The sequence below is a fragment of the Novosphingobium sp. BAM6 genome (genome assembly GCF_057784955.1).
Map to the genome: position 1 here is coordinate 277,517 of NZ_JBYNTR010000001.1, position 55,080 is coordinate 332,596.

Sequence of the window (55,080 nt, forward strand, 5' to 3'; positions counted from 1 at the left end):
GATCCTGTTTCTCGAAGGGCTGGGCGGCTTCGACTGGCACCTTGCCGCCGCTCTGGTGTTCCTGGGGGCGGTTGTGCTGCTTCTCTATGCGCTTGTGCTGTTTCTGAAAGAAACGCAGATCGCCGCCGAAGCACTGCGGATCCCACGCGATATGCTGGAACTCGATCGCGAGTTGTGAGCGCTCCGTCTCATTGGCGAATAACAAAAAGGCCGGGCGATGACCCGGCCTTTTTGTATTTGATCAGCAGATGTCTCAGGCCGCGAGCGCGAAAGGCTCGATCTCGCCCGAAAGGTACAGCTTCTTCGCCTTGGCGCGGCTGAGCTTGCCCGAACTTGTGCGGGGCAGGCTCTTGGGCGGAACCAGTTCGATGACGCAGTTCATGCCCGTGATCGAGCGCACCTTGTCGCGGATCAGGTCGCGCAGTTCCACGCGCTTGACCGGATCAGAGACGCGGCAATGCACCAGAACCGCAGGGGTTTCCTCGCCGTTCTCCATTTCGATGGAGAACGCGGCGATGTCGCCGTGGTTGAAGCCCGGCAGCTGCTCCACGGCCCACTCGATGTCTTGGGGCCAGTGGTTCTTGCCGTTGATGATGATCATGTCCTTGGCGCGACCGACGATGAACAGATAGCCATCGGTCATGTAGCCCATGTCGCCGGTATCGAGCCAGCCATCGACCATGCAGGCCGCTGTCGCTTCCGGATCGCGGAAGTAGGAATGCATGACGCTGGTGCCACGGCACCAGACCTTGCCGATCTTGTGATCGCCCAGAATGTCGCCATTCTCGCCGCGGATTTCGACGGTCATGTCGAGCACCGGCTTGCCGCAGTTGACGATCGCGCGGTAACGGGCCGGGCGCGAGAGGTCGCGCGGGGCGCCGGAAAGGCGCTCTTCCTCGACCAGTTCGACGCGAATGCCTTCGCCCGGCGGCATGATGGTGACGGCAAGCGTCGCTTCGGCCAGGCCATAGCTGGGCAGGAAGGCGGTTGCCTTGAAGCCTGCATCAGAGAAGGCATTGACGAAGCTCTGCATCACGTCAGGGCGGATCATGTCGGCGCCATTGCCGGCAAGGCGCCAGCGCGAGAGGTCGAAGCGGTCCGAAACGGCGGTCTGAGTCGAGATACGGCGGGCGCAGATATCGTAGCCGAAGGTCGGCGAATACGAGATCGAGGTGCCCTTGTTACGCGTGATCATGTCCAGCCAGGCTAGCGGACGGCGGGCGAAATCCTCGGTCTTGAGGTAGTCACCGGAAACCTGGTTGGCGATCAGCGACAGGAAGCAGCCGACAAGGCCCATGTCGTGATACCACGGCAACCACGAAACGCAGCGATCGCTCTCGACCAGTTCCATGCCATGGCTGTGCGCAGCAAGGTTCGACATCAGCGAACGGTGGGTAACAGCCACGCCGTGCGGGAATCGCGTCGAGCCCGAGGAATACTGCAGATAGCAGATGTCGTCGCCCGACAGCGCAGGCAGGTTGCACGGCGTAGCGTCGTATGCCGCGAAATCAGCCCATGTCGCGTGGCCGCAGCCCTGCCGCTCGGCGGCGAGGCTGGTCATTGCGGCGATCTCGTCAGGGCCGACGAGCAGCATCGGGTCGGAGCTGGCAAGCTGGACGGCCAACTGTTCGATATAGTTGTCCTTGCCGCCAAAGCTGGTGGGCAGTGGCAGCGGCACCGGCCATGCACCGGCATAGACTGCGCCGCAGAACAGGGCGGCAAAGTCGGAGCCGGTCTCGGCGATCAGCGCGATGCGATCGCCCGGCTTCACGCCGCGCGCGACCAGCGCATAGGCCACGGCACGGGCATCCTCGCGCAACTGTGCGAACGTGTAGACCTTTGCCAGCGTGCCGCGCGGATCATGAAAATTGAACCCGCGAGTGCCTTGCGCGGCATAGTCCAGCGCATCGGCAAAGGTGTCGAAATCGGCAAAACGGCGCGTCAGTGCGTCTTCGTTCGGGGTCGCCGCCAAAGCGGGGCTCTGTTCTGCGACCAGGTTTACGGTGTCGCCCATGCGTTCATATCCGTTATCTGTTGGACCGGTTTTCCGCCAAAAATCAGGCGGACCTAGCGGTTTTTACCTGAACCGGAGATAGCTTTTCAGTCATCATCCGGTCCTCTGGAGCCTCCCCAATCGGAGGCGAGTGTGGCACGATTAGGGCAAGATGTCCGAACAGCGTCACAAATCAGCTCCGCTCACACCCGCCCGCCTCGAGGAATTGGCGCTCGCCTATGTCGCGCGTTTCGCCACGACGCAAGGCAAGCTGCGGGCTTATCTTCAGCGCAAGGTGCAGGAGCGGGGGTGGTCGGGAGATGGGGATTCCGCCGTATTGCCGGCTGCCCTTGTGATCGAGGCGCTGGTCGAGAAATTTCGGAAGGCCGGGTATGTCGATGATGTCGCCTGGGCGCGAATGAAGTCGGGCAGTCTTTCGCGGCGCGGATATGGTGCGCGCCGGGTGGCACAGGCGCTGCGTCATGCAGGCGTGGATGCGCAAGGATGTGAGGAAGCCGCGCCGGGACGTTCGGTGCAGGCCGAAGCGGCCGTTGCTTTGGCTCGTCGGCGACGCTTTGGCCCGTTTTCGCGCGAGGTTCCGGATCGACCGCTTCTGGAAAAGCAATTGGCGGCCATGCTGCGCGCGGGGCACAACCAGACGATGGCGCGCCATGTGCTGGAGGCGCAGGACGAGGCGGTGCTGGAGGAGTGGATGGAGGTGCTGCGCGAGGAAGATCGCGAGGGAATATGACCGGCGATTGCGCGGTGTAGCGTCGGGGATGCACGATCCGCGTGCTGCGGGATGTGTAAGACCTTGGCATGGGCATCGAACGGCGCTAACGCGTGGGTCTATGGGTATCCTCTCGAAGATGTTCACCTGGTGGGACGGCGCCACCATCGGCACCTCGCTCTGGAGTTCGCGTAACGGCGAACACGTCGGCACCGACGCGCAGGGCAACAAGTACTATCGCTCGAAGAGCGCCAAGGTGCGCACGACGGAAGGATACGAGCGCCGCTGGGTGATCTATTCAGGCGCGAATGATGCAAGCCGCGTTCCGGCCGAATGGCATGGTTGGTTGCATCATTCCTATGACGGCGTTCCTGAAAGCCATCTGCCGCCGCCGCGCATCTGGGAAGTCGATTATACGCCCAACGCCACCGGCACGGCTGCTGCCTATCGTCCGCAGGGCGCGCTGGAGCGGGGCGGGCATCGCGCCGCCGCGACCGGCGACTACGAAGCCTGGTCTCCGGACGCCTGAGGTTCGGTCCGGTGAAGCGGGCCGCTTCCTTCCCGATCCGTCGCGCCGCCGTGATGGCGGTTTCGCTGCTGGCATTGTCTGCGTGCAGCAAGGGGCGTGCGCCTGATGTTGATGCACACGCGACCGACGTGCCGGATGCGATCGCGGGCATGCAGGCCAGCCCCGCTCAGGCAGAGCAGGGGCAGCGCATCGGCACACCCAACAAGGATCGCGTGGTTACGCTTGGCGTTCTGAACAAGCGGAACAACCTTTCGCAGGATCTGGTCATGAAGCCTGGCGAATCGCGTCGCATGGGCAATCTGGTCGTGAAGGTCGCGACTTGTGACAAGACCCTGCCGTGGGAGCGCCCCGAAGAGGAGGGCGCTTTCGTGCAGGTCTTCGTCGAGGAGCGTGCGAGTACCCAGGAAAAGCTGGCCTGGCACAAGGTGTTCTCGGGCTGGCTGTTCAAGAATTCACCTGCGTTGAACGTGGTGCAGCACTCGGTCTATGACGTCTGGGTCAAGAAGTGCGATATGCACTTCCCCGGAGAGGAGGCAGGGTCTCCCGCTCCCGCCAGCGCAAGCAATGCGCCGAAGCCTTCGGGCAGCGAGAGTGCGCCTGCTCCGGCAAAAGTGCCTGCTGCAGCGGCTTCTCCGGTCGCAGTGCCTTCGGTTGCCCCTGTCGAGACATCGGCGGCCCCTGCGGGCGACTGAGCCTCGTTCAAGAGCGCAAGATAGCGCTTCTGCGGGATTTCAACCGCGCCCAGCGAGGCGAGGTGACTGGTCATGAACTGGCAGTCCAGCAGCTGCGCGTTTGCCTTGCGCAGGGCCGCGACAAGGCAGGCCAGCGCCACTTTTGAAGCATCGGGTACGCGTGAGAACATACTCTCGCCGCAGAACGCACGGTCAAAGCCCACGCCATAGAGTCCACCGACAAGTGCACGCGTCCCATCGGCTCCCGATTGCCAACATTCGATGGAGTGAGCAAAGCCCATCTCATGTAGCTTCTGGTAGCTTGCCTGAATGCGGTGGCTTATCCAGCTTCCCGATTCTCCATCCACCGCTTCGGAGTCGGGGCGCGGGGCTGCACAAGCGGTGATGACCTGGTCGAATGCGGCATTGCAGGTCACCGTGAACCGTTCGCGCCGTAAAGTACGTGCCAGCGAGCGTGAAAGCCGGAAGCGATCCAACGGAATGATAGCGCGAAGGCGTGGCTCAACCCAGAAGATTTCTGGGTCGTCGCGGGCATCTGCCATCGGGAATATCCCGGTACGATAGGCCAGCATGAGCAGGCCGGGGTCAATGATCGGAGGGGTTTCGGCGGCTTCCACGCCTCAGCGCATAACAGAGAGCGGAGGCTGCTGAAAATGCCCAGTCAAACCTGCTGCCGAAAATCTTGAGAGAGGCGCTTGTAATCCTCTGAAAGTGCCTCTAGAGGCAGCGCTCCCGCAGGAGTGTAGCTCAGTTGGTAGAGCATCGGTCTCCAAAACCGAGGGCCCACGGTTCGAGTCCGTGCACTCCTGCCACTTTCCCAAATCGTCGAATTCTCCTTATCGAGATTGCGTTTCGCTGTGAGCGCAGCGGGCTTTCTAAGCCTTTGTAAACGATTCGTCGCTATTTCAGGGCGTGCTGGCGCTGGCCAGGGTTTGGGTTGCACACCATGATGACGAGTGTCACTTGGCCGGAAGTCTCGGCTTCAGCCGAATCTGCGCCTGCTTTTCCTATTGCATCGACGTCCGTAAAGCGCCTTGATTTGCGCGTGATTCTGCTTGTAGATATGCTGCTCTGGACCCTTATTGCCCTGATCATCCAATTCTTCGTCTGACGGGAACGGATTGGGGAGGGATGTGCTCCCGGCATGGCGCGGACCTTGCCAATTGTGCCATGACGATTAGGAGAGCCCGTCGATTCACCGAATCGCGGGATGCGTGCGGCATGACGTCGTCGCGCGCCTGATGGGGTATCGGGAAAGCTGTACTCGGCAATGCACGGAACCGCGCGTCCGGAAACGGACGACATCGCTGAAAATCCACGGCGTCCGCATGACGCGACTGGCTCGCGCCTGCCGGCACTGTGGATCGGTCTCGCCCTCTCGCTGATCGCCTGCCTGCCGGCACTGGTCGCGTGGGCGCCGGAGATGACCGACTATCCCTCGCATCTCGCGGGCTTCAAGGTCATGCTCGATCATGGGCAGGATCCTTTCCTGACCGACTATTTCACGTTCCACTGGGAATGGACGGGCAATCTGGGGGCCGAGTTGCTGATGGTGCCGTTGGCGCCGCTGTTCGGTCTGGAGCTGGCGGGGCGGATCATTGTCGGCTTGATCCCGGTGTTGACCGGCGTTGCGATCATGGCTGTCAGCTGGACGCTCTATCGTCGCATATCTGTGGGCGCGATGCTGGCGCTGGCGCTGATCTGGTCCCCGGCGCTGTTGATGGGTTTCCTCAACTGGTCGCTGTCGCTCGCCTTTGCGCTGCTTGTCTTTGCCCTATGGGTAAAGCTGGATGGTAAGCGCTGGCGCGTGCTGCCGTTCATTCCCGCCTCGTTTGTGGTGTGGCTCTGCCACGTCTCAGGCTGGGGCGTGCTCGGCGTGATGGTGTTTGGCTACGAATGGAGCAAGCGCAGCAGCTGGCTGGACTGGCGGCCGTTTCTCAAGCCCTGGCCGCTGATCTTTCCGATCCTCCCGATGCTGCTCGGTATGGGGGCCAATACCAAGGTTTCCTACGGCTGGCAGGTATTCGAGTACAAGTGGGCCATCCTCTACAAGGCGATGCGCAGCTACGATTACACGCTCGACATCACCAGTATCTGGGTCATCCTGCTGGTGCTGGTCGCGGCTTTCGCGCTTCGCAAGATCGACGGTCGTATGGGGTGGGGGGCACTGCTGCTTTTCGTGCTGACGCTGATTGTGCCACGCCAGATCTTCGGCGGCGACTATGCCGATTACCGCCTCAGCACCACCGCTCTGTTGACAGCTTGCCTCGCGATCGACTGGGCGCTCCCGTTGTGGCTGGTCGTTGCTGCTGCTTCGGTTTTCTGTGCAAGACTGGGTGTGACGTCCTATGTCTGGCACCGTGATGCACAAACGGCGAAGCAGCTGATTGCTGCGTTGGATTATGTGCCTGAGGGCGCGCGCGTGGCTACAGCGGTTGCCATTCCCTTCCATCAATGGAAATTCGGCCCGTTCGAACACTTTGGCAGCTATGCGGTCGTTCGTCGCAGCGCGATGGAGAACTCAAACTTCGCGCTGCCGGATGTGCATATGCTTTCGATGCGCGACCAGACCTATCGCTTCGCCGATCCATCGCATCGGATTCTGTATGGTCCGGATCAGGATATTGACCTGCGCAAGTTCCGGCCTGCACGCCATGCGGACTATCTGTGGTATATCGGCACCCGCAAGCCGGTGGCACTGCCGGACGGGGCACGGATCATCTTCAGCACGCCCAATTCGTTCCTTGCGCGTCTGGCGAGTCCGGCAGACCTTGCAATTCCGCCCGACGAAGGTTAAGTCCGCCACTCTCTTCCGACATGCGGATCCTTCAGCTCCTCCCGGCCTCGGCCGGGGCGGCGATGGCCCCTAGGCGGAAGACTCGAACAATTCACGCCACCGGTCGCAGGTTCGCGGTCCGCGCTGGCAAGAGACACACGAGAGCGAACGACATGGCAAAGACCTCGCCCGGCCAGTTTGTGCAGCAGGTGCGCGCGGAAGCCTCCAAGATCCACTGGCCTTCGCGTCAGGAGACGGTGACGACGGCGATCTTCGTAGGCATCATGACTGTGATTCTCGCGGTCTTCTTCCTCGGCATCGATGCGCTGTTTGGCTGGGTCGTCAGCTCTCTGCTGTCGCTCATCTGATCGCCTGAACACCGGACTAAAGAGAGACTTCATGGCCCGCTGGTACATCATCCACGCCTACTCCGGCTTCGAGAGCAAGGTGAAGGAATCCATCATCGCCGAAGCCGAGCGCATCGGTCTGTCGCAGCTCGTCGAGGACGTGCAGGTTCCTTCGGAAACCGTCACCGAAGTGAAGCGCGGCAAGAAGGTGCAGACCGAGCGCAAGACGATGCCCGGTTACGTGCTCGCCAAGCTGACGCTGAACGACGACGTCTATCACCTTGTTAAGAACACCGCGAAGGTCACTGGCTTCCTTGGCGCCAACGGCAAGCCGCAGGCGATCAGCGAGAGCGAGGCCGCGCGTTACTTCGGTGCCGCTGAGGCTGCCGCAGCCGAGCCGCGCAAGCAGGTGAACATCGATTACGAGATCGGCGATTCGGTCAAGGTTCTCGACGGTCCCTTCGCCAGCTTCAACGGCGTGGTCGAGGAGCTCGATTTCGATAAGAACAAGGTCAAGGTCTCGGTCTCGATCTTCGGTCGTGCGACGCCGGTCGAACTCGACTTCGAGCACGTCGAACTCAGCAAGTAATATCGAGGGCGGGCGAGGCGGATCGCGCCTCGCTGCTTTCCCGGCCGTCCTTGACTGGACGAGCCGTGTCCGCGTGCTTATGGCACCGGGGCGTAGATCGTTAGGGTGACGTGCTCCTGTAGCGCGAATCCGAGATCGCGATAGATCGCCAGCGCGCGCTCGTTGTCGCTATAGGCGTGCAGGATCGGAAGGCGATCTTCTGCCAGGATCGAATTGGCAACATGGCGTGAGAGCAGGGCGGCAAGGCCGCGCCCTCGCGCATCGGGGTGCGTGCACACGCCGCTGACTTCGACGACATTCGCCGTTGTGATCCGGCGCCCGGCCATCGCCAGCAGGCGGCCGTTCTCGCGGATGCCCCAGAACTGCCCGAGATCGCCGGTGCGCGTGCCGAACGGGCCGGGTGCTGTCAGGGTCGCGAGGTCCAGCATTTCGGGGAAATCGCGCTGGCCCAATCGAACCGGCACCGCTTCGCTGGCATGTTTGAGTGGAGGTGTATTATTCAGCACCATGCGCACACCTGCGCCGATTTTGACCGTCTCCGTACCCGGCACCTTCAGGACCGCTCCGGGTTGCATGAGCGCAAGCGGCCCGGTCTCCTGCGCCAGTTTGCCCAGAGCCGCCAGGCACTCCGGGCTGTCGTCCCGGATCGCCGCGAGAGGCCCGATGTCGGGGTGAAAGCGCCGGGCGAGATCGTCGCCAAGCGAATGATGGCACTGCTCGCCGGTCAGTGCGGTCCACAGTAACCGGCCATGGAGTTCGGGCGGCAGGGCATTCAAGGTTGCAGGAGCGAGGGTCATCGCGCGGTCCTTTTGGCACGTTCGGTACGGATGCGACTCTCGAGCGGAACCTCGCCGAGCGCAGCGTCCAGTCGGTCGAGGTAGGCGAGCAGATTCTCGGCGGGCGCTTCGCACATTGCGGCTACCGCGGCTTCGACATCGGCATAGAATTCGGCGTTCAGTCGCGTGAGCAGGGCGCGTCCCTTGTCTGTCAGGCAGGCTTCGCGCTGGCGTTGATCGTCCCGTCCGGGCACGACTTCAACGAACCCGTCGGCTGACAGCTTGCCGAGGCTTCGGGTGATGCCTGGCTGACTGAGGTCGAGGCGCTGGCCCAAGGCACCGACTGTCAGAGGGGCTTCGCCAAGCGCGTGGATGACCGGTATCTGCGCAGGCTGTACGCCGATTCCACCCTCGCGAAAGGTCTCTGCAACCCCTGCTTGCAGGCGCTCCCCAAGGCGGCGAAATCGGCTGCCGAGCGTCATATAGCCCAGCTCGGAAATCAGATCGTGCGGTGAGGTTGCGCTATTCATAACGAGATATATAGCATGCAATGTTAAATCCGTAAGGGCTGGTTTTCGTTGGTTCGCTGCGCCGCGGATTAAGGTGGCCGCTCTCGCGTCAATGCGGCGTGAAAGGAGGGCCCATGGCCTCTTTCCTTTTGCTCGCCTTTGCCGTATGGGGCCGCCTTCGGTCCGGCGTGCCGGGTCCGATTCTGTGCGGAAGGGCGCTTGTCGCCCGCATCACCGCTCAACATGAGTGTCGGTTCGGGACTCTCCTGGATCGACGCGACAGTGTGAAAGGAAAGGCCTCATGGCCAAGAAAATTACTGGTTACATCAAGCTGCAGGTTCCGGCCGGCAAGGCTAACCCGTCGCCGCCGATCGGTCCGGCTCTGGGTCAGCGCGGCGTGAACATCATGGAGTTCTGCAAGGCGTTCAACGCGTCGACGCAGGAACTCGAGAACGGCATGCCGATCCCGACGATCATCACCGTCTACGCGGATCGCAGCTTCACGTTCGTCACTAAGACCCCGCCCGCCAGCTTCCTGATCAAGAAGGCTGCCGGTCTCAAGTCCGGCTCGAAGGAGCCCGGCAAGATTTCGGCCGGCAAGATCGCCCGTTCGAAGCTGTCTGAGATCGCTCAGGTCAAGATGGCCGACCTCAATGCCAACGACATCGAGGCCGCAACGAAGATCATCGAAGGTTCCGCTCGCGCGATGGGCCTCGAAGTGGTGGAGGGCTGATCCCATGAAGCAGACCAAGAACCAGAAGGCTCTCGCAGCCAAGCTCGGCGACAACATGAAGCTCTACGCCGTTGGCGAAGCGCTCCAGACCCTGCGTGACCTCAAGGCCACCAAGTTCGACGAGACCGTCGAAATCGCGATGAACCTGGGCGTTGACCCGCGTCACGCCGACCAGATGGTCCGTGGCATGGTGTCGCTCCCGGCCGGCACCGGCAAGACCGTCAAGGTCGCCGTGTTCGCCAAGGGTGACAAGGCTGCCGAGGCTCTGGCCGCTGGTGCCGACAAGGTTGGTGCCGAAGACCTCATGGAAGACATGCAGGCCGGCAACCTCGACTACGATCGCGTCATCGCCACCCCGGACATGATGGGCGTCGTCGGCCGTCTCGGTAAGCTGCTGGGCCCCAAGGGCCTGATGCCGAACCCGAAGCTGGGCACCGTCACCCCGAACGTGACGCAGGCCGTGAAGGACGCCAAGGGCGGCCAGATCGAGTTCCGCGTCGAGAAGCAGGGCATCATCCACGCCGGTATCGGCAAGATGTCGTTCTCGGACGCCGACCTGCTGACCAACTTCAGCGCGTTCGTCGATGCGATCGTCAAGGCGAAGCCCTCGGGCGCCAAGGGCAAGTATGTCCGCAAGGTCACGCTGTCCTCGTCGATGGGCCCGGGCCTGAAGATCGACACGACCGAAGTCGCTGGCGTCTGATCTCAGACATCACCGGAAACGGACAGAAAAGGCCGGGAGGGAAACCTCCCGGCCTTTTTGTGTTTGAGGTGTTTGTAATTTGAAGCCCGGTCGGCCTTCAACATGCCTCGATCAGAAGCGTATCGAGGGTAAACGACCCGTCATCCTCGATCTCGAAATGAGCCGCGGTGGCGGGGGCGGCTGCACGCTGGAGCGTGCGGATTGCCTCGCAGCGATCAGGAAGCGTCTGCATGCGTGATGTCCAGTCGGCGAAGTCCATTCGCAGGCGGGCTGTTGTGACGGAGCGAATTGCGAAGCCTGCCTGGGTCAGCATCGAGGTCCATTCAGCCGTCGAGTAGTCGCGCACATGGGAGAGGTCGCGGAGTAGTTCGATGGCCTGCAAATGGGTGTCGGCAATCGCCAGGCCGGGGGCCATCACATCTGCGAAAATGGCTGACGCTCCCGGCTTGAGGACGCGGCGCGCTTCGCACAATCCAGCCATCGCGTCATGCCAGTGATGCGTCGAAAAGCGGCAGGCAAGGAAATCGAAAGTGCCATTGGCGAAGGGCAGTGCCTCGGCAGGCGCGGTCATAACGTCGACATTGTCGAAGCCGCGCCGGGCGGCTTCGATGCTGACCTGATCCAGCATTTGCGGAGACAGGTCGCAAGCGGTGACGGTGCCAGCGAACGGTGCCACCGCGTAGCTGACGTGGCCACCGCCTGCCCCCAGATCAAGTGCATGGGTCGGACGATGTGCTTCGGCCAAGGCGGCAATATGCTGCAAGTCCGCGCCGCTGGCATGGACGGTGCTTCCCACATACGCTGCGGCGACAGTGCCGAACTGGCTGTGGATCAGGGCGTCGTTACGGTCAGTCATGGATAGTTCTCCTTGAGCCGCCTTCTTGTGTACGAATTAACCTGTTACAAGATGTCCATTTATCCTGTTATAAATGGCACCATGACAACTGATGAACAGCGCTACCTGCTCGGTGCTTTTGTAAGAGCGCGGCGGGAGAAGCTGGTGGCGCCCTCCGGCACGCGCCGCCGGCGAACCCCCGGGTTACGACGGGAGGAACTGGCGGAGCGTGCCGGCATCGGCACGACCTGGCTGGCATGGATAGAACAGGGGCGTGAAGTTCGGCCTTCTGCCGAAGCGCTCGCAAGGCTTGCAGAGGGGCTGAATCTGGCTCCTGCGGAGCGCCGCTATCTGTTCTCGCTGGCAGAGCGGCATGATCCCGCCCACTCACCAAGCCTTGGCTCCGACGCGCCGCCGGCGCTCGAGGCACTCGCGCTTGCCTTGCCATGGCCTGCCTATGCGCTTGATCCCGCATGGACGGTTTGTTGTGCGAATGCAGCTGCGAGACGGCTGTTCGCTGGATTGTTCGACGAAACGGAGACGCCGAACCTCCTAGTCTATGTGTTTACGCATCCGGCTGCGCGCGATCTGCTGCCAGGTTGGCGTCAACGGGCCATTCGCGTTCTGGGTGAATTCCGGCGCGACTTCGGGCTTGCGATCGCTGACCCGAGAGTGCGGTCTGTGGTCGAAAAGCTTCGGGAGAGCAGCTCATTGTTTTGCGATGCCTGGGGCGATCAGGCCGTGCGTGAGCGGGCAGGGGGCGCGCGGACATTCAATCATCCCGAGGACGGTGAACTGCGCTTTCTCCAACATACTGTAGCAGATATCGAACGTGGCGATTTCCGCCTCGTCTATCTGGAGCCGGAGCTGGAGGCAGGGATGGGGAGGGATCAGCCCGGCGAAAGAACGCCGGGCTGATAACACTCGACTACAAGTGCGATCGGCAGTCCATCCGGACGGCGCAGGAGCGCGCGATGGGTCAGTATCGTTTCCGGTGGCGAATCGTGGAAACCCGGTCCCTTGATCGATTCGAGGCGATCTCGGCGAAAGGCGAGCGCGGCGATGGCCTTGCCGAACGGAATGTCCGTTTCCGTCAGGGTATGGTTCATATCCACCGTCAAGCGGTCGGGGACGAACCAGTTGCGGGCTTCGGACAGTACGCGGGGGCCGCAGGTAAGCCTGACATGCCGGAAGCCGAAGAGTTGCCCAGACTTGAGGTTCAAAAGCGCACAGGTTTCTGCCGGGGGTGACGGAACGGCGCTTCGCTGAGTGTGCAGGCGTTCAACCCGTATCACCGGTGCTTGTGAAAAGCCGCGCTGCAGGCACCAGAGCGCAAGGGCACCTGTGGCATCATCTTGCGCGGCGAGGGCTGTTTCCAGATCGCTTACGGCGGCGGACATCATGCGTCGTTCAAATGCCGCCGGATACCGGATCCTTACCGAGCGCAGTCAGGCCTTCGCTTACCATCGCTGCGCAGGCGGTGAGGTCAGCGGGATCGACCGAACGGATGACGAAGTTGGCACCGGTCCTGCCCTCTGCCCAGAAAGGGTAGGAGCCAATCTGGCAACTCTCGAAAGCCTTTTCCGCGTCGCGCAGCAAATCGGCGACTTCGCTTTCACCGACCCAGCAACCGATGGTTGTCGAGAGGACGGGATCTCCACCTTCGAGAGTACCGGTCAGGGCATCGAGCATGCCAGCAGTGATGCTGGGAACGCCGGCCATGATGAAGACATTGTCGATTCGAATGCCGGGAGCACCGGTATAGCGATTTGGGATCAGGCTGGCGCCTTCGGGCGTGCGAGCCATCCGCAGGCGCGCTTCAGTCAATTCGCTGTCGCGCGAGGTGTAGTACTCTTCCAGAATAGCCCGCGCTTCCGGATGGACGATGGCAGGCACGCCAAAGGCTTCCGAAATTGCATCGACCGTGATGTCATCATGCGTTGGGCCGATGCCGCCGGTAGTGAAAAGGTAATCGTTGCGCGCACGCAGCGTATTCACGGCTTCGACGATGGCGGGTGTATCGTCGGCTACCACGCGTACTTCGCGCAAGCGTATACCCTGAACCTGAAGCCAAGCGGCGACCTGGGCGATGTTCTTGTCATGTGTGCGCCCGGACAGGATTTCATCGCCGATGACGACGAGAGCGGCGGTGAAGATTCGCGAGTGTGGGGCCATGCCGTATGGCTAAGCCATGTGGCCGCGATCTTCTACCGCCTTTATGTGCTGCAATCGCTTGATTCTTGTCAGTCGGCAGGCATCACGATGAACTGCTCCCACCGACCGGCGTCGCCGGGCTCGGCATAAGTCACAAGATGAAGCTTCTTCGCGCCAAAGCTGATCTCGAAGTTGCGATTGACGAAGCCTCCGCGCAGGCGCGGCTTGCCGACCGGATCGAAGCCTGTGATGGGGCCGAGCGGTGCAAGGCTGCTCTTGTAATCGCGCCGCACGGTTGGGGTGAAATAGAAGCGGGCGTGTTCGGTAAACTTGGCCGGATCGAAAGTGCCCGCGACCAGCGCCTGCAGTTGCGCTTTGGCGTCATCGGCGCGTTGCGTCTGGCCGCTATCTGCCGGAAGGTCTCGCGGCATCACGATATCGGCGATAGCCTGGGTTATCGAGCCGGTGACCGAGCCGAAATCGGCGTTGGTCAGCACTACAATGGCGACATCGCTGTCGGGATAGACGGTGTTCTGCGAAAGGAACCCTACCGATTCACCGCCATGGTTGATGAAGCGGCGGCCATTGGCCACGCCGCTCGACACACCAAGGCCATACGCAGGATCGGTGCCGTCTGCCAGGATGACCGGGCTTTCCTGCTCTTCCCAGTCCTTCGCCGTCAGGATCTGGCGATTAAGCCGGGCCATATCCCAGCGGGCGAGATCGGAGGCCGTCATCGACAGTTCGCCAGCGGCCCAGAGCCATCCGGCGGCAGGTGGCGTCGCGGGCTCTACCGGCCCCAGAGCGTAGCGGTGATAGCCTTGGGGGAACCCTGGTTTGTTGGTGTCGTCGATATTGAGCGGATGCATACCGAGCGGTTTGAAGAAGGTCGTCTCAAGTTGCTGCCAAAGCGGTGCGCCGCCTACCTTCTCGGCGATCAGACCCGCCACGACATAGCCGGTATTGGAATATTGCCAGCGGGTGCCTGGGGTATAGTCGAGTGGTGCGCTGGCCCAGCGATGCAGGATTTCCTGCGGGCTGATGGGCTTGGTCATGTCACTGAACATGTAGTCTTGCGGCCAGAAATCGCGCAGGCCGGACGTGTGCGAGAGCAATTGACGAATGGTGATCGTATCGCCACCGCTGATGCCATCGAGATATTTCGAGACATGATCGTCCAGCGAGAGCTTGCCTTCATCTTGCAGCTTGAGAATTAGTGCAGCAAGGAACTGCTTGGAGTTGGATGCGATCTGATAAGGCTGATCGGGCCGGGCGGGCATGGTTTCCCCGGCTTTGCCCCACGCGCGGGCCAGGACAATTCGGCCACCCTGTGTCACCGCGATCTGCGCGGAGGGTACGCCGCTGTCTGCCAGAATCTTGCTGACCGTCTGATCAATGGCAGAAAGCTGTGTGGCACTGAGGCTGGGCGCAGTCGTGCCAGCCAGCGCGGCGGCCTGGGCTGCGGCAGGCGTGATGTTCAGGGGGGAGCCGACAAGCAGCCCGGCGAGGGCAAGGGAGAAGGATTTGCGCATGAGCGAAGGTCTAAGCTCTCGCAACCGGCGCGGCAATCGCGTTTCCCGATAAGCTTGCGCGACTGTTTTTACTTCGCCGAAAAACAAAAGGGCCGGCCCAAAGGCCAGCCCGAAGTTTTGGGAGAGGATGCCTGAAAGGCACTGTCTGTATCGCCCGAATCGCCCCATGCTGCAAGTGCGAAATGGCATTGTGCAGATGCGAGCAATGGCGATCTGTCCCGATCGTGGGACAGGCTTAAATATTCGGGAGAGTTTTCAAGGGGGAGGCTGCAGGCAACGGGACATCTGGCGCAGGCGAAAAAAAAGGCTAGCGCAAGCCAGCCTTTATGGAAGTTTTTGGGAGAGGATGCCTGAAAGGCGCTTCCTATATGCCTGCAAGCTCGATTTCGGACAAATGCGAAAAAGATGGATTTGATTGCAAGATATGCACCTAAAGGGTGATTTTGCTGCAATCACTACGCTTTTCAGCGTTGCTGTGGCTGCGAACAAAGGAAGCGCATCGATGCTTCTGCCCACCTCTCCAGTGAGACAAAGCAAAAAAAAGGCCGGTCCGAAGACCAGCCTGTTTGAAAGTTTTTGGGAGAGGATGCCTGAAAGGCACAAGCTTTATGCTTGAGGCACGCCTCTGCCGCAAATGCGAAAACTTTTACATTATTGCAGAATTTGCATTTGCATTGGGATGCAAATTGATTCGCTTTAGCTGGACGTTATAACTCCGAACAGATCATGTTCATCCGCATCTTCGATGATAACTTCTACGATATCACCGGCTTGCAGGTCATTTCCAACATCGCGCAGGTAGACGTTTCCATCGATTTCGGGTGCGTCGGACTGAGAGCGACCAGTTGCGCCGATCTCGCCATCCTCATCCGGTTCGCCGATATCATCGATAATAACCGGAAGTACGCGCCCGATTTTTGCCTGCAGCTTAGCGGCGCTGATCGCCGCCGTCTTTTCCATGATTCGCTCGTAGCGTTCCTGCTTGACGGTTTCCGGGACAGCGTTGGGCAGGTCATTGGCAGAAGCGCCCTCGACGGGTTCGAACTTGAACGCGCCAACCCGGTCGAGTTGTGCTTCGTCCAGCCAGTCCAGCAGGTACTGGAAGTCCGCTTCGGTCTCGCCGGGGAAACCTACCACGAAGCTGGAACGAATAGTGAGATCGGGGCAGATTTCGCGCCACGACCGCAGACGTTCGAGCACCTTCGCCTCGTTCGCGGGCCGCTTCATCGACTTCAGAACCGAAGGCGCTGCGTGCTGGAACGGGATGTCGAGGTAGGGGGTGACGAGCCCCTCGGCCATCAGCGGGATGACCTGATCGACATGAGGGTAGGGGTAGACGTAGTGCAGGCGCACCCAAGGGCGGTTGCCCTGCGTGTCCGTCAGTTGACCAAGCTCGCGGGCAAGGTCGGTCATGTGGGTACGGACTTCGCGGCCTTTCCAGGTGCGGGTCTCATGACGCACATCGACGCCGTAGGCCGAGGTATCCTGGCTGATGACGAGCAGTTCGCGGGTGCCGGCTTGAACCAGCTTTTCGGCTTCGCGCAGCACGGCGTCGATGCGGCGGCTCACCAGCTTGCCGCGCAGCGAGGGGATGATGCAGAACGAGCAGGCGTGGTTGCAACCCTCGGAAATCTTCAGGTAGCCGTAGTGGCGCGGGGTCAGCTTGACGCCAGCCTCGTCGTAGATCTGCGGGATCAGATCGACATACGGCGAGAGTTCGGGCGGAGCAGCATCGTGTACCGCTTCGACCACGGCCTCGTACTGATGGGCGCCGGTGACGGCGAGAACATCGGGAAACTTCGCACGGATCGCTTCTGCTTCGTTGCCCATACAGCCGGTCACGATCACGCGACCGTTCTCTGCCATCGCCTCGCCGATCGCGGCCAGGCTCTCTTCCTTGGCGGAATCGAGGAACCCGCAGGTGTTGACGAGCACGACGTCGGCACCGGCATAGTCGGCGCTCATCGTATAGCCATCGGCGCGCAGGCGCGTGAGGATGCGTTCGGAATCGACCAGAGCCTTCGGACAGCCGAGGCTCACCATGCCGACTTTGGGCGGGGAGGGGATTTCAATAGCCATGGGATTGGCGCGCCCGATACGCGTTTTGCCCCGGAAAGTCATCAGGGAAAGGCGTGCATGTGATTCGCAACAGGCTATCCTTTGAATGTCGTTCGCGCTAGGTCCTGCGCAGGGGTTTCCAAAGTCTGGGGAATTTGCAGATGGGTCCGGTGAACTGGTTGGGTGTCGTGCTGGCTGCTGCGGTGGCATGGCTGGTCAATCTGCTGTGGCACCGGGTTCTTTTTCGCCCCCGGCGCATGCTGATCGCCTCCAACGAGCGCCAGCCGGACAGCGCGCTTTCGGTTGCAGTGATCGTGGTGATCGCCGCCATCATGCTGGGCCATTTCTATGCCCGCATCGGCGTGGACATGATGAAGGCCAAGCCCTGGCTCTACTTCATGCAGTCGGGAGGCCTCGCCATTGCCTTTGTGATTCCCGCCGTCTGGCTGACGCAGCGTCGCAGCGCGCTGGAGCCGATGCGACGCTTGCTTGACTGTCTGGGCTGGTTGGTAGTCTACCTTGCCATGGGCACGGTGTTCTGGATGCTGGGGTAACGACTTATCGTGGCGCGGTGACGGCGATTTCCATGATGACGTCGCCGGGTTCGAGAACGTGCGCTTCGGGTTCCCAGAAGCCGATCATCCGGTTGCCTCGATAGACGCGCAGGCCCTTGCCGGTGCCGATGCTCTCAAGCGGGCGTCCAACTTCCTCCGGGCGGATCGGGCGTTCGACCAGTTGCACGCGGCCTTCGGCTGAGGCGAGGTCGGACATGTAGTCCGCCGTGTGCTGCCCTTCCGCCGAGCCTGCCAGTAGAAGCCCGGTAAAACGCACCGGGTTGATGACGTTGTTTGCACCGGCCTGCCGGGCGAGTTGCTCGTTATCGTCTGCTCGAACGACAACAGTGATTGGCACGCTGGGGGCCAGGTGGCGCGCCGTCAGCACGATCAGCACTGAGGTATCGTCGCGCCCGGCGGAAACCAGCACGGTACGGGCCGTGGAAATGCGCACGGCGGTGAGAGTTTCGTCGCGGGTAGCATCGCCTTCCATGACGTTGCAGCCCATCGATTCGGCATGGACAAGTCGCGCGGGCGAGGGATCGACGACCACGATCTGCCCCGGTTCGGTGCCGCGTGCGATCAGTTCGTGTACGGCTTCCGAACCGCTCACGCCAAAGCCGAGCACGACGATATGGTCCTTCAGGCGTTCCTGGATGTGCCGCATACGCCAGGTCTCCCAACTGCGCTTGATGATGAAGTTGTAGGCCGTGCCCACGAAGATGGTGATGACGGCAAGGCGGATCGGTGTCACCAGAACCGCCTCGATCAGCCTTGCGCGATCGCTGACCGGGGCGATGTCGCCAAAGCCGGTGGTGGTGATCGAGATCATCGTGAAATAGACGACATCGAGGAAGCTGACGGTGTTGTCGTGCGTATCCTTGAGGCCGCCACGGTCCATCCAGTGGACAAGAACGACCAGCCCGATCAACGCAAAAGCGGCGCCGAGGCGCAGGCCCACGTCCGCCCAGACCGGCACGCGCAAGGCCCTGCGCAAGGGGCGGAAGCCGAGGGGATTGACGCGATGTCTGGCCATCGCGGCTGACGTTAGGGTGCGGGAGGCAGCGCGTCCAGCGGATCGACCGGCTTGCCGTTCCGGCGAACCTCGAAATGCAGTTCGGTGCCCTTGGCGAGCCCGGTATCGCCCACGATGCCCACGCGTTCCCCGGATCGCACGGTTTCGCCCTGCTTCACGGTCACGCGCTGGAGGAAGCCGTAGGCGGTGGCCCAGCCATTGCCATGATCGACGACCACCAGATTGCCGAACTGGTGGTACTTGTCCTCGGCACCGGCGAATATGACTGTTCCTGCGGCGGCGGCCCGTACCGGAGCGCCTTCGGCACCTGCGATATCGAGGCCGTCATGTGTGGAACCGCTAGGGCTGTACCCGCGACGAATCGCGCCCTTGAGCGGCCAGGCAAAGTGCGCTGCCGAGGGCTTGGCGGGGGAGGGTGCCGAGATCGGAGCAGCTGCGACGGCGGGGAGGGCAGAGGCTCCCGGTTGTACCGGCTTGCCCATCACGGTGGGGATGATCAGTCGTTGACCGACGCGGGGCGGGGCTTTGGGGTCGAGATTGTTGGCGGTTGCGATCTGTTCCCATGGCATGGCCAGATCGTAGGCGATGCTGAACGTGGTTTCGCCCGCCGCCACAACGTGGGTGCGGTTTCGCGGCAGGATCAGGCGCTGGCCGACGCGCACGCTGTAGGGCGCCGCAATACTGTTGGCCTCGGCAATCAGGCTTTGCGGCAGACCGGCCTTGCGGGCGATGCCGCTCAGGGTCTCCCCGGCGGTGACGATATGGCTGTCTGCCAATGGCGCTTGTGGGGCAGGGGAGGGTGATGCGCCTGCGTCCTGTGGCCCGCGTGCGGCGATTACGCGGCGTGCGGTGCGCTCGGCATCGACCGAGGCATCGCCACGTGGAATATCGAGCTTCTGGCCGACATGGACCACGAACGGGGCCTCGAGGCCGTTTTCCTCGGCGATTTCGCGCGGCTCAACACCGGCGCGGTTGGCGATGCCGTTCAGTGTTTCGCCGGGGGCAACGACATGCACGCTCTCCTGCCTGAGGTTGGCCGGTTTCGCATCCGGCGCGGCAAGCCCCGGCGTTGCGAGAAGCGCGGCGGCGCCCGAGAGAAGGAGAGCGGCGGACTTCACCGGGCGTACCGTGCCGAGAGGGCGGCTATCGAGGCGGTGTGCGTGAGATCGACGTGCAGCGGCGTCACCGAGATGCAGTTCTGCGCTATGGCCTCAAGATCGGTATCTCGGCCCGGCGTGTGCTCGATGCCATGGAGGCCGAACCAGAAGTAGGGGAAGCCGCGCGGGTCCATGCCCTCGACAACCGAGCCGCGCGCATAATCGTGGAAGCCCTGACGGACCACGCGCACGCCCTGAACGTCGCTGCCCAGCACGGGCGGGAAGTTCACGTTGATGAGCGTGCGGGGCGCGAACTCCATATCGAGCAGCGGATGCAGGACCTTGGCACCCCATTCCTCTGCAGCGGAGAAATCGACATTCCTGCCAGCGTCTTCCCGGGTCGGAACCTGGCTCAGCGCGATCGAGGGAATGCCCGCCAGCGCGCCTTCCATGGCGGCGGAAACCGTGCCCGAATAGGTCACGTCGTCGCCAAGGTTCGCGCCGCGATTGACCCCCGAGAGGATCAGGTCGGGTAGGCCGGGCATGGCCTTCTTGATGCCCAGCGTCACCGAATCGGTTGGCGTCCCGCTCACCGAGAAGCGGCGCTCGGCGTGCTGGTGCAGCCGCACCGGACGGTTCAGCGTCAGCGAGTGTCCGGCGCCGGACTGTTCCTCGCTCGGCGCGCAGATCCAGATATCGTCCGAAAGCTGCGCGGCGATCTTTTCCAGCACATAGAGGCCGGGCGCGTTGATGCCGTCGTCGTTGGTGAGCAGGATGCGCATCAGAACGCGGGCTCCAGCTTTTCGATGCTGCCCATCCACGGCTTGAGCACTTCCGGCACCAGCACCGAACTGTCCGCCTGCTGGTAGTTTTCCAGCACGGCAACAAGCGTACGGCCGACCGCCAGCCCCGAGCCGTTCAGCGTGTGCAGGAACTCGGTCTTCTTCGAACCTTCCGGCTTGTAGCGCGCATTCATGCGGCGCGCCTGAAAGTCACCGCAGTTCGAGATCGAGCTGATCTCGCGATAGGCGCTCTGGCCCGGCAACCAGACTTCGAGATCGAAGGTCTTCTTCGCCGTCGCGCCCATGTCACCGGCGCAGAGCAGTACCTTGCGATAGGGCAGTTCGAGCGCCTGCAGGATGCCCTCGGCTGCCGCGACCATGCGCTCGTGCTCGGCCTCGCTCTCTTCGGGGCGGGCGATGGTGACGAGTTCCACCTTCTCGAACTGGTGCTGGCGGATGAAACCGCGCGTGTCGCGTCCCGCCGCCCCTGCTTCCGAGCGGAAGCAGGGGGTGAGGGCGGTCATGCGCAGCGGCAGCGTGCTCTCATCGACGATCTGTTCGCGCACCGCATTGGTCAGCGAGACTTCGGCGGTGGGGATCATCCAGCGCCCGTCGGTGGTCTGGAACAAGTCTTCCGCAAACTTCGGCAGCTGGCCGGTGCCGAATACGGCATCGTCCTTGACCAGCAGCGGGACGTTGCATTCCATGTAGCCGTTGGTGTCGCTCTGCGTGGTCAGCATGAACTGCGCGAGCGCGCGGTGCAGGCGTGCCATCTGGCCTTTGAGGAACGTGAAGCGCGCGCCCGAGAGCTTGGCGCCGGTCTCGAAGTCGAGCCCCAGCACCGGGCCGAGATCGGCGTGTTCCTTGGGTTCGAAGTCGAAGCTGCGCGGGGTGCCCCAGCGCGAGACTTCGACGTTCTGGCTTTCGTCCTCACCTTCGGGGACTTCGGTGACCGGAATGTTGGGCAGTACCGCCAGCGCATTCTGGAGCTGTGCCGAGATGTCCTTTTCCTCGGCTTCGAGCGCGGGGAGGCTGTCCTTCAGTTCGGCGACTTCGGCCTTGAGGGCGTCGGCAGTGGCCGTGTCGCCCTGGCCCATGGCCTTGCCGATCGCCTTGGAGGCTTCGTTGCGGCGGTTCTGCCCCTCCTGCATGCGCGTGGCGAGCGCGCGGCGCTGTTCGTCCAGCTTCAGGATTTCGGCGGCAACGGGGGCTACCCCACGACGGGCGAGGCCGGCGTCGAACGCTTCAGGATTCTCGCGGATCAGACGAATGTCATGCATGGCCGCGCTATGCCGTTTCATGCGCATTGGCGCAAGGCTGTGCGGCGGCCGTGCGCATGTCGTCCGCGTGGTTTTGAACGGTTGCGATGTCAGGGTAAGTTGCCGGAAACAAAGGCCATCCCGAAGGATGGTGGGCGCGACAGGGATTGAACCTGTGACCCCACCCGTGTGAAGGGTGTGCTCTACCGCTGAGCTACGCGCCCGCTGTTCCGTAGCGGAAGCGCGCCTCTAGATGAGTCGGATCGAATTGACAAGCCGGGATCGGGAATTAAATCGCCCTGCCATGACCGAAGAGACCAACTCGCCCGAACCGACCGCAAACGCGGGTCCGGATGTGCCCCCCGATCGCATCGCGATCAACCCGCGCAGCCCCCATTTCGATGAAGCCAAGCTGATGCGCGGCATCGGCATCCGCTTCAAGGGCACTGTGCGCACCAATGTCGAGGAATACTGCATTTCCGAAGGTTGGGTGCGTGTTCAGGCCGGCAAGGCTGTCGACCGCCGTGGGCAGCCGCTGACGCTCAAGCTCGTTGGCCCGGTCGAGGCGTGGTACGAGGATCTGGGCGAGGACGCGCCGGTCGCGAAGTAAGTCTTTCGGTTCTGCTCCGGCGGCTGACGATCAATAGTCGCCGGAGAGAATCTCACCGATGGCATCGCCATTACGGCTCTTTGCAGGAGCGGCGTCGGCCATTGCCAGGCGCGTTTTCGCCTGCATTACATGCTTGCCCGGTTTGCCCGGGTAGATGAAACCTTCGACCGGCCAGTGCGCAGCGCCGAGGTTCTGTATCGGCGCATACCATACGCGTACTTCGCTCCAGTCGTTTGCTGGCGATACGTCCAGCACCGTCACATTGCGTTCGATCTGCCCGCGCTCGCCATCAATCGGCGACCAGTTCGCGTGGCTCACCAGAATTGTGCGCGAATCGACGATTTTCGTTACCGCTGCAACGTGGCCCAGCACCGAATTGCGATAGGGCTGAAAGGCCATGACTGCGCCTACCTGCGGCGTGCTGCCGGTGGCATAGTGGCCCTGCGCCTGTCCCCACCAGGTCCTGGCATCGCCGTAGAGCTTGATGCCGGTAGCCTCGCGCGCGAATGGCACGCATTCCAGATAGCCGGGGCTCTTTGCATCGCTGCCGCCATCGGCGTCCGAAGGCGCGACGACCGTATCGATCCGTCCGCTGGCGTGGGCGGGAGCGATCATGGTCAGGGCGGAAAGGGCGAGAGTGGCGGTCGCGAAAAGGGCTTTCATGCCTGTATTCCTGCCTGCGGCGAGTTGCCGCAGGCCTGCAAAGTGTGGTTAATGACGCAGCAAGAATTGGCGAGTTCGCCTTAGGTTGCGTGCCCCCCGTTCCCAAACGCGCAGTTTTCGCCTAACGGACTTCGCGAAATGCTTCCTCAGGTCATCATCATCGGTCGCCCCAATGTGGGCAAGTCAACCCTGTTCAACCGGCTCGTCGGCAAGAAGCTGGCGCTTGTCGACGATCAGCCCGGCGTTACGCGCGATCGCCGTTTCGGCGATGCCGAGCTGCTCGGCCTCAAGTTCCAGATCGTCGATACAGCGGGCTGGGAGGACGAGGACGACGAGACGCTCCCCGGTCGTATGCGCAAGCAGACCGAAGCTGCGCTAGCCACGGCAGACGTTGCCGTCTTCGTGATCGATGCGCGAGCGGGGCTGACCCCGCTCGACGAGGAAATCGCCAACTGGCTACGCGCCTCGCCGGTGCCGGTGATCCTGCTCGGCAACAAGGCGGAAGGTCGCGCGGCCGAAGGTGGCCTGCTGGAGTCGTACTCGCTCGGCCTTGGCGACCCGGTTGCGATCTCTGCAGAGCATGGCGAGGGCATGGGAGATCTTTTCGAGGCGCTTCTACCCCATCTCGAACCGCTTCAGCCCGAAGAGGTGGAAGAAGAGGAACTGGATGAGGAGGCGTTGCTGCGCGCCCCGCTCAAGCTCGCCATCGTCGGTCGACCGAATGCCGGTAAATCGACGCTTATCAACCGTTTCCTTGGCGAAGATCGCCTGCTGACTGGCCCCGAGGCGGGCATCACCCGCGATTCGATCGCGATCGACTGGCTCTGGAAAGACCCAGCCTCGGGTGAGGATCGCGAGGTTCGCCTGATCGACACCGCAGGCATGCGCAAGCGCGCCAACGTGGTCGAGAAGCTGGAGCGCATGGCTGTAGCCGACGCGCGCCATGCCATCGATTTCGCCGAAGTCGTGGTGCTGCTGCTCGATGCCACGCGCGGGCTGGAGCATCAGGATCTCAAGATCGCCTCGAAGGTGCTTGAGGAAGGTCGCGCGCTGATGATCGCGATCAACAAGTGGGACGTGGCGGAAGACGCCAGTGCCCTGTTCCAGGGCATCCGCAAGGCGCTCGACGAAGGTCTGGCGCAGGTGCGGGGTGTGCCTTTGCTCGCGGTCTCGGCGCGTACTGCCAAGGGGCTGGACGAGATGATGGCCGCAGCCTTCTCGTTGCGCGAGGCATGGAGTCGCCGTGTGCCGACGGCTGCGCTAAACCGCTGGTTCGACGACGCATTGGCAGCCAATCCGCCGCCAGCGCCGGGCGGTCGGCGAATCAAGCTGCGCTTCATCACGCAGGCCAAGACCCGCCCGCCGGGCTTCGTGCTGTTCGGCACGCGTCTCGATATGCTGCCCGAAAGCTACAAGCGCTATCTCATCAATGGGATACGCCGCGAACTGGGCTTCGATGCGGTGCCGATCCGTCTGCACCTGCGCAGCCCGAAGAACCCGTTCGCGGGTAAGTGATCTGATTTCAGGAAGGGTGGGCGGCGGCTTCGGTCGTCGCTTCCTCGCTGGTTCCCTGCACGATGGCGTCAGGGCCGCCCGGTTCGACCATGCCGTCCTCGTCCTTGCTTTCCGAGACCAGATTCCAGGTCGCCATGAACAGCGCGGCGATCACTGGGCCGACGATCAGGCCATTCAATCCAAACAGTTCTAGCCCCGATAGCGTGGCAATCAGCACCACGAAGTCAGGCATGCGGGTATCCCTGCCGACCAGCACGGGGCGCAGCACGTTATCGACCACGCCGATGACGAAGAAACCTGCCACCAGCACGATCACCGCATGCAGGGTTTGCCCGGTAACGAACAGGTAGCCCGCCATCGGCACCCATACCAGACCGGAGCCTACGGCGGGCAGAAGCGAGCAGAACCCCATCAGAACGCCCCACAGCATCGCGCCTTCGATGCCGAGCACGCTGAACAGGATGCCGCCCAGAACGCCTTGCGCAATGCCGACGACGACCGTGCCCTTCATGGTGGCGCGCACCACGACCACGAAGTGCTCGATAAGCTTGTCGCGCAGGGCCGGACGCAGGGGGGCTGACCGGCGCACGATGTCGGCATAGCGATCGCCGTTCCGCAGCAGGAAGTAGGTGAGGTAGAGCATCACGCCGAGAGCCGCGATGAAGTTGAACGCGCCCTGGCCGACGATCAGCAGGCGACCGGCGACATTCTGGAGCGCACCGGAAATGTTCGATCCGAACATCTGGCGGATATTGTTGATGTCGAGCAGGTTATGCTCGTTGATGTAGCGATTGACGCTGCGGGGCAGTTCCGCGCGGAAGGAATTGATGATCTTCACCGGGTCGATCTGGCCGCCCTGTATCTTCTGATAGATCGTCGTCGCCTCGTTCACGAGGCCGATGCCCAGAAGGATCGCAGGCACGATCACCACGGCGATCAGGCCGAACAGCACGATCAGCGCCGCCGCCGTGCGCCGATCGCCCATCGCCTTGGCAAGGCGCAAGGTGAGCGGCTCGAACAGGATCGCGGCGACAAGGCCCCAGAGTACTGCGCCGAAGTACGGCACCAGCAAGTAGAGGAAGCCCAGCGTCACCAGAATGACGAGGGCAATGAAGCCTCCATCTTCAAGGCGAAATCCGCTGTCCGACTTTTTGATCATCAGGCCCCCGTGTCCTTTGTAAATGCACAGGCGCAATGATTTAGTGGGCGCACTGTTCCGTAGGCACGTTGGATTTTTTCCAATGCCGGAGCAAGCGCGGCGCGTTGGCTGTCCCCGTCAGGGGCGCGAACCTGCAGCAAGTTCCCGTGCCAGCAGGGCCACGAGATCGGCCGCTGGAAGGGCGCGGGCGAGCGGTGCGGCCTGTCCGGCCCACTGGGCATCGAACCCGTATTCGCCCTTGGCGCGGGCGGCGTCGGCAAGCGCCTTGCCGACGCCATAAGCGCGCGGATAGGCCGGGGCTGTCAATTCGGGGTGCGTTGCATCCCACGCGGTGAAGGCATTGCCGAGGCAGCGTGCCGGTCGCCCTGAAATGACGCGGGTCATTCGTGTGGCGTGGCCGCCGGGGCCGGTAAGTGCGGTGCGATAGGCGTCGGAAGCTGCCGATTCGGGGCAGGCAACGAACGCCGTGCCAAGCTGTGCGGCTACGGCGCCAAGATCCAGCGCGGCGCGAATACCTGCGCCATCCATGATCCCGCCCGCCGCAATGACCGGGAGGGGCTGTGACTGCACCAGTAGCCGTGTGAGCGCAAAAGTGCCGAGTTGTGCATCGGGAGCTTCGGGATCGAACAGGCCGCGATGGCCGCCAGCCTCCCAGCCTTGCGCGACGAGCACATCAACTCCCGCTTTTGCCGCAGCGTCGGCTTCGGCGAGGCTGGTGACGCTGGCGACGAGCAGGCATCCTACTTCACGCAGCGCTGCCAAACGCGGTCCGTCCGGCAGTCCGAAATGGAAACTGACGACAGCAGGGGCGGCATCGACGAGCACGCGCAGCATCGCCTCATCCCGGGCAAACGAGGCGTAGATCGTCTCCAATGCCTTGGGTGGTTTGGCGTCGAAATCCGCGAACAGGGGAGCAAGTGTATCCAGCCATGCGGCCTCTCCCGAAGGATCAGGCACTGGCGTCGCATGCACGAAGAGGTTGAGGTTGAACGGGCGTGTGGTCCGCGCCTTCAGGTCGGCGATGGTCGCAGCGGCCTGATCCGCAGTCATGGCGCCGAGGCCAAGCGAGCCGAGCGCGCCGGCCTCGCATACGGCGGCAGCCATGGCGGGTGTCGACACCCCCGCCATGGGGGCCTGAACGAGCGGGACGGAAAGGCCGAGATGTTCGACGAAATTCACGGACCGCTCGCTTGTCATCATCGTCAGTCTTCGCCCGCTGCCTTGCTCTGGAGCTGGCAGTAGTTGGCGATCCCCATGCGCTCGATCATGTCGAACTGCTTCTCGATCCAGTCGACATGCTCTTCCTCGTTTTCGAGGATACGCTCGAAGACCTCGCGGCTGACGTAGTCGCGAACGGTTTCGCAGTAGGCGATGGCTTCGCGCAGCAGCGGGATGGCCTCGTGCTCCAGCGCGAGGTCGCACTTGAGAATTTCCTCGACCGTCTCGCCGACCTTGAGCTTGCCCAGGTGCTGGAAGTTAGGGAGGCCATCAAGGAAGAAGATACGGTCCGCCAGTGTATCGGCGTGCTTCATCTCGTCGATGGATTCATGGCGCTCGTACTCGGCGAGCTTCTTGATGCCCCAGTTGTCGAGCATGCGGTAGTGCAGCCAGTACTGGTTGATCGCGGTCAGCTCGTTGTAGAGCGCCTTGTTGAGAAATTCGATGACCTTCTGATCGCCCTTCATGACGAGCCGCCTCCTTGAAATGTTGGCGACCCGAATATGCCCGGGTAGAAGGCTTGGCAAGGCAGGGGGCGTATCAAAACGTCTTTGCGAATCGGCCTAAAACTGCGAAAAAGTTGCAGTTGGGTCCGTTGTTTCTGCAAGACATTTGCGGGATGCTTCGTTCGCGCTGCTGCGTGACAATCGCAGCGACACTGCGAATACGTATCAGGCTGCCTGTGCGATCGACTGAAACTCTTCCGCGATGATGTCCTCGGCCTCGTCCAGGCACTGGCAGCACTGCGGGGTCCGGCCAAGCGAGGCATATACGGCGTGCGCGTTCTGTTTGCCGCATTGGCGGGCGGCGCAGCGCAGATCGTTGTCGCGGATGGCATTACAGATGCACACGTACATGCTTCGAGTCCCTTGGCTGTCCTCGGAATATACGCAGGTGATAATCAATCGCAAGTGGTGTTGCGATGGATTTGCATTAACAGGGCTCGGTTCGTCGCATCAAGGATCGTCATTTCAGACGGTTGGAGAGAAATTTTTTCTCCGTGAGCGATCGCCATGCCCATTCGAAGGGGCCTCGGCGCCAGCGAATCAGCCATAGCGGGCTCCAGATCAGCATTATGGCCCAGGCCGCCAACACGAAAAGCCATTGTCGGGCGGCATCGATTCGTCCGAACAGATCGCCGCCCCAGCCCTGGAAAAGCACCGTCATGATGATGCTGGTGCCGAGGTAATTGCTGAATGCAGTCCGTCCGGCAGCAATCATGCGCTGGCCGATGCGTGTTTTAGCCAAGGCCGGGGACGCGAAGATCAGCAGCAGGCCATAGCCGATGGCCGCCAGAAGATTGGGCAGGGCAAGGCCCGCATCCAGCGCCGCGCGCATCGCTAGCGGCGGGAAGCCGTGCTGCCATGCCCAGATTGCGAAGCTGAGCGTTGGGGCAAGGCCCGCAAGGGTCAGGGCAAGACCGCTCCAGAGCAGCGCGCGGCGGCGGACCGATTGCAGAATGCCGCTGCGATAGGCTGCCATGCCGATCAGCATCAGCGGAATAGTCTCCCCGGCGATGCTGCTCAGCATGTCGATCTGCCACAGGGGGCGCTCCGACAGCTTGATGCCGATTTGCGTGAGCCACGGCAGATGGGCCTCGGCATTCTCCTGCGCCATCCACGTCAGCGCGCGTGCCTGCCAGCCTTCGACAAGGGTGATTTGGGAGGCCGAGGCACTTCCGCTCGCGATTGCATGTTCGGCCAAGGCGTCTGGCAGTTCGGCAGCGAGCCCCCACAGGTGCCACAAAATGAAGATCGTCAGGGCTATGGGCAGAAGCCGTCGGTCCGGCTGCTGCGAAATGACCAGCACGCAGAGGCCGCAGACTCCGTAGACGAACAGGATGTCGCCCCACCACAACAGGACATAGTGCGCAAAGCCGAAGCCGATCAGCCAGAACAGGCGACGGATCTGCAACTGCTCGGCATCGCGTCCCGCAGCGGCCATGCGTTCGGCGAACAGCGCGAGGCCTGCACCGAACAGCATCGAGAACAGCGCGCGCATTTTGCCTTCAAAGAAGATGAGGCCAAGCGCGAATGCGGCCTCGTTCAACGTTCCGGCAGGATGCGGCCAGTCAGGTGTGGTCGTACCGACGGTGGGCCCGGCAAAACCGGCAATGTTGATCGCCAGAATGCCGAGCACAGCAACGCCGCGAATCAGGTCGAGTGTGACCAGCCGCTCTCCCGACCGTGAATGACTCGTGACGACGGTATTCAATCGCGGGTCGGCACGCAGGTGGAGAACCCTGCCGATTTCAGGTGTGAGCAGGCCGTGCTGGCGTCCGCTTCGCTGGCAAAGCCGCCGGCCTGTAGCTTTGTCAGGCGCCCCGCAGAACTGACGATCTTGGGGTGACCTGCGAGTTCCGGGCGCTGGGCAAGCTTGTTCCACAGCGCATCCACGTTGGAGGCGACGCCGAACGCGCCGAACTGGATGCGCCAGGGGCCGGATGCAGGCCGTACAGGCTTTTGACTGGGTTTGGGTTCTGGCTTGGCTTCCGGTTTGGTGACGGGTTTCGTCTCCGGCTTAGCGGCCTGGTTTACGACAGGGCGCGGCGTTGGCTGCAGCTTTGCCTGATTCGTCGCGACGCGAGGGCGGGCGTAGTCTGCACCGGCTGTGGCAGGGCTGTCCATTTCGCCGGGATCGGCAGCAGCAATCTGCGGGCTGGTCTGCATTGCCGGAACCGGGTGCGGCTTGGTTGCCGGTGCGCGCGGCGAATCGGTGCCGAGCGAAGCAGAGGTCAGTTGCTGGGCGCGGGTCGATTCGGTAGCGGATGCGATCTGGCTGGCGACAGGCACGCTTTGCTGGCGCTGGGCCAGCGGGATGTAGCTGTCCATCTGCGTCAGCGCGCGACCGGCCTGCGGCAGGCCGGCCTGCTGCGCCAGGCTGATGTAGGCATAGGCGCGGACCCAGTCCTTGGGCAGCAGGTCGCCGTTGAAGTGGGCGATGCCCATAATATACCATGCGCGTGGATCGCCTCGCTTGGCAGAGGCTTCCACATAAGGCAGCGCCTTCTGGCGATCCCCGCGCTGGAACAGCAGCAGGCCATAGGTGTCGGCGGCCTGCACATGACCTTGCGCGGCGGCCTTGCCATAGAGTTCCTCCGCCTTGTCGAGGTCCAGCGGCACGCCGCGCCCCATCTTGTAGGCCTGGGCAAGATTGAACTCGGCGTCGGGGTCGCCGGCATCGGCCAGCGGTTTCCAGTCGCGAATCGCAGCGTCGTAGTTGCCGGCGGACCAGGCATCGACGCCCGCTTTCACATCGGCGAGGGCGGGGGCGGTCGCTGCGAAGACACCGATGCTCAACGTTGCGAGCAGGGGCCGGGTGGGAAAGTGTCGCACGTCGTTAAGTCCTGCCTGTCGCCTGCCCGCCATCGGGCGCCGTTAACTACCACGCGGGAATGGCATCGCCCAGTCGTTGCCTGACCTGAAAGGTCGGCGAAAGGGCACGTTTACCGCGCTTGCGTGGCTCTTACATGCCGTGTGGGGGTTAAGAAGTGGTGGTTATGCATCAGGTTCCGGTGCGGAAGCGATATTCCCGAGGATTAACCGGAAATTAGGAACGATCTGCGATTTCCCGAAGCAGGGCACAGGCTCTTCGTCCATTTTCGCGGACGCATTCGGGGGTTCAGGCATTGCGCGTATTGGCATTGGCATCGCAGAAAGGCGGATCGGGCAAGACCACCCTGTCCGGCCATCTCGCCGTGCAGGCCGAGCGCGCAGGAGCAGGGCCGGTGGTGCTGATCGACATCGATCCGCAAGGTTCGCTGGCCGACTGGTGGAACGAGCGCGAAGAGGAAATGCCCGCTTTCGCGCAGACTACGGTGAACCGCCTGGCGGCAGACCTTCAGGCCTTGCGCCAGCAGGGGTTCAAGCTGGCGGTGATCGATACGCCGCCTGCGATTACCATGGCTATTCAGAGTGTCATCTCTGTTTCCGAGCTTGTCGTCGTACCGACGCGACCCAGCCCGCACGATCTGCGCGCCGTTGGTGCCACGGTCGATCTCTGCGAGCGTTCGGGCAAGCCTTTGATTTTCGTAGTGAATGGTGCGACGCCCAAGGCGCGGATTACCGCTGAGGCCGCTGTCGCGCTGTCGCAGCATGGCACTGTGGCGCCAATCACGTTGCACCAACGTACCGATTTTGCGGCCTCCATGATTGACGGGCGCACCGTGATGGAAGTCGACCCGCAAGGGCGTTCCTCGCAGGAAATCGTAGCGCTCTGGAGCTACGTTGCGGACCGGCTGGAGAAGAATTTTCGCCGCACGATCTTTGCAGCGCCCAGCATTCAGCCTGCGCCGGTTGCCGTTGCACGGGCGGCTGGCGGCTTCGGTCGACGGATTGCAGGTAACTGACATGGTTGAATTTTACTCCTTCCAACGGCTGAACGAGGCAGGTGCCTGATGGACCGTTCTGATCTTCACGCCCGTCGTGGCGGTTTCGCGTTGGCCAGTGCGATGGCTGCCGTTCTGGTGGCAGGCTGCACCGGCCAGACCCACGTCGCCAGTGCTGGTGCGCCGGTTGGACAGAGCGCGACAGAGAAGGGCTCTAAGGGCCTTGAGACCGCCGAGAGCCGTGTCGCCAAGACGCCGCGCGATGCCGGTGCCCGCGCCGCGCTGGCGCAGGCCTATCTCGATGCCGGTCGTTTCGAATCAGCGGCCCAGACTTTCGACGACGCCCGCTCGCTGGGTGACAAGGGCGCTTCGATCGCCCTGGGTTCCGTGCTCGCCTACATCGGGGCCGGGCGTCAGAGCGATGCGCTGCGGGTCTTGTCCGAATCCTCGCAAGTCATCCCTGTCAGCGACTACGGCCTTGCGCTTGCGCTGGCCGGACGCCCTGATCAGGCGGTCGACATCCTGACCGATGCCGTGCGCGGTGGTCAGGCAAGCGCGCGGATGCGCCAGAACCTTGCTTATGCCTATGCATTGTCCGGCAACTGGGGCGCAGCGCATGTCATCGCTTCGCAGGATCTGACGCAGGATCAGGTCGATGCGCGCCTTGGCGAATGGTCGCGCGAGAGCGCGCCCGAGAACTATCGTCTGCGCGTGGCGGGGCTTCTGGGCGCACCGATGGTGAGCGATCCCGGTCAGCCCGAGGCACTGGCGCTCAACGGCCCGAAAGCGGATGCGCCGCGCATGGCTAAGGCCGATCAGGCCCCGGCCCCGACACCAGCGGGTGAATTGCCCGCCGTGGGCGATGCTGCGATGCCTCTCGCCGAGGCCGATCCCGTTCCGCCCGCACCTGTCGAAGCAAGGCCGATGCAGGCAGCGGTTACACCAATGCCCGCACCGCAGGCTGCCCAGGCACCGATGCGCATGGCTGCCTATGTCGCGCCGGTGCCCGAAACCGTTCGCCGTGCGCCTGTCCGTCCAGCTACGCGACCGGTTGCCGTCGAATCCTTCCGTACCGCTTTCGCTGAACAGGCGACGACTGCGCCGCGCGGCAATCACCTGATCCAGCTTGGTTCGTTCCGCACCCTTGATGCGGCCAAGCGTTCGTGGGCGACCTTCGTGGCGCGCAATCCGCGCCTCAAGGGCCACCAGATGCGCATCACGCAGGCCGATGTGAATGGCCAGCGTTTCTACCGCGTCTCGGCCGAGGGCTTCGATGCCGGATCGGCGCGCACGATGTGTTCCGTCGTCAAAGGCCGGGGCGCGGGCTGCTTCGCCTATGCCGAGAGCAAGCCACTGCCCGGCGCCGTCCGCCGTTCCGCCGCGGCGCCCAAGTCAGGCGCGGAAACCCGTTTCGCCGTCAATGATCCTCATTCGGATCGCTGACGGCAACCACTGATCCTTCGGGACCAGTTCCATGTGAACCTCCACGGGCCTTCGTCTTCGGACGAAGGCCCTTTTTTTGGCTCAGCTTCCCGATTTCTTGATGCGGAGGACCGCGCCGCCCTTGAACAGCGCGAGCACGCGGCCCTGCACGGGCTGGCGGTCGAACGGGGTGTTGCCCGCTGCCGCTGCCATCTTGTCCGAATCGACGATCCATGGGCGGTCGATGTCGATCACGGCGAGATCTGCCTCGGCGCCCACTTCGATCCGCCCGGCGGGAACGCCGAGCAGCCTGGCCGGATTCGCCGCGAGCAGCTCGAACGCACGGGCGAGCGAGATGGTGCCTTCGCGCACGAGGTTGAGCGTCAGCGGCAGCAGCGTTTCCGCGCCTGCCATGCCCGGCGCCGAATCGGCGAAGGGCAGGCGCTTGTCTTCCGGCCCGCGCGGATCGTGGCCTGATCCGATGGTGTCGATGGTTCCGTCCGCCACCGCCTCGATCACCGCGCGGCGATCGTCTTCAGAGCGCAGGGCCGGGGAGAGGTGAGCGAAAGTGCGGAAGTTTGCCAGCGCGAGGTCGGACAGCATGAAGTAGGCGGGCGTCGTGCCTGCCGTGACTTTCAGCCCACGTGACTTGGCGCGGCGCACCAGATTGAGGCCCGCCGCTGTCGTTACGGTGCGGAAGTGGATTGCCGCGTCTGCCAGTTCGGCAAGGGCAATGTCACGCGCGATGGCCAGTGCTTCGGCTTCAGCGGGCGCCGAGGGCAGACCGAGGCGCGTCGCCATCTCCCCCGATGTCGCCACCGCCTTGCCGACGATCCCGGCATCCTCGGCATGGGCGATCACCGTCATGTCCAGCATCGCGCAGTAGCGCAGCAGCCGTAGCATCGTGCCCGAATCGCCGATCCAGTGGCGGCCCGTAGCGACGGCGCGGGCGCCAGCCTCGCGCATCAGCGCGATCTCGGCGAGCGACTCGCCCTTTAGCTCGCGCGTGGCAGCGGCCAGCGGATGGACCCACAGGTCCGGCTTGCCCGACAGCGCCGAGTAGCGCACCCGGCTCGGCAGATCTAGGATGGTCGACTGGTCGGGCATCAGCGCGGCGCGAGTGATGCCGCCGAAGTGGAAGGCGGGCTTGTCGATCGCGAAGACGCCGATGTCGACGAGCCCCGGTGCCACCAGGCGCCCGCGCGCATCGTGGACGGTGTCGCCGTCCTGCGGCGTCACGTCGGGACCGATGGCGGTGATGAAGCCGTTCTCGCAGCGCACGGCGCCCTGAACGGTGGAGCCGTCCGCTAGCAGCACTTCGCCGCCGGTCACGGTGAGGGGGGGATGCATGCTCATCAGGCCCAGCCCTCCACGCCGCGTGCTTTTCGGGTCAGGACTTCCAGACAGGCCATGCGCATGGCGACGCCCATCTCGACCTGGGTGGTGATCAGCGAGCGCTCGACATGGTCGGCGACATTGCTGTCGATCTCGATGCCGCGGTTCATCGGCCCCGGATGCATGACCAGCGCGCTTTTCTCGGCCAGCGCCAAGCGGTCGAGCGAGAGGCCGTACAGGTGGCGATATTCGCGCGGTGAGGGGATGAACTCGCCCGACATGCGCTCCAGCTGAAGGCGCAGCATCATCACCACGTCGGCGCCTTTCAGCGCGGCGTCGAAATTGTGGAAGACCTTGACGTTCATCTGCTCGATCGCCTCGGGCAGCAGCGCAGGGGGCGCGCAGACGCGCACTTCCGCGCCCAGCGAGGCGAGCGAGAGGATATTCGAGCGGGCAACGCGGCTGTGCAGGATGTCGCCGCAAATCACCACGCGCAGCCCGTTGAAGGCGCGCTTGGCGTGGCGGATGGTCAGCGCATCGAGCAGCGCTTGCGTGGGGTGTTCGTGCTGGCCGTCTCCGGCGTTGAGCACCGGGCAGTCCACCTTGTCGGCGATCAGGCCGACCGCGCCCGAACTGGCGTGGCGAATCACGATGGCATCGGCGCGCATCGCGTTCAGCGTCATCGCGGTGTCGATCAGCGTCTCGCCCTTCTTCACGCTGGAATTGGCGACCGCCATGTTGACGACGTCGGCGCCAAGACGCTTGCCCGCGATCTCGAAGCTCAAGAGCGTGCGCGTGGAGTTCTCGAAGAAGGCATTGATGATGGTCAGGCCCGACAGGAGATCGCGCCGCTTCTGAGTCCCCCGGTTCAGCTCGACCCACTGCTCGGCTTCGTCGAGCAGGAACCAGATTTCATGGGGGGCAAGCGCCCCGATGCCTACGAGGCTGCGATGCGGAAACGCCAGGCGGCCTTCCGGATAAGTGTATTCTGGGGCTGTCATCAAAGTCGAGGCTCTAGGAGCCTTGGGGGGTGTGCTCAAGCCGAAAAGGGGTGAGAAAGCGCAGGAGCTGTTTGCAGATGTGGAAACTGGTTGCGCCTCCATGCTTTTTACGGCCTGCTGGGCTATTGACCGGGCAGGCTCCGGTTTGTGTGAAGTAGTTGGCGGATAGGGCGGCGATGGTATTTGCAAAGAAGGTCTGGAAGCTGCTGGTGGCGATCAAGGACGCGCTGGCGCTGCTGTTCCTGCTGCTGTTCCTGCTGTTGTTCTTCGGCGCGCTCTATGCGGTGCTGGCGATGCGTCCGGCAGGCGGCAAGGTGGTCGACGGGGCGTTGCTGCTCGATCTCGATGGCCGCGTGGTCGAGGAAAAGAGCCAGATCGACCCGGTGAACCTGCTGCTCTCGCGTAGTGCTCCCACCGGCGAGTTCCAGGCCCGCGATGTCGAGCGCGCGCTGCGCCTCGCCGCGAAGGACCAGCGCATCAAGGTCGTGGTGCTCGACCTGTCGGGCTTCCTGGGTGGCGGTTTCGTTCACATGCACGATATCGGTCAGGCGATCGATGCCGTGCGCAAGGCGGGCAAGCCGGTGCTGACCTATGCCAACATCTATTCCGACGATTCGATGCTTCTGGCGGCCCACGCGAGCGAGGTCTGGGTGAACGGCATGGGCGGCGCCTTCGTGGCCGGGCCCGGCGGCACCCAGATGTACTACAAGGGGCTGATGGACCGCTTCAAGGTGAAAGCGCACATCTACCGCGCGGGCACCTACAAGAGCTATGTTGAGCCTTACTTCCGCGCTGACATGTCGGCCCCTGCGCGTGAGGCGAACAACGAGCTGTACGGTGCGCTGTGGCAGGCCTGGCTGGCTGACGTGCGCACCGCGCGTCCGAAGGCGAAGATCGACCAGATGGTCTCCGATCCCATCGCTTGGGCGAAGGCTTCGGGCGGGGATTTCGCCAAGGGCGCGCAGATGGTCGGCCTAGTCGACCGGATCGGCGACGAAGGCGACTTCAACGCGCGTGTCGCTCAGCTGGCAGGCGCGGTCGATCGCAAGAACGATGAAGACAATCTGCCCTATGCGCATACCGATCTGGACGACTGGCTGCGCGCCAATCCCGTCAAGACCGATGGCGCAACCATTGGCGTTATCACCGTCGCGGGCGATATCGTCGATGGTGATGCCGGGCCGGGCAATGCCGGGGGCGACCGCCTGGCCGATCTGCTCGACGATCATATCGACGATGGCATGAAGGCGCTGGTGGTGCGGGTCGATTCGCCTGGCGGCTCGGCGATGGCCGCCGAGCACATCCGGCAGGCTTTGCTGCGCTACAAGGCGAAGAAGATCCCGATCGTCGTTTCGATGGGCAATATGGCGGCGAGCGGCGGCTACTGGGTCTCGACCGCAGGCCAGCGCGTGTTCGCGGAGCCGGGCACTGTCACCGGTTCGATCGGCGTCTTCGCGGTGATCCCCAGCTTTGAGGATACGCTCAAGGACTTCGGCGTGACCACCGACGGCGTGCGCACCACCCCGCTTTCGGGGCAGCCCGATGTGGTGGGCGGTTTCTCGCCCGCCGTGGACGCGCTGCTGCAGGGCTCGATCGAGAGCACCTACGGCAAGTTCGTGGGCATCGTCGCCAAGGCGCGAGGCAAGACGCCGCAACAGATCGATGCGATTGCGCAAGGCCGCGTGTGGCCGGGCAATGACGCGCTGAGGATCGGCCTTGTCGACCAGATGGGCGACCTCGACGATGCGCTGGCCTATGCAGCGAAAGTGGCGGGCCTCGGCAACCAGCCCTGGCACGCGCAGTACCTCGCCTCGAAGGCGACCGGCTGGAGCGCGCTGCTGGGCGGGGTGGAGAGCCGGGCGCAGGTGCGCTCGGGCGCGCCCTCGGTGGCGCTGGACTATCCGGGCTTCGTTGCTGCGCGCCAGCAGGCGCAGATCACCCATGCTCTGGCGGATCTTGGCGGGATGATGCAGGCCCGCGATGCACAGGTCTACTGCATGGAATGCGCCGCGCTTCCGCAAGGCGCGGCGGTCCGGCAGGCGGATGGCGACTGGTTCAGGGCCTTGGCGCGCCACCTGCTGGATTGAGCCGGGAAAGGCCTCGTCAGATTTCCGAAGGAAGTTCGGCGGGGCCTTCGTCGGGTACATCAGTATCCGGCCCCAGCGGCGGCAGTTCGCCGGGGGCTGAGGGCGCCGCGGGATCGTTTGGAAGCGGCGGCATTTCGGGCGGAATGTCACCGGGATTGTCTGCCGGGGCGGGGCCGGGATTCGGGGCAGGTTGGGTTGCCATGATCGCGTTCCTCTCGTGTTTTCGTGTGTGCTCCGCGATTTGGGGCGCACATTCACTCCAGCAAGGCTCCAAAAGCGCGGATGTTCCCGCCTTGCGACGAGTCGCGGCGCTTGCCCTTTTGCGCGCATCCTTATAAGGGCACGTCCCTTGAAGTTTCAGTCTTCATCCATGCGGGCGTGGCGGAACTGGTAGACGCAGCAGGTTTAGGTCCTGCCATCGCAAGATGTGGGGGTTCGAGTCCCTTCGCCCGCACCAGTGCTTCGCCCCGACCGGGATGAGTCAAGAAAATCGGCCGCAAGGCCTGCTTGAATTGCACAGGAAGGCAGCGAAATGCAGATCGTCGAAACCACCAACGAGGGGCTGAAGCGCGCCTATACGGTGACCATCCCCGCTACCACGATTTCCGAGCGCGTCGAAGGTGAGATCAAGAAGATCGCCCCGCAGGTGCGTATGCCCGGCTTCCGCGCCGGCAAGGTTCCCGCCAATCTCGTGCGCAAGATGCACGGCGAGGCGATCCACCGCGACGCGCTGAGCACCGCGATCCGTGAAGCCATGGACAAGCTGGTTGCCGACAAGGCGCTGCGCCCTGCCATGAACCCCGATGTTGCGTTGGGCGAAGGCTACGAAGAAGGCAAGGATGCCGAGCTGACCGTCAGCCTCGAAATCCTGCCCGAGATCGCCGCGCCCTCGATCGACGGTTTCAAGCTCGAGAAGCTGACCGTGCCCGTCTCGGACGAGGCCGTGACCGAATCGCTGGAGCGTATCGCCAGCCAGCAGCAGCGTTTCGAAGCCAAGGACGGCGCCGCCGCTGACGGCGACCAGCTGATCATCGACTTCACCGGTAAGCTCGACGGCGTCGAGTTCGACGGTGGCAAGGCTGAGAAGGCCCCGCTGGTGATCGGCGCAGGCCGCTTCATCCCCGGCTTCGAAGAGCAGCTGACCGGCGCCAAGGCCGGTGACGAGCGCACCATCACCGTAACCTTCCCCGAGGACTATCCGGCAGAGAACCTGTCGGGCAAGGAAACCACCTTCGACATCGTCGTGCACGAAGTGAAGGCGCCTTCCGAATCGAAGATCGACGACGACTTCGCCAAGGAACTGGGCCTTGAGAGCCTTGAGCAGCTCACCGGTCTTCTGAAGGGCCAGCTGGAGCAGGAGACCGCCGGTCTTACCCGCACCGCCATGAAGCGCTCGCTGCTCGATCAGCTGGCCGCAGGTCATGACTTCGCGGTTCCGCCGACCATGGTCGAGGCCGAGTTCCAGCAGATCTGGCAGCAGCTGACCCAGGAAGCGCAGAACGAGGAAGACGCGGAAGCCGCGCTCGCCGAGATCGAGGCCGAGAAGGACGACTACCGCAAGATCGCCGAGCGCCGCGTGCGTCTGGGCCTGCTCCTGTCGGAAATCGGCCAGGCCAACGGCGTGGAAGTGAGCCAGCAGGAAATGTCGATGCTGATGAGCCAGGCCGCTCAGCAGTACCGTCCGGAAGACCGCCAGCGCTTCATGGAATACGTCGCCAACGATCCGATGGCCGCTGCCCAGCTGCGCGCACCGCTCTATGAGGACAAGGTCGTCGACTTCCTCATCGAGAAGTCGGAAGTGACCGAGCGCGAAGTGACCCGCGAAGAGCTGCAGGCCGCCATCGAGGCCGATGCCGACGCGGACGCCACCGAAGAGAAGAAGCCCGCCAAGAAGGCTCCGGCCAAGAAGGCCGCTGCCAAGAAGGACGAGGCTTCGGCTGACGAGGCTGGCGAAGAGAAGCCCAAGAAGGCTCCGGCCAAGAAGGCCGCTGCCAAGAAGGCTGATGACGCCGAAGCCGGTGAAGAGGCGCCTGCCAAGAAGCCGGCTGCCAAGAAGGCCCCGGCCAAGAAGGCTGCCAAGGAAGACTGATTTCGGCCTGGAGCCTTGCTGGCTCCCGCCGTTACCGGTTCCTGAAAAAGGCCCGCTGCGAGAGGATCGCGGCGGGTCTTTTCTTTTGGGGTGAACGGCGTGTCAGTTTGCGGTGACGGGATCGGCGACCGCGTACCAGCCGGAGCCGACGCGGTGGATCACGATGTGCCTGAACGGGAAGCCCATATCCCGGATATGGCGCAGGATATCGGGGGCGCTCACCGGCTTCTTGGTCTGGTGCTCGGTCCAGAACACGGTGGGGCAGGTCTGGCTGATCGCGGCCGACCCGACGGGCTCCACCGTGAAGTGCAGGCGGTCTGCCACATAGTGATAGGCGAAAGGGTAGACCTGCGCATTGTCGGCAGGCTTCATGTTCATGACGTCCCGGTTCCAGCGATAGCCGGGGTGAACGACAGTGGTTGGGCAAGCCTCGACGATTGCGGCGATGGGCTCGCCGGTCATCATCCAGCTCGGAATATGCGCGGCGGTGCGGACGTTGTGAACCATCGTGTAGCAGCTGTAGGCGAGGACCAGAGCGAGCCCGATGGCCGCCTGACGCGGCGATGCGATCCGCAGCAGACGTCCCGCCGCAAGTCCGGCGCCGAACAGGATCGCGCCGAACATCGCGGTCAGGTACTTCTCGACCAGCATCGGGTGGAGAAGGTGGAGTGCGGTGAGGCCGACCGCCGACAGGGTCAGGCCAGCCGCAAGCAGGGCAAGGGCGCCCAGCTCTCCCGAAGGGCGACGGCGCAGGGCCACATCGATCAGCAGCAGCACCGATCCTGCCAGCGTGGCCAGTAGCAGTAGAGGATTGGCCTCGATCGTGCGCAGGATGCCCAGTTCGATCGACCAGCGCGCGGTCGAGAAGCCCGGCTTGATCCAGAACACGCGGGTATTGTCCATCCACAGCGGAAACTGGACGCTGGTGATCGCGGCGAACACCAGTCCGCCGACCAGCGGGGGCAGGGCGATGGCGCGCGCCTCTCGCCAGTCACGGCGGATGATGGCGGTGAGGAGGAATGGCGCGATCAGCGCGGTGGTGGTCAGCGAGGTGACGATATGCGTGTTGAACGCCAGCATCGCCGTGATCCACCAGGCGGTCTGCCGGGCAGGCGATCCTGTCGTGCGGGTCAGGCGGATCGCGGTCAGGCACAGCGGGAGCAGGATGCCGAGGCACAGCGAGAGGAAGTAGGAACGCAGTTCACTGCCCGAATGCACCGCATAGGAATTGCCGACGAGCCCGATGGCAATCGCGCAGCCTGCCGGGAGCAGGCGCGGCACGTCGCGGACTATCGCTGTCGCGCAGGCCAGCAGCAACGCGCCGAGCCCGAGGTTGAGCAGGCGGTGGGTGGAAATTGGGCCGAGCCAGTCGGTCGCACGCGAAAGGGCGTAATAGAGCGGGGGGTGGTTGTCGACGAGCCAGCTGTCGCGCATCGCCGTCCATAATGGCACGCCGGGTCGGGTGACGTACTGGGTGTAGAACTCGTCGTACCACGGCCCACGCAACAGGCAGGCGACGATGATCGCCACAGCGAGGATCGCCAGGGCAAGCAGCGTGAACAGGCGATGGACGCGGCGGCTGGAAGTCGTCGTGATCACGCGGGGAACATACCCTTGGAATGGAAAAATCGTCGGCTGAAGTGCCTGTGCTGGGGACAGTGATACACCGTGTCCCACCAATGGACAGTTAATCCCTTGAACTGTGCGCCCTGGCACGCGACATAGGCGGTCCAACACAAAGAGGATTCCCATGCTCGACCTGTTTGGCGCTTCGGGCGCCCAAGGAAAGTTCACTACCGATCCCGTCACCGGCGCGCTGGTGCCGATGGTCGTCGAGCAGACCAGCCGTGGTGAGCGTAGCTTCGACATCTATTCGCGCCTGCTGCGCGAGCGCATCGTGTTCGTCACCGGTCAGGTCGAGGATCACATGGCCTCGCTGATCGTGGCGCAACTGCTGTTCCTCGAATCGGAGAACCCGTCGAAGGACATCTCGATGTACATCAACTCGCCGGGCGGCGTCGTCACGGCGGGTATGGCGATTCACGACACGATGCAGTATATCAAGCCGCGCGTGTCGACCGTGTGCATCGGTCAGGCGGCTTCGATGGGCAGCTTCCTGCTGGCCGCCGGTGAGCCGGGCATGCGTATCGCGCTGCCGAATGCCCGCATCATGGTCCACCAGCCCTCGGGCGGTGCCCAGGGCATGGCCAGCGATATCGAGATCCAGGCCCGCGAAATCCTGCGCATGCGCAAGCGGCTGAACGATCTCTACGTGAAGTACACGGGCAAGTCGCTCGACGAGATCGAGAAGGCAATGGACCGCGACACGTTCCTCGAAGCGGAGGAAGCGCTGGCGTTCGGTCTGGTCGACAAGGTCTTCGAGACGCGCCCTGACGCTGACAAGCCTTCTGAGGCCTGACGGTAAAAGAGCATTGATCTGGAGGCGGTGGATCGTGAAAATCGCCGCCTCGCAGATTCAGTCCACGGCAACCAATTACGCCTAGGATTGCAAAACGGGTTTACGCCGGGGTAGACTCGACGAGTCGCCCCCGGCGAGACACAAAAGACGGAAAATGACGAAATTGAGCGGATCTGACGCGAAAAGCACCCTGTACTGCAGCTTCTGCGGTAAGTCGCAGCACGAAGTGCGCAAGCTGATCGCGGGCCCCACGGTGTTCATCTGCGACGAATGTGTCGAGCTTTGCAACGACATCATTCGCGAAGAGACCAAGGCGGGAATCGCGGGCAAGAAGGACGGCGGCGTACCCAGCCCTCGTGAAATCTGCGAGACGCTGAACGATTATGTGATCGGTCAGGAGCGCGCCAAGCGCGTGCTCTCGGTGGCGGTCCATAACCACTACAAGCGCCTCAAGCACAGCGGCAAGCAGGGCGATGTCGAACTGTCGAAGTCGAACATCCTGCTGGTCGGCCCGACCGGTTCGGGCAAGACGCTGCTCGCGCAGACGCTGGCCAAAACCTTCGACGTGCCCTTCACGATGGCCGACGCCACCACGCTGACCGAAGCCGGTTACGTGGGCGAGGATGTCGAGAACATCATCCTCAAGTTGCTCCAGGTCTCCGACTACAACGTCGAGAAGGCGCAGCATGGCATCGTCTACATCGACGAGATCGACAAGATCAGCCGCAAGGCCGAGAATCCGTCGATCACGCGCGACGTGTCGGGCGAAGGCGTGCAGCAGGCCCTGCTCAAGCTGATGGAAGGCACCACTGCCTCGGTTCCGCCGCAGGGTGGGCGCAAGCATCCGCAGCAGGAGTTCCTGCAGGTCGACACGACGAACATCCTGTTCATCTGCGGCGGTGCATTTGCGGGTCTGGAAAAGATCATCGGCGATCGCCTGCAGAAGCGTTCGATCGGCTTCGGCGCGCATGTCGCCGATCCGGACAAGCGTCAGGTCGGCGAACTGCTCCAGAAGGCAGAGCCGGAAGACCTCCTCAAGTTCGGGCTCATCCCCGAATTCGTGGGTCGCCTGCCGGTGATCGCAACGCTCGAGGATCTCGATATTTCGGCGCTGGTGAAGATCCTGCGCGAGCCGAAGAATGCGCTGATCAAGCAGTACCGCAAGCTGTTCGAACTGGAGGACGTGGAACTCACGTTCACCGAAGAAGCGCTTGAGGCGATTGCTCAGAAGGCGATCGACCGCAAGACCGGCGCACGTGGCCTGCGCTCGATCGTCGAAGGGCTGCTGCTCGATACGATGTTCGATCTGCCGACCGAAAGCGACATCGCCGAAGTTGTGGTCGACGCCGATGTGGTGGCCGGCCGCAAGGAGCCGGTGCGCGTCCTCAAGGGCGACAAGGCCGAAGCGGCTGCGTAACCTGATGCCGTAACCCGTTCGCGGGAAACGGTCAGCGACAAACGAAAGGGGCGGTTGCCAGTCCGGCAGCCGCCCCTTTCGTTTGTGTTACAGCTTTGCGAGAGGTCAGATAACGGTGGCGCTCTGGAGGGCACAGGCGTGATCGTCTATACCGGTCTCGATCTGGATGGTGGGATGACCGATCCCGAACGTATGTTCGAGATCATGCGCCACGCTGTGCAGGAAGGCGTCGCCGGGAAGGCCGGCAGGCATGACAAGGTGCGCCGTCAGGGCCGTTTCGGTGGTGCTCATAGGCCAGACGTGAAGGTCGTGAACTTCGGATACGCCGGGGCGAGCTTTCAGAAAGGCGCGTACAGCGGCAATATCGACCCCGTCAGGAACTGCCAGCATTCCCATGCGTAGCGAATCACGCAAAAGGCTCCAGCTGGACCACGCAATCGCGCCGGTAATGAGCAGCGAGGCGAGGGGGTCGAGGACTGTGTAGCCGGTCAGCTTGATGGCGATACCGGCAACGACAACGCCGGCGGAAACGACAGCATCGGCCATCAGGTGCGTGAATGCCGCGCGCAGGTTCATGTCTGACTTGCTGCCGCTGGCAAAGAGCAGCGCGGAAAGCGCGTTGACCGCGATGCCAAGTGCCGCAACCACGATCATCGTCATGCCGGCGACAGGGGCAGGTTCTGCGAATCGCTGGATCGTCTCGACCAGAATTGCCCCGATCGCCACCCAGAGCAGAGTCGCGTTGGCGATGGCGGCGAGGATCGATGAACTCTTGAGGCCGTAAGTGAATTGCTCGGAAGGAGGGCGAGCTGCCAGTACGCTCGCACCCCAAGCCAGCATCAGCGAGAGAACATCGGACAGATTGTGTCCCGCGTCAGCCAGCAAGGCCATGGATTCGCTGATGAATCCTGCGATTCCCTCGGCAATGACAAAGGCCAGGTTAAGAATGACGGCAATGGCGAAGGCTTTTGTCGCCGCGCCAGGTGCCGGCGGACCGTGATGGTGATGGCCGTGAGAATGCCCATGGGAATGTCCATGAGCATGTCCATGAGCATGGCCGTGATCGTGCGAGTGCCCTTGATCGTGGTCGGTTGCGTGCGAATGTGTGTGCTGCGAGCCCATGCCATCCCTCTGCCATGCGCCGATTGCCCCCTGCAAGCTATGTCATAACGTCACGCTTGTTCCGACGCTGTCTGTCTCAATGTTTGCCTGCAATCTTGCGCAATAAATCCATAAAACTTGCGAATGCATGTATTCGCAACATTGCGAACTGTAGTCCTTAATTGCTTTAAAATTGATGCTTTGTTGCAACGCATCCCGGAAATTGCGCTGCGCAATGCCTCCGGGAATCGACACGGTAAGAAAGCTGTCACAAAGCAGTGCTCATAGCGGCCGCAGCAGACGGCCGACGGGGTAATCACCGGAAGCGCGCTACAGGCAACCTGAGCAACAGGGGACATACATGAAGTTCAATTCCATTCTCGCGACCGCGACGAGCACGCTCGCCGTCGGCGCAGCACTCATCACCACGCCAGCGTTCGCGCAGTCGACCGGTTCGATGGATTTCGACAACTCGATCGTCGTGACGGGAACACGCGAAAAGGCTGTCGGCGGCGTCAAGCTGCCCGATTCGACCAAGACCAAGGAAGTCCTGACCCAAGACGTCATCTCGACGCAACGCGCCGGTCAGACGATCATGGAGGCGATCAACCTGGTTCCGGGCGTCAGCTTCCAGAACAACGATCCCTACGGTTCGTCGGGCGGCACGCTCAACATCCGCGGTTTCGATGCCAGCCGTATCTCGCTGACGTTCGACGGCATCCCGCTGAACGACACCGGCAACTATGCGCAGTATTCGAACCAGCAGCTCGATCCCGAACTGATCGAGCAGGTCAACGTGAACCTGGGCACCACCGACGTCGACAGCCCGACGGCTGCCGCTTCGGGTTCGACCGTGAACTATCGCAGCCGCAACCCCACCGAAGACTTCCATGCCAGCATGCGTGGTTCGGCTGGTGAGTATGGCTACTTCCGCCTGTTCGGCGTCGTCGACACCGGCACGTTCACCTCGTTCGGTACCCGCGCCTGGATTTCGGCCAGCCATGCCGAGAATGAGAACCCGTACCAGCGTTCGAGCAAGACGAACAAGTACCAGTTCAACGGCAAGCTGTATCAGCCGCTGGGCGATAGCGGTGACTTCATCTCGGTTGCGGGCAACTACAACCGCAACCAGAACCGCAACTTCTCGTCGGTTCCGCTGCGCACCGATCCGTACATCTATTCGGTTACGGGCACCTCGCCGAACCAGACTCTTGTCACATCGTCGCGCAATGTCGGCTCGGGTTCGAGCAACCGCTTCCCGACCACCAAGGGCGAGCGTGACTACACGATCGCACCCTGCCAGATCGACACGCCGCAGGCTGGCGTCGCCGATACGCCGAACAGCTGCGGCACCTCGTACGATGAGAGCTGGAACCCGTCGGACACGGGCAGCATCCGCGTCAACTCGCGCTTCACGCTCTCGGACAACCTCGTCCTGACCGTTGACCCCAGCTACCAGTGGACTCGCGCCAACGGCGGCACCGGTGCCATCAAGGGCTACGAGGGCAGCTATACCCGCAAGGCAAGCTCGACGGTGGGCGCGATCACCACGCCGATCTACGGCTACATCGGTGGCAGCCCCTACTTCGGCGGCCTTGACCTGAACGGTGACGGTGACACGCTGGATACCGTGGAACTTTACGCGCCGAGCGAGACCAACACCAAGCGTTACGGCGTCATCGCCAACCTGATCTGGAACCCGGCCCCCGGCCAGACCATCCGTCTGAACTACTCGCTGGACTATGGCCGTCACCGCCAGACCGGCGAAGTGACCTCGCTGCTCCAGAACGGCCAGACTTCTGAGCTGTTCCCCGAAGAGAGCGCGCTGGTCGACGCTTCGGGCAATCCGATCGAGAAGCGTAACCGTCGTTCGATCGCGATGCTCAACCAGGCGTCGGCTGAGTATGCTGGCAAGTTCATGGACGATCGTCTGTCGATCAACCTCGGCGTTCGTTCGCCCTGGTTCACGCGCAAGCTGAACAACCTTTGCGTGACGGAAGCCGGCGGTTCCTATGTCGACTGCTTCAACGATGCAGCTTCGCAGGCGGCCTTCCTTGACGCTACGCCGGGTTCGGTCGGTCCGATCAAGCGTACCTACAAGTTCCACAAGATCCTGCCGACCGCGGGTCTGAACTTCTCGATCGTGCCGGCGCTCAGCGTCTATGCGAACTACACGAAGGGTATGCAGGTTCCGGGCACGGACAACCTGTACCAGTCGCTCGGTTTCGCTGCCGGTCAGGCTCTGCCGAAGCCGGAAACCACTGACAACGTCGATGTTGGTACGCGTTATGTTTCGGGCAAGTTCCAGGCACAGATTTCGGCCTGGTACACCTGGTTCAACAACCGTCTGGCCTCGTCGTATGATCCGATCCTCGACATCTCGACCTATCGTAACCTCGGCAAGGTTCACAAGTACGGCCTCGACGGCAGCGTTGGCTACTCGCCGATCCCGCAGGTCACGCTTTATGCCTTCGGTTCGGTGCTGAAGTCGAAGATCATGGACAATGTCCAGTCGGGTGTGAACTCGGCCGGCGACCCGACCTACTATCTGACGAAGGGCAAGCGTGAAGGCGGTGCACCGACCTACATGTTCGGTGGCCGCGTGCAGGGCATGGTTGGTCCGCTCCAGCTGGGTGCACAGGCCAAGCGTACTGGTCCGCGTTACGTGAACGACCAGAACGTGGCGATCACGTCGAGCTATACGCTTAACGGTGTGGTCACCCCTTATCAGGTCTACGGGGCCAAGGCTCCGGCCTATACGGTCGTCGATCTCGACGCGAAGCTGAACCTGTCGTTCGTTGGCCTCAACGACCAGACCTTCATCCAGCTGAACGTTACCAACTTGTTCAACAAGCTGTACGTGGGTGGCTTCAGCTCGAACACCTCGTCGACGTCGGTGCCGTACACCTACATCGGTGCACCGCGTACGTTCAGCGCGACCATCGCAATGGGCTTCTGATCTTTTCAGAACGCATCTCAAGCGAGACAAGGAAGGGAGGGAACTGCGGTTCCCTCCCTTTTTTGCTGGAGGCGATGGCAGGGGGGCGACCCCGCCTGCTCGGTCGAATTACCTGCCATGTGTGGGCAAGGTCTGCACCGCCCAACGAAAAAGGGGAGGTGCCATCCCGGCTCCTCCCCTTTTTCGTATCGATGGTTGTTTGGGGCTACTTATAGACGCAGGCGTCGAAGCCGTTGTTGCGCACCACCGGGATACGACGCGAGATGATGTTGCCCAGCTTGCGGGTGAAGCCCGAGGGCGCCTTGACGCTGCGGGTCTTGGGGCTGGGCAGGGCGGCGGCCATGCGCGCGGCCTGCGAGGCGGAAAGCTGCGCGGACGAGGAACCGTAATAGCGCTGCGCTCCGGCTTCCACGCCATAGGTGCCGATGCCCGTCTCGGCGACGTTGAGGTAGACTTCCATGATCCGGCGCTTGCCCCAGATCGTCTCGATCAGGGTGGTGAAGTAGACCTCGAAGCCCTTGCGGATATAGCGGGTCCAGCCTTCGCCCTGCCACAGGAACACGTTCTTGGCGGTCTGCTGGCTGATCGTCGAGCCGCCGCGCAGACGTTTGCCTTCGGCGTTGGATTCCATCGCCATGCGGATCGCGTTGGTGTCGAAGCCGTGATGGGTGCAGAAGTTACTGTCCTCGCCGCCGATCACGGCATCGACCATGTCACGGTTGATCCGCGAGAGCGGGGTCCAGTCTTTGGTGATGCCGTTGCCGTCGGTCAACATGGTGACAGTGACTGGCGGGGGCACGAAACGATAGATCACCGTGATGCCGATGGTGACGATAAAGAACAGGGCGACGAGTTTGAGAAACAGGCGCATGGGCGAGGTCTGGCGTCTTTCGTGAAGAGATATGGCAGGTGTTTTAAGGCAGGAAGGCCGGTTTGCGCTAGTCGCGGCTGTCGAATGCCGTTCGCGCTTCGTGGACGGTATCGATATGCTTTTCGGCCCAGAGCCACACACCGCAGAACGCTTCGCCCAGGCTGTGCCCCAGTGGCGTCAGGCGATAATCCACGCGCGGTGGGATCGTGGCGTGGGCGGTGCGATCGACCAGCCCGTCGCGCTCCATCTGGCGTAGCGTCTGGGTCAGCATTTTCTGGCTGATGCCGGGAATTGCGCGGGCGAGTTCGGTGAACCGCAACTTTTCCACCTCTTCGAGCGCTTCGAGCAGCAGGAGAGTCCACTTGTCGGCGACGCGCCCGATCAGTTCATTGACCAGCGCGTCGACCTCGGGGCGATCCGAATATTCGGTGAGCGGCGCATTTCCCATTTCTTACGCTCCGGTGCGTTGCTGACAGCAAGGTGCCTTCTTTCCAGAAGAGAGCGGCACTCTAAATGAAAGTGCATCCCTTCGGCAATCAGAGGATCGAAACCCATGAAGATCAGCGGTAACACCATTCTTCTGACCGGCGGCGGCAGCGGCATCGGGCGCGAACTGGCGCGGCGCTGGCACGATGCAGGTAATGTCGTGATCGTCACGGGGCGCACGATTTCCAGCTTGCAGGACACCGCTTCTGGCTGCGAGCATATCTATGCCCGCCAGTTGGACGTCACCGATCCGGAGGCAATCAAGGCGTTCGCCGAGAGCATCGTGAAGGAATTTCCCGCGCTCAACGTGCTGGTGAACAACGCCGGGATCATGCCGCTGGAGGATGTCTCGCAGCCACGCGATCTGGAGCGTAGCGAAGCCTGCGTCACCACCAATCTGCTCGGCCCCATCCGTATGACCGACGCATTGCTGGCGCATCTTAACGCGCAGGCCGATGCGGCGATCGTCAATGTAAGCTCGGGCCTCGCCTTTGTGCCGCTGGTGCGCGCAGCGGTGTACTCTGCGACCAAGGCGGCGATCCACTCGTGGTCCGAATCGCTGCGATTCGCGCTGGAGGGTACGGTCGAGGTGATCGAACTGGCGCCGCCTGCAGTGCAGACCGAGTTGACGCCGGGCCAGTCCTCTCGCGAGGGGTATATGCCGCTGGAGGACTTCATCGATGAAGTGATGAGCCTTTTCGCGCAGCAGCCCACACCGTCGCTGATCGGCGTCGAGCGCCTCGGTTTCCTGCGCAAGGCCGAGATCGAGGGGCGCTACGATCAGGTCTTCGCCATGCTCAATGGACTGCAGCATTGATCTTGCCCATGCGGCTGTGACAATTTGCCCCGGCCGCAGCGCGTGACTTGCGCATGACTCGTTCGCCGGATTGTCTTAGGGCGATCCGGTAATGGGTGGCATGCGATCTTTCCTGCAGGGGCATCTGCGCTGGGCGATGGTGATCGTCGGGCTGGCGCTGTGCCTGAAAGCGCTGATCCCTACCGGCTTCATGCTCGGCAACGAAAACGGCGGCGTGGGTATCGAGATCTGCGGCGGCCAGATGGGCGGTGCTGCGCTGATTGAAGCGCTTGAGGCGCGGGGCGTGCATATGCCGACGCACGGCTCTACCGACAAGGCCTCTCACGAGCGCGCCAGCCAGATGTGCCCATACGGCGCGCTGGGCATGGCGATGGATACGCCGCTGCCGCCAGTGCTGCTGGCGCTGGCCATCGCCTTCCTGCTGGCGATCGGCTTCGCGCCGCAGCGCCGCATTACGCTCAGCGCCTGGCGATACCGCAGCCCGCCCCAGCGCGGACCTCCCGTTCTGTCCTGAACGTCCCTTTGCGGGGACACGCAACCTACAGACATGCGACTTTCGGCCGCGACCGGTGCAGGATGTGCGCCGTCCGGCCTGTTCAGGATGAATACCCGATGCTTAATTACACGCGCACGCTGCGCGCCCTTTTGCTGGCGAGCGCCGGCCTCGTTCCGCTTGCGGTTCACGCGGAGGATGTGCAACCTGCCGACCAGCAGGCCGATCTCCACTTCATGGTTACGAGAGACGGCGGCCCGGCTACTATCGCGACGCAGCCGCTCAACGGCGCTACGCAGGACCGGCGCGATTTTGCTCGCAAGTCAGCGGATACCAGCGACACCGCAAAGCTGCTCAGCGATTTTCCAGGTGTTGCGGTCAATACTGGCGGCGGGTTCTCCTCGATGCCCAGCATTCGTGGCCTCAGCGAGCAGCGCATCCGCATCGTTATCGATGGGGTGACCATCGACATGGCGTGCCCGAACGACATGAACACGCCGCTGTCCTATACCGACCCGCAGACGATCGCCTCGATCGCGGTAGTGCCGGGCGTGGCGCCGGTGAGCATGGGCGGCGACAACATCGGCGGCGTGATCTCCGTCGACAGCGTGGGGCCGCGTTTCAACGGGCGCGGCGGGGTGCAGCTTTCGGGCGAGGCTTCGACGTTCTATCGCAGCAACGGCGATGGCTTCGGCGGCGCGCTCAGTCTGACGGCGGCGGGCAAGAATGTCTCGCTGACCTACACCGGATCGTACACCAAGTCGGGCAACTACAACGGCGGTGGGGATCTGGGCACCGTGCATTCGAGCGAATACGAGAAGACCGATCAGGCGCTGGCCTTGGCGGTCAACAGCGATGCCGGGCTGTTCCAGTTGAAGGGCGGCTATCATCATTCGCCCTATGAGGGCTTCGTCAACCAGTGGATGGACATGACGAACAACACCTCGTGGTATCTCAACGGGCGTTGGCGCAAGACGTTCGACTGGGGCGATCTCGACTGGACGGGCAACTGGCGCGACACGCGCCATGCGATGAACTTCCTGTCGGACAAGCAGCCCGGCGACATGCCGATGCGCACCAATGTTCACACGCTCGACACCGCGCTGAAGGCGACGCTGCCGATGGGTGGCCAGGACCAGCTGCGGCTGGGCGTGGAGGCGCATCACCAGTGGCTGAACGACTTCTGGCCCCCGGTTCCGGGCGACACCACGATGATGGGGCCGGATACCTTCGTGAACGTCAACGGCGCGCATCGGGACCGGATCGGCGCCTTTGCAGAGTGGGAGAAGCACTGGTCAGACAGGCTCTCGACGCTGGTGGGCCTGCGTTATGACCGGGTGGAAATGAACACCGGCGATGTGCAGGGCTATGGCGACGGGATGATGCAGGCCGCCGATGCAGCCGCGGCGGCGGCGTTCAATGCCGCCGATCACCGCAAGGTCGATCATAACTGGAGCGGCAGCGCGATGGTCAGTTGGGCTGCCAGCTCGTTGCTGACGGTGGAGCTGGGCTATGCCCACAAGACCCGCTCGCCCAATATCTACGAACGCTACACCTGGGGGCACGGGGCGATGTCGAGCCAGATGGTCGGCTGGTATGGCGATGGCAACGGCTACTACGGCAACCTGAACCTCAAGCCCGAGCGTGCCGATACCGTCAGCGCCGCGTTCCGTCTGGCCGGGCAGCTTTCCGGCGAGCGCGACTGGTCGGTCAAGGTCTCGCCCTATTACACCCATGTCAACGACTACATCGACGCGCGTAAGGTGGCCGACCTGTCGAACGGGTTCGCGCAGTTGCAGTTCGATAACGAGCAGGCCGAGTTCTACGGTATCGACGGCTCCGCTTCGGTCACGCTGGCGAAGAGGCAGGATAGCGAGACCAGCCTCGATCTCACTGCCTCATGGGTGCATGGCGAGAACCTGAGCGATGACACGCCGCTCTATCACCAGATGCCGTTCAATGCGAAGCTGGCGCTTTCGCATCGGCAAGGGGCACTGGAAGCGGGCGCGGACTTTACCTGGGTGACGCAGAAGACCCGTGTCGATACGGCACGAAACGAGCCGGAAACCGGGGCCTATGCGCTGGTCGGCCTGAACGTCGCTTACACGATCGCAGGCGTGCGCTTCAGCGTCTCGGCGGAGAACCTGCTCGACAAGGCCTATTACCTGCCGCTCGGCGGCATGTCGCTGGGTGACTACGATGCGACCGGCGTGCTGCGTGGCGTGCCGGGCATGGGGCGTTCGGTGAACTTCGGGCTGAGCACCAGCTTCTGAGTTCACGCATAACGCTGAAACGAAAAGGCCGGACATCCCGTGTGGGAGGCCCGGCCTTTTTCATGAACTTATGCCGAGGGCCGATCAGCCTGCGGCGAGCATCCGCTTGTCCGAGGCGATGCGGTTCATCGCCTTCTGCAGCTTCTCGAAGGCGCGCACCTCGATCTGGCGCACGCGCTCGCGGCTGACGTGGTAGACTTGGCTCAGTTCTTCCAGCGTCTTGGGATCGTCGGTCAGGCGACGTTCGGTGAGGATGTCGCGCTCACGCTCGTTGAGGCCTTCCATGGCTTCCACCAGCATGTCGTGACGCACCGAAGCCTCTTCTGCATCGGCCACCGTTTCGTCCTGCAGCGGGCGGTCATCCTGCAGGATGTCCATCCACTGGCCTTCGCCTTCTTCGCGCAGCGAGACGTTGAGCGAGGCATCGCCGCCCATCATCATGCGCCGGTTCATGTTGACGACCTCGGTCTCCGACACGCCCAGCGTCGTCGCGATCTTGGCGACGTCGTCCGGGTGCAGATCGGTATCCTCGTATGCGTCGAGGTTCTTCTTCATGCGGCGCAGGTTGAAGAACAGCTTCTTCTGCGCAGCGGTGGTGCCCATCTTCACGAGGCTCCACGAACGCAGGATATACTCCTGGATCGAGGCCTTGATCCACCACATCGCATAGGTCGCGAGGCGGAAACCGCGATCGGGCTCGAACTTCTTGACGCCCTGCATCAGGCCGATGTTGCCTTCGGAGATCAGCTCGGACACCGGCAGGCCATAGCCGCGATAACCCATCGCGATTTTCGAGACGAGTCGCAGGTGGCTGGTGACGAGCTGGGCCGCCGATTCGGGATCCTGATGGTCCTGATACCGCTTGGCGAGCATGTATTCCTGCTCGGGCGACAGAAGCGGAAACTTACGGATTTCCGACAGATAGCGGTTGAGGCTCTGCTCACCGCCCAGTGTCGGCACCGTCGGCAGGTTGCGTTGCTTGTTGCTCACGATAATCCGTCCTTTCCAAGGTCGGTCTGCGGTCCAAGACCCTTGCTAGGCATCTTAACTTGCAGCCACCTGTTCGCGTTAGCACAAATCTTCGATTTCAGTGTCGCAATTCATCGATCAGTGCCTGCATGTCGGCAGGAACGGGACTGATGAAATGGACCTTCTCTCCCTTAACGGGATGGAGGAACCCGAGTTCCGCAGCATGGAGCGCCTGGCGGGAAAATTGCAGTCGCGAGAGCAACTGGCGAAGGGCGGAAGGGGTTCTGCCATAAACAGGATCCCCCAATAGCGCATGGCCGATTGACGACATGTGAACGCGTACCTGATGCGTGCGCCCGGTTTCCAGGCGGCATTCCACAAGGCTTGCGTTCTTCAGCTTTTCCATCGTTCTGAAGTGCGTGACGGCGTGCTTGCCGCGACCGTCTTCCACCAGCGCCATCTTCTTGCGGTCCGAAGTAGAGCGCCCGATCGCGCCGCGCACGGTGCCGGCCATCGGCATCGGATGCCCGCCGACGACGGCGTGATAGGCGCGCTCGATCGAATGGTCGGCGAACTGCACGGCAAGGCCCTCGTGCGCCTTGTCGGTCTTGGCGACCACCAGCAATCCCGAGGTGTCCTTGTCGATGCGATGGACGATACCGGGGCGCGCAACGCCACCGATGCCGGAAAGCTGGCCTTCGCAATGATGGAGCAGAGCATTGACCAGCGTGCCGTCGAGGTTTCCGGCGGCGGGATGGACGACGAACCCGGCGGGCTTGTCCACCACGATGAGGTATTCGTCCTCGAACACGACGCTGAGCGGAATGTCCTGCGGCTGCGCCTCGGCGGGGATCGCGGGGGGCACGTCGATGGCGAACACTGTTCCGGCAGCGATCTTGAGCGAAGCCTGTGCGGCGGGTTTTCCTGCCACCTGAATGCGGCCTTCGCCTATCAGCGCCTTGATGCGCTCGCGCGACAGACCGCTGGCCTCGGCAAGCGCCTTGTCGAGCCGCTGCCCGTCGCTGGCGATTACGCCTTCCAAGATACTTTCATGAGCCCCCATGTCTCGATACCATGTGGGGATGCCCGTCACCCTGACAAGGTCTGTCCACGCGAATCTTCTGGAAGAAGCGCGTGACCATCATCCGCGCGAGTGCTGCGGGCTGCTGCTGGGAGAGGGGGATCGTATCGACTCGCTGGTCCCTGCGCAGAATGTCGCGGGGACGCCGGAAACGCACTTTGAGATTGATCCGGTCGTTCTGTTGGCAGCGCATCGCCGTGCGCGGGAAGGTTCGGCGGCGCAGATCGTGGGCTATTATCACTCGCATCCCAACGGTTTGGCAGAGCCATCTGCCACCGACAGGCAACATTCCACCGGCGATTTGCGCATATGGGCGATCATCGCCGCCGGGCAGGTTGCATTCTTCCGCGATAGCGGGAATGGTTTTTCCAAGCTGGACGGATACGTGGCCGACGACGCCTGCACCGACATGTGAGTCGCGATGACTTTCAAATCGGACGGAGGGCGCCGCAGCAGTAGGTGCGATCCGCGTCAGGACAAGAATACGAAAGCCGGAACGTTTCATGACGACAAGTCCCGTCGAACTCGCAAGTCTCCTGTGTTCCCGCCTTTGCCATGACATGCTCAGCCCGGTCGGCGCGCTCTCCAACGGCCTCGAATTGCTGCAGGACGAGAACGACCCGGAGATGCGCAAGCGCTGCTTCGAACTGCTGGAGCAGAGCGCCAAGGTCTCCACCGACAAGCTCAAGTTCTTCCGGCTCGCATTCGGTGCGGCTGGCGGTTTCGGAGACATGGTGGCTGTGCGCGAGGCGCGCGAACTGGTCGATGCCCTGATAGCCAACAATGCTCGCATCTCGGTGAACTGGGTGCTGCGCAGCGAGCAACTGGCCAAGCCTGCGATAAAGACTCTGCTGAATTTCGCGCTGATCGGCATCGATGCCCTGCCGCGCGGCGGTACGCTGGACATCGCGGCCGAACTGAGCGGGGGCGTGACCGAGATCGCCATGCGCGCGAGCGGCCCGCGAATCGCTTTCGACCGGGATATCGGCCGTGCGCTGGAAGGCACGCTACCGGACGGAGAGCTGTCGAGCCGCACGGCACCTGCCGCGATGGTGCAGCAACTGGCCAAGGCACTGGGCGGTCA

53 protein-coding genes, 3 tRNA genes and 1 pseudogene (2 of these 57 only partly in view) are annotated in these 55,080 nt (G+C 62.8%); 27 read left to right on the forward strand and 30 right to left on the reverse strand.

Translation table 11 applies throughout. The features are described 5' to 3' along the window. Positions 1–178, forward strand: the 3' portion of a protein-coding gene (locus AC3EC3_RS01430; RefSeq protein WP_488487932.1) for a DUF2721 domain-containing protein. The gene continues 263 nt to the left of window position 1, outside the view; only the last 178 of its 441 coding nucleotides appear in the window; the start codon falls outside the window, past its left edge; its stop codon occupies positions 176–178. Between the two features lie 75 nt (positions 179–253). Here the strand turns inward: AC3EC3_RS01430 and AC3EC3_RS01435 are convergent, their stop codons facing one another. Next, positions 254–2,014, reverse strand: a complete 1,761-nt coding sequence (locus AC3EC3_RS01435) for a fatty acyl-AMP ligase (RefSeq protein WP_488487933.1) — start codon at positions 2,012–2,014, stop codon at positions 254–256. Between the two features lie 151 nt (positions 2,015–2,165). Here AC3EC3_RS01435 and AC3EC3_RS01440 point away from each other — a divergent pair, with 151 nt between their 5' ends. The 3 genes and pseudogenes from AC3EC3_RS01440 to AC3EC3_RS01450 form a co-directional block, all read left to right on the forward strand. After that, entirely contained in the window at positions 2,166–2,744 is a 579-nt protein-coding gene (locus AC3EC3_RS01440; protein WP_488487934.1) for a regulatory protein RecX, read from the forward strand. 100 nt (positions 2,745–2,844) lie between these two features. Then, positions 2,845–3,252 (forward strand): NADH:ubiquinone oxidoreductase subunit NDUFA12, encoded by a 408-nt coding sequence (locus AC3EC3_RS01445; RefSeq protein ID WP_488487935.1) that lies wholly within the window; start codon positions 2,845–2,847, stop codon positions 3,250–3,252. A 266-nt stretch (positions 3,253–3,518) separates the two neighbouring features. After that, positions 3,519–3,701 (forward strand): annotated as a pseudogene (locus tag AC3EC3_RS01450) (DUF2155 domain-containing protein); the annotation flags it as partial. A 35-nt stretch (positions 3,702–3,736) separates the two neighbouring features. Here the strand turns inward: AC3EC3_RS01450 and aat are convergent. Then, complete coding sequence (gene aat, locus AC3EC3_RS01455) at positions 3,737–4,516, reverse strand: leucyl/phenylalanyl-tRNA--protein transferase (protein WP_488489167.1); 780 nt, start codon at positions 4,514–4,516, stop codon at positions 3,737–3,739. A 164-nt stretch (positions 4,517–4,680) separates the two neighbouring features. Here aat and AC3EC3_RS01460 point away from each other — a divergent pair. The 4 genes from AC3EC3_RS01460 to nusG all read left to right on the forward strand — a co-directional run bounded on the left by AC3EC3_RS01460 (position 4,681) and on the right by nusG (position 7,656). Then, positions 4,681–4,756 (forward strand) — tRNA-Trp (locus AC3EC3_RS01460). A gap of 458 nt (positions 4,757–5,214) precedes the next feature. Next, positions 5,215–6,741, forward strand: a complete 1,527-nt coding sequence (locus AC3EC3_RS01465) for a hypothetical protein (RefSeq protein WP_488487936.1) — start codon at positions 5,215–5,217, stop codon at positions 6,739–6,741. Between the two features lie 152 nt (positions 6,742–6,893). Continuing rightward, positions 6,894–7,088, forward strand: coding sequence for a preprotein translocase subunit SecE (gene secE, locus AC3EC3_RS01470; protein ID WP_260927289.1), 195 nt, complete (start codon positions 6,894–6,896; stop codon positions 7,086–7,088). A gap of 31 nt (positions 7,089–7,119) precedes the next feature. Continuing rightward, on the forward strand, positions 7,120–7,656 hold the full coding sequence (gene nusG / locus AC3EC3_RS01475) for a transcription termination/antitermination protein NusG (protein WP_488487937.1): 537 nt from the start codon (positions 7,120–7,122) through the stop codon (positions 7,654–7,656). Positions 7,657–7,733: 77 nt separating this feature from the next. Here nusG and AC3EC3_RS01480 read toward each other — a convergent pair whose 3' ends face one another. Next, the gene (locus AC3EC3_RS01480; RefSeq protein WP_488487938.1) at positions 7,734–8,453 is read right to left on the reverse strand and encodes a GNAT family N-acetyltransferase; all 720 of its coding nucleotides are present in this window, start codon (positions 8,451–8,453) and stop codon (positions 7,734–7,736) included. Next, complete coding sequence (locus AC3EC3_RS01485) at positions 8,450–8,962, reverse strand: MarR family winged helix-turn-helix transcriptional regulator (RefSeq protein ID WP_488487939.1); 513 nt, start codon at positions 8,960–8,962, stop codon at positions 8,450–8,452. Before AC3EC3_RS01485 ends, AC3EC3_RS01480 begins: the two co-directional genes overlap by 4 nt. A 280-nt stretch (positions 8,963–9,242) precedes the next feature. On the opposite strand from AC3EC3_RS01485, the gene rplK reads away from it, so the two are divergent. Beyond that, complete coding sequence (gene rplK, locus AC3EC3_RS01490; protein ID WP_260927300.1) at positions 9,243–9,674, forward strand: 50S ribosomal protein L11; 432 nt, start codon at positions 9,243–9,245, stop codon at positions 9,672–9,674. Between the two features lie 4 nt (positions 9,675–9,678). After that, complete coding sequence (gene rplA / locus AC3EC3_RS01495) at positions 9,679–10,377, forward strand: 50S ribosomal protein L1 (RefSeq protein ID WP_260927302.1); 699 nt, start codon at positions 9,679–9,681, stop codon at positions 10,375–10,377. A gap of 97 nt (positions 10,378–10,474) precedes the next feature. Here the strand turns inward: rplA and AC3EC3_RS01500 are convergent, their stop codons facing one another. After that, positions 10,475–11,233 carry a class I SAM-dependent methyltransferase gene (locus AC3EC3_RS01500; protein WP_488487940.1) on the reverse strand — a complete coding sequence of 253 codons (759 nt, stop codon included), beginning with the start codon at positions 11,231–11,233 and terminating at the stop codon, positions 10,475–10,477. A gap of 12 nt (positions 11,234–11,245) precedes the next feature. On the opposite strand from AC3EC3_RS01500, the gene AC3EC3_RS01505 reads away from it, so the two are divergent. After that, complete coding sequence (locus AC3EC3_RS01505; protein ID WP_488487941.1) at positions 11,246–12,130, forward strand: helix-turn-helix transcriptional regulator; 885 nt, start codon at positions 11,246–11,248, stop codon at positions 12,128–12,130. Here the strand turns inward: AC3EC3_RS01505 and AC3EC3_RS01510 are convergent. The 4 genes from AC3EC3_RS01510 to rimO form a co-directional block, all read right to left on the reverse strand. Beyond that, the gene (locus AC3EC3_RS01510; RefSeq protein ID WP_488487942.1) at positions 12,103–12,615 is read right to left on the reverse strand and encodes a hypothetical protein; all 513 of its coding nucleotides are present in this window, start codon (positions 12,613–12,615) and stop codon (positions 12,103–12,105) included. The genes AC3EC3_RS01505 and AC3EC3_RS01510 overlap by 28 nt on opposite strands. Before the next feature lie 7 nt (positions 12,616–12,622). Further along, positions 12,623–13,387, reverse strand: a complete 765-nt coding sequence (locus AC3EC3_RS01515; RefSeq protein ID WP_488487943.1) for a competence/damage-inducible protein A — start codon at positions 13,385–13,387, stop codon at positions 12,623–12,625. Positions 13,388–13,455: 68 nt separating this feature from the next. Further along, on the reverse strand, positions 13,456–14,898 hold the full coding sequence (locus AC3EC3_RS01520; protein ID WP_488487944.1) for a serine hydrolase domain-containing protein: 1,443 nt from the start codon (positions 14,896–14,898) through the stop codon (positions 13,456–13,458). A gap of 696 nt (positions 14,899–15,594) precedes the next feature. Then, positions 15,595–16,977 carry a 30S ribosomal protein S12 methylthiotransferase RimO gene (gene rimO, locus AC3EC3_RS01525; protein WP_488487945.1) on the reverse strand — a complete coding sequence of 461 codons (1,383 nt, stop codon included), beginning with the start codon at positions 16,975–16,977 and terminating at the stop codon, positions 15,595–15,597. 140 nt (positions 16,978–17,117) lie between these two features. Here rimO and AC3EC3_RS01530 point away from each other — a divergent pair, with 140 nt between their 5' ends. Continuing rightward, complete coding sequence (locus AC3EC3_RS01530) at positions 17,118–17,510, forward strand: DUF1761 family protein (RefSeq protein WP_488487946.1); 393 nt, start codon at positions 17,118–17,120, stop codon at positions 17,508–17,510. A 4-nt stretch (positions 17,511–17,514) separates the two neighbouring features. Here AC3EC3_RS01530 and AC3EC3_RS01535 read toward each other — a convergent pair whose 3' ends face one another. From AC3EC3_RS01535 to AC3EC3_RS01555, 5 genes are all read right to left on the reverse strand, one after another. Further along, complete coding sequence (locus tag AC3EC3_RS01535; RefSeq protein WP_488487947.1) at positions 17,515–18,546, reverse strand: potassium channel family protein; 1,032 nt, start codon at positions 18,544–18,546, stop codon at positions 17,515–17,517. An 11-nt stretch (positions 18,547–18,557) separates the two neighbouring features. Continuing rightward, positions 18,558–19,664: a LysM peptidoglycan-binding domain-containing protein gene (locus AC3EC3_RS01540; RefSeq protein ID WP_488487948.1), complete on the reverse strand. Its 1,107-nt coding sequence runs from the start codon at positions 19,662–19,664 to the stop codon at positions 18,558–18,560. Then, positions 19,661–20,425, reverse strand: a complete 765-nt coding sequence (gene surE / locus AC3EC3_RS01545) for a 5'/3'-nucleotidase SurE (protein WP_488487949.1) — start codon at positions 20,423–20,425, stop codon at positions 19,661–19,663. The genes AC3EC3_RS01540 and surE overlap by 4 nt, the downstream gene beginning before the upstream one ends. Beyond that, positions 20,425–21,705 (reverse strand): serine--tRNA ligase, encoded by a 1,281-nt coding sequence (gene serS, locus AC3EC3_RS01550; protein ID WP_488487950.1) that lies wholly within the window; start codon positions 21,703–21,705, stop codon positions 20,425–20,427. The genes surE and serS overlap by 1 nt, the downstream gene beginning before the upstream one ends. A gap of 128 nt (positions 21,706–21,833) precedes the next feature. Next, positions 21,834–21,908, reverse strand: a tRNA-Val gene (locus AC3EC3_RS01555). A gap of 80 nt (positions 21,909–21,988) precedes the next feature. On the opposite strand from AC3EC3_RS01555, the gene AC3EC3_RS01560 reads away from it, so the two are divergent. Beyond that, positions 21,989–22,294: a DUF3297 family protein gene (locus AC3EC3_RS01560; RefSeq protein ID WP_488487951.1), complete on the forward strand. Its 306-nt coding sequence runs from the start codon at positions 21,989–21,991 to the stop codon at positions 22,292–22,294. Positions 22,295–22,324: 30 nt separating this feature from the next. On the opposite strand, the gene AC3EC3_RS01565 is transcribed toward AC3EC3_RS01560, so the two are convergent. Beyond that, positions 22,325–22,957 (reverse strand): CHAP domain-containing protein, encoded by a 633-nt coding sequence (locus AC3EC3_RS01565; protein ID WP_488487952.1) that lies wholly within the window; start codon positions 22,955–22,957, stop codon positions 22,325–22,327. A 138-nt stretch (positions 22,958–23,095) separates the two neighbouring features. On the opposite strand from AC3EC3_RS01565, the gene der reads away from it, so the two are divergent. Next, positions 23,096–24,472, forward strand: coding sequence for a ribosome biogenesis GTPase Der (der, locus tag AC3EC3_RS01570; protein ID WP_488487953.1), 1,377 nt, complete (start codon positions 23,096–23,098; stop codon positions 24,470–24,472). A 7-nt stretch (positions 24,473–24,479) separates the two neighbouring features. On the opposite strand, the gene AC3EC3_RS01575 is transcribed toward der, so the two are convergent. From AC3EC3_RS01575 to AC3EC3_RS01600, 6 genes are all read right to left on the reverse strand, one after another. After that, positions 24,480–25,631 carry an AI-2E family transporter gene (locus AC3EC3_RS01575; RefSeq protein WP_488487954.1) on the reverse strand — a complete coding sequence of 384 codons (1,152 nt, stop codon included), beginning with the start codon at positions 25,629–25,631 and terminating at the stop codon, positions 24,480–24,482. 117 nt (positions 25,632–25,748) lie between these two features. Next, the gene (locus AC3EC3_RS01580) at positions 25,749–26,810 is read right to left on the reverse strand and encodes an NAD(P)H-dependent flavin oxidoreductase (protein ID WP_488487955.1); all 1,062 of its coding nucleotides are present in this window, start codon (positions 26,808–26,810) and stop codon (positions 25,749–25,751) included. A gap of 23 nt (positions 26,811–26,833) precedes the next feature. Then, positions 26,834–27,316, reverse strand: a complete 483-nt coding sequence (bfr, locus tag AC3EC3_RS01585; RefSeq protein ID WP_260927450.1) for a bacterioferritin — start codon at positions 27,314–27,316, stop codon at positions 26,834–26,836. 204 nt (positions 27,317–27,520) lie between these two features. Beyond that, positions 27,521–27,706, reverse strand: coding sequence for a (2Fe-2S)-binding protein (locus AC3EC3_RS01590; protein WP_488487956.1), 186 nt, complete (start codon positions 27,704–27,706; stop codon positions 27,521–27,523). 109 nt (positions 27,707–27,815) lie between these two features. Further along, positions 27,816–29,063 (reverse strand): DUF418 domain-containing protein, encoded by a 1,248-nt coding sequence (locus tag AC3EC3_RS01595; protein ID WP_488487957.1) that lies wholly within the window; start codon positions 29,061–29,063, stop codon positions 27,816–27,818. Next, positions 29,060–30,184: an SPOR domain-containing protein gene (locus AC3EC3_RS01600; RefSeq protein WP_488487958.1), complete on the reverse strand. Its 1,125-nt coding sequence runs from the start codon at positions 30,182–30,184 to the stop codon at positions 29,060–29,062. The genes AC3EC3_RS01595 and AC3EC3_RS01600 overlap by 4 nt, the downstream gene beginning before the upstream one ends. Before the next feature lie 293 nt (positions 30,185–30,477). On the opposite strand from AC3EC3_RS01600, the gene AC3EC3_RS01605 reads away from it, so the two are divergent. After that, entirely contained in the window at positions 30,478–31,197 is a 720-nt protein-coding gene (locus tag AC3EC3_RS01605) for an AAA family ATPase (RefSeq protein WP_488487959.1), read from the forward strand. A 48-nt stretch (positions 31,198–31,245) separates the two neighbouring features. Further along, positions 31,246–32,619, forward strand: a complete 1,374-nt coding sequence (locus tag AC3EC3_RS01610) for an SPOR domain-containing protein (protein ID WP_488487960.1) — start codon at positions 31,246–31,248, stop codon at positions 32,617–32,619. A gap of 81 nt (positions 32,620–32,700) precedes the next feature. Here the strand turns inward: AC3EC3_RS01610 and AC3EC3_RS01615 are convergent, their stop codons facing one another. Beyond that, positions 32,701–33,954 carry a dihydroorotase gene (locus AC3EC3_RS01615; protein WP_488487961.1) on the reverse strand — a complete coding sequence of 418 codons (1,254 nt, stop codon included), beginning with the start codon at positions 33,952–33,954 and terminating at the stop codon, positions 32,701–32,703. Further along, on the reverse strand, positions 33,954–34,934 hold the full coding sequence (locus AC3EC3_RS01620; protein ID WP_488487962.1) for an aspartate carbamoyltransferase catalytic subunit: 981 nt from the start codon (positions 34,932–34,934) through the stop codon (positions 33,954–33,956). The genes AC3EC3_RS01615 and AC3EC3_RS01620 overlap by 1 nt, the downstream gene beginning before the upstream one ends. A 176-nt stretch (positions 34,935–35,110) precedes the next feature. Here AC3EC3_RS01620 and sppA point away from each other — a divergent pair, with 176 nt between their 5' ends. Then, positions 35,111–37,021, forward strand: coding sequence for a signal peptide peptidase SppA (gene sppA, locus AC3EC3_RS01625; RefSeq protein ID WP_488487963.1), 1,911 nt, complete (start codon positions 35,111–35,113; stop codon positions 37,019–37,021). A gap of 16 nt (positions 37,022–37,037) precedes the next feature. On the opposite strand, the gene AC3EC3_RS01630 is transcribed toward sppA, so the two are convergent. Further along, on the reverse strand, positions 37,038–37,223 hold the full coding sequence (locus AC3EC3_RS01630) for a hypothetical protein (RefSeq protein WP_488487964.1): 186 nt from the start codon (positions 37,221–37,223) through the stop codon (positions 37,038–37,040). A gap of 170 nt (positions 37,224–37,393) precedes the next feature. Between AC3EC3_RS01630 and AC3EC3_RS01635 the strand changes: the two genes are divergently transcribed. Together AC3EC3_RS01635 and tig are read left to right on the forward strand one after the other, a co-directional pair. Continuing rightward, positions 37,394–37,478 (forward strand) — tRNA-Leu (locus tag AC3EC3_RS01635). Positions 37,479–37,553: 75 nt separating this feature from the next. Beyond that, complete coding sequence (gene tig, locus AC3EC3_RS01640; RefSeq protein WP_488487965.1) at positions 37,554–39,110, forward strand: trigger factor; 1,557 nt, start codon at positions 37,554–37,556, stop codon at positions 39,108–39,110. Positions 39,111–39,212: 102 nt separating this feature from the next. On the opposite strand, the gene AC3EC3_RS01645 is transcribed toward tig, so the two are convergent. Further along, positions 39,213–40,709 (reverse strand): hypothetical protein, encoded by a 1,497-nt coding sequence (locus AC3EC3_RS01645; protein WP_488487966.1) that lies wholly within the window; start codon positions 40,707–40,709, stop codon positions 39,213–39,215. 151 nt (positions 40,710–40,860) lie between these two features. Between AC3EC3_RS01645 and clpP the strand changes: the two genes are divergently transcribed. Continuing rightward, positions 40,861–41,529 carry an ATP-dependent Clp endopeptidase proteolytic subunit ClpP gene (gene clpP, locus AC3EC3_RS01650; RefSeq protein WP_313958537.1) on the forward strand — a complete coding sequence of 223 codons (669 nt, stop codon included), beginning with the start codon at positions 40,861–40,863 and terminating at the stop codon, positions 41,527–41,529. 154 nt (positions 41,530–41,683) lie between these two features. Then, positions 41,684–42,946 carry an ATP-dependent Clp protease ATP-binding subunit ClpX gene (gene clpX / locus AC3EC3_RS01655; RefSeq protein ID WP_260927467.1) on the forward strand — a complete coding sequence of 421 codons (1,263 nt, stop codon included), beginning with the start codon at positions 41,684–41,686 and terminating at the stop codon, positions 42,944–42,946. 105 nt (positions 42,947–43,051) lie between these two features. Here the strand turns inward: clpX and AC3EC3_RS01660 are convergent, their stop codons facing one another. After that, entirely contained in the window at positions 43,052–44,068 is a 1,017-nt protein-coding gene (locus AC3EC3_RS01660; RefSeq protein ID WP_488487967.1) for a cation diffusion facilitator family transporter, read from the reverse strand. Positions 44,069–44,408: 340 nt separating this feature from the next. Between AC3EC3_RS01660 and AC3EC3_RS01665 the strand changes: the two genes are divergently transcribed. Further along, positions 44,409–47,006, forward strand: coding sequence for a TonB-dependent receptor (locus AC3EC3_RS01665; protein WP_488487968.1), 2,598 nt, complete (start codon positions 44,409–44,411; stop codon positions 47,004–47,006). Positions 47,007–47,211: 205 nt separating this feature from the next. On the opposite strand, the gene mtgA is transcribed toward AC3EC3_RS01665, so the two are convergent. Both mtgA and AC3EC3_RS01675 read right to left on the reverse strand, forming a co-directional pair. Next, on the reverse strand, positions 47,212–47,877 hold the full coding sequence (gene mtgA, locus AC3EC3_RS01670; RefSeq protein WP_488487969.1) for a monofunctional biosynthetic peptidoglycan transglycosylase: 666 nt from the start codon (positions 47,875–47,877) through the stop codon (positions 47,212–47,214). 67 nt (positions 47,878–47,944) lie between these two features. Next, positions 47,945–48,325 (reverse strand): winged helix-turn-helix transcriptional regulator, encoded by a 381-nt coding sequence (locus AC3EC3_RS01675; protein ID WP_488487970.1) that lies wholly within the window; start codon positions 48,323–48,325, stop codon positions 47,945–47,947. A gap of 105 nt (positions 48,326–48,430) precedes the next feature. Here AC3EC3_RS01675 and AC3EC3_RS01680 point away from each other — a divergent pair, with 105 nt between their 5' ends. The 3 genes from AC3EC3_RS01680 to AC3EC3_RS01690 all read left to right on the forward strand — a co-directional run bounded on the left by AC3EC3_RS01680 (position 48,431) and on the right by AC3EC3_RS01690 (position 51,946). After that, the gene (locus AC3EC3_RS01680) at positions 48,431–49,180 is read left to right on the forward strand and encodes an SDR family oxidoreductase (RefSeq protein WP_488487971.1); all 750 of its coding nucleotides are present in this window, start codon (positions 48,431–48,433) and stop codon (positions 49,178–49,180) included. 100 nt (positions 49,181–49,280) lie between these two features. Next, a complete protein-coding gene (locus tag AC3EC3_RS01685; RefSeq protein ID WP_488487972.1) occupies positions 49,281–49,694 on the forward strand; it encodes a DUF2946 family protein in 414 nt (137 codons plus the stop codon). Between the two features lie 98 nt (positions 49,695–49,792). Continuing rightward, positions 49,793–51,946 (forward strand): TonB-dependent receptor, encoded by a 2,154-nt coding sequence (locus tag AC3EC3_RS01690; RefSeq protein ID WP_488487973.1) that lies wholly within the window; start codon positions 49,793–49,795, stop codon positions 51,944–51,946. Positions 51,947–52,030: 84 nt separating this feature from the next. Here the strand turns inward: AC3EC3_RS01690 and rpoH are convergent, their stop codons facing one another. Next, positions 52,031–52,936, reverse strand: a complete 906-nt coding sequence (gene rpoH / locus AC3EC3_RS01695) for an RNA polymerase sigma factor RpoH (RefSeq protein ID WP_260927476.1) — start codon at positions 52,934–52,936, stop codon at positions 52,031–52,033. Positions 52,937–53,033: 97 nt separating this feature from the next. Beyond that, complete coding sequence (locus AC3EC3_RS01700) at positions 53,034–53,978, reverse strand: RluA family pseudouridine synthase (RefSeq protein ID WP_488487974.1); 945 nt, start codon at positions 53,976–53,978, stop codon at positions 53,034–53,036. 19 nt (positions 53,979–53,997) lie between these two features. On the opposite strand from AC3EC3_RS01700, the gene AC3EC3_RS01705 reads away from it, so the two are divergent. Both AC3EC3_RS01705 and AC3EC3_RS01710 read left to right on the forward strand, forming a co-directional pair. After that, a complete protein-coding gene (locus AC3EC3_RS01705) occupies positions 53,998–54,411 on the forward strand; it encodes a M67 family metallopeptidase (RefSeq protein ID WP_488487975.1) in 414 nt (137 codons plus the stop codon). Between the two features lie 88 nt (positions 54,412–54,499). Continuing rightward, positions 54,500–55,080, forward strand: partial view of a histidine phosphotransferase family protein gene (locus AC3EC3_RS01710; RefSeq protein ID WP_488487976.1) — the 5' portion only. Its footprint extends 61 nt past the window's final position; the window shows 581 of its 642 coding nt (coding positions 1–581); the start codon lies at positions 54,500–54,502; the stop codon falls past the right edge of the window.

Excerpts from the sequence above, each read along its gene's own strand:
- clpP (WP_313958537.1), top strand. The coding sequence starts at position 40,861 with ATGCTCGACCTGTTTGGCGCTTCGGGCGCCCAAGGAAAGTTCACTACC.
- rplK (WP_260927300.1), top strand. The coding sequence starts at position 9,243 with ATGGCCAAGAAAATTACTGGTTACATCAAGCTGCAGGTTCCGGCCGGC.
- tig (WP_488487965.1), top strand. The coding sequence starts at position 37,554 with ATGCAGATCGTCGAAACCACCAACGAGGGGCTGAAGCGCGCCTATACG.
- AC3EC3_RS01590 (WP_488487956.1), bottom strand. The coding sequence starts at position 27,706 with ATGTACGTGTGCATCTGTAATGCCATCCGCGACAACGATCTGCGCTGC.
- AC3EC3_RS01465 (WP_488487936.1), top strand. The coding sequence starts at position 5,215 with ATGCACGGAACCGCGCGTCCGGAAACGGACGACATCGCTGAAAATCCA.
- AC3EC3_RS01510 (WP_488487942.1), bottom strand. The coding sequence starts at position 12,615 with ATGATGTCCGCCGCCGTAAGCGATCTGGAAACAGCCCTCGCCGCGCAA.
- AC3EC3_RS01690 (WP_488487973.1), top strand. The coding sequence starts at position 49,793 with ATGCTTAATTACACGCGCACGCTGCGCGCCCTTTTGCTGGCGAGCGCC.
- AC3EC3_RS01705 (WP_488487975.1), top strand. The coding sequence starts at position 53,998 with ATGCCCGTCACCCTGACAAGGTCTGTCCACGCGAATCTTCTGGAAGAA.
- nusG (WP_488487937.1), top strand. The coding sequence starts at position 7,120 with ATGGCCCGCTGGTACATCATCCACGCCTACTCCGGCTTCGAGAGCAAG.
- AC3EC3_RS01615 (WP_488487961.1), bottom strand. The coding sequence starts at position 33,954 with ATGAGCATGCATCCCCCCCTCACCGTGACCGGCGGCGAAGTGCTGCTA.
- clpX (WP_260927467.1), top strand. The coding sequence starts at position 41,684 with ATGACGAAATTGAGCGGATCTGACGCGAAAAGCACCCTGTACTGCAGC.
- AC3EC3_RS01535 (WP_488487947.1), bottom strand. The coding sequence starts at position 18,546 with ATGGCCAGACATCGCGTCAATCCCCTCGGCTTCCGCCCCTTGCGCAGG.
- AC3EC3_RS01520 (WP_488487944.1), bottom strand. The coding sequence starts at position 14,898 with ATGCGCAAATCCTTCTCCCTTGCCCTCGCCGGGCTGCTTGTCGGCTCC.
- AC3EC3_RS01620 (WP_488487962.1), bottom strand. The coding sequence starts at position 34,934 with ATGACAGCCCCAGAATACACTTATCCGGAAGGCCGCCTGGCGTTTCCG.
- AC3EC3_RS01500 (WP_488487940.1), bottom strand. The coding sequence starts at position 11,233 with ATGACTGACCGTAACGACGCCCTGATCCACAGCCAGTTCGGCACTGTC.
- AC3EC3_RS01560 (WP_488487951.1), top strand. The coding sequence starts at position 21,989 with ATGACCGAAGAGACCAACTCGCCCGAACCGACCGCAAACGCGGGTCCG.
- AC3EC3_RS01440 (WP_488487934.1), top strand. The coding sequence starts at position 2,166 with ATGTCCGAACAGCGTCACAAATCAGCTCCGCTCACACCCGCCCGCCTC.
- AC3EC3_RS01565 (WP_488487952.1), bottom strand. The coding sequence starts at position 22,957 with ATGAAAGCCCTTTTCGCGACCGCCACTCTCGCCCTTTCCGCCCTGACC.
- AC3EC3_RS01675 (WP_488487970.1), bottom strand. The coding sequence starts at position 48,325 with ATGGGAAATGCGCCGCTCACCGAATATTCGGATCGCCCCGAGGTCGAC.
- AC3EC3_RS01660 (WP_488487967.1), bottom strand. The coding sequence starts at position 44,068 with ATGGGCTCGCAGCACACACATTCGCACGCAACCGACCACGATCAAGGG.
- sppA (WP_488487963.1), top strand. The coding sequence starts at position 35,111 with ATGGTATTTGCAAAGAAGGTCTGGAAGCTGCTGGTGGCGATCAAGGAC.
- secE (WP_260927289.1), top strand. The coding sequence starts at position 6,894 with ATGGCAAAGACCTCGCCCGGCCAGTTTGTGCAGCAGGTGCGCGCGGAA.
- AC3EC3_RS01575 (WP_488487954.1), bottom strand. The coding sequence starts at position 25,631 with ATGATCAAAAAGTCGGACAGCGGATTTCGCCTTGAAGATGGAGGCTTC.
- AC3EC3_RS01480 (WP_488487938.1), bottom strand. The coding sequence starts at position 8,453 with ATGACCCTCGCTCCTGCAACCTTGAATGCCCTGCCGCCCGAACTCCAT.
- AC3EC3_RS01630 (WP_488487964.1), bottom strand. The coding sequence starts at position 37,223 with ATGGCAACCCAACCTGCCCCGAATCCCGGCCCCGCCCCGGCAGACAAT.
- AC3EC3_RS01610 (WP_488487960.1), top strand. The coding sequence starts at position 31,246 with ATGGACCGTTCTGATCTTCACGCCCGTCGTGGCGGTTTCGCGTTGGCC.
- der (WP_488487953.1), top strand. The coding sequence starts at position 23,096 with ATGCTTCCTCAGGTCATCATCATCGGTCGCCCCAATGTGGGCAAGTCA.
- AC3EC3_RS01435 (WP_488487933.1), bottom strand. The coding sequence starts at position 2,014 with ATGGGCGACACCGTAAACCTGGTCGCAGAACAGAGCCCCGCTTTGGCG.
- AC3EC3_RS01685 (WP_488487972.1), top strand. The coding sequence starts at position 49,281 with ATGCGATCTTTCCTGCAGGGGCATCTGCGCTGGGCGATGGTGATCGTC.
- serS (WP_488487950.1), bottom strand. The coding sequence starts at position 21,705 with ATGCATGACATTCGTCTGATCCGCGAGAATCCTGAAGCGTTCGACGCC.
- AC3EC3_RS01530 (WP_488487946.1), top strand. The coding sequence starts at position 17,118 with ATGGGTCCGGTGAACTGGTTGGGTGTCGTGCTGGCTGCTGCGGTGGCA.
- rplA (WP_260927302.1), top strand. The coding sequence starts at position 9,679 with ATGAAGCAGACCAAGAACCAGAAGGCTCTCGCAGCCAAGCTCGGCGAC.
- mtgA (WP_488487969.1), bottom strand. The coding sequence starts at position 47,877 with ATGCGCCTGTTTCTCAAACTCGTCGCCCTGTTCTTTATCGTCACCATC.
- AC3EC3_RS01445 (WP_488487935.1), top strand. The coding sequence starts at position 2,845 with ATGGGTATCCTCTCGAAGATGTTCACCTGGTGGGACGGCGCCACCATC.
- AC3EC3_RS01700 (WP_488487974.1), bottom strand. The coding sequence starts at position 53,978 with ATGGGGGCTCATGAAAGTATCTTGGAAGGCGTAATCGCCAGCGACGGG.
- AC3EC3_RS01665 (WP_488487968.1), top strand. The coding sequence starts at position 44,409 with ATGAAGTTCAATTCCATTCTCGCGACCGCGACGAGCACGCTCGCCGTC.
- aat (WP_488489167.1), bottom strand. The coding sequence starts at position 4,516 with ATGCTGGCCTATCGTACCGGGATATTCCCGATGGCAGATGCCCGCGAC.
- AC3EC3_RS01515 (WP_488487943.1), bottom strand. The coding sequence starts at position 13,387 with ATGGCCCCACACTCGCGAATCTTCACCGCCGCTCTCGTCGTCATCGGC.
- AC3EC3_RS01485 (WP_488487939.1), bottom strand. The coding sequence starts at position 8,962 with ATGAATAGCGCAACCTCACCGCACGATCTGATTTCCGAGCTGGGCTAT.
- bfr (WP_260927450.1), bottom strand. The coding sequence starts at position 27,316 with ATGAAGGGCGATCAGAAGGTCATCGAATTTCTCAACAAGGCGCTCTAC.
- rimO (WP_488487945.1), bottom strand. The coding sequence starts at position 16,977 with ATGGCTATTGAAATCCCCTCCCCGCCCAAAGTCGGCATGGTGAGCCTC.
- surE (WP_488487949.1), bottom strand. The coding sequence starts at position 20,425 with ATGCGCATCCTGCTCACCAACGACGACGGCATCAACGCGCCCGGCCTC.
- AC3EC3_RS01680 (WP_488487971.1), top strand. The coding sequence starts at position 48,431 with ATGAAGATCAGCGGTAACACCATTCTTCTGACCGGCGGCGGCAGCGGC.